Genomic DNA, 57671 nt, shown 5'->3' on the forward strand with positions numbered 1-57671 from the left:
GTTCGGGCCGCGCGAGTATCCGCGCGCGCCAGTCGGCAAGCTGCGCCTGCGTGAGCCGCGCGCCGATCACCGGGTCGAACGGGCCGCCCGCCTGCACGTCGGCCGGATACGACGCCCTCACGATGCAGCGCGCGAGCTGCGGCAGCGCGTCGTCGCACGCGGCCGCCTCGCCGCACCACCACGAATGCACGGCCGGCAGCGTCAGCGTTTCGCCGAGCAGGCCTTCCGCGAGACGCGGCATGAAGCCGAGCATGGCCGGCGATTCGAGGAAACCCGAGCCCGGCGCGTTCGCGAGCAGCACGTTGCCCGCGCGCACGGCCTGCAGCAGCCCCGGCACGCCGAGCATCGAATCGGGCCGCAGTTCGAGCGGATCGAGCCACGCGTCGTCGACGCGCCGCAGGATGCCGTGCACGGGTTCGAGCCCGCGCAGCGTCTTCAGGAATACGCGGTTGTCGCGCGCGGTCAGGTCGCCGCCCTCGACGAGCGTGAGGCCGAGGTAGCGCGCGAGATACGCATGCTCGAAATACGTCGCGCTGTGCGGCCCCGGCGTCAGCAGCACGATCCGCGAATTCCTGGCGGCCGGGCTGAGCGCCTGCATGCTCTGCAGCAGCGCGCGGTACGCGGACGCGAGCCGCTGCACGCGCAGCCCGCGAAACCCGCGCGGAAAGAGCCGCGACACGATCAGCCGGTTTTCGAGCAGATAGCCGAGCCCGGCCGCGCCCTGCGTGTGCTGCGCGACGATCCGCCACTGCCCGTCCGGGCCGCGTGCAAGATCGAACGCGACGACGTGCAGCCATGTATCGCCCGGCACGCGCGCACCGCGCATCGCGCGCAGGTAGCCCGGATGGCCGGTCACGAGCGCGGGCGGCAGCAGCCCGCGCTGCAGGATCGTCTGCGGCCCGTACAGGTCGGCCATCGTCGCGTTGAGCAGCCGCACGCGCTGCAGCACGCCGCGCTCGATCGCGACCCAGTCCTCGGGCGTGACGATCAGCGGCAGCAGGTCGAGCGACCACGGGCCGGCCGCGCCGTCGCCGGCGCGCTGCTCGTGCAACTGGTAGAACAGGCCGTTCTCGCGCATGCGCCGGTGCAGCGCGTCGGCACGGCGATCGAGGTCGGCCACGCCGTCGCTGCCGATCAATGTGAAGAAACTGCGCCATGCGGGCGCGAGCGCAGGCGCGTTCAGGCCGGCCGCGCTGCCGCGCAGTTCGTCGTAACGGCCGGCGGCCGCCGGCGCCGCGAGCGCGGCGGCCAGTTCGGCGGCGTCCGGCTGCGCGCCGGTATCGAATAGCGTGGGCATCGCGTCGGGGTCGGCGAGATGGTCGGAGTGAATGGGCTGCACGGTGTCGTTTCGTCGTCAGGGCGCGGCCGCGCATGCACGCCGCCGCACGGGCGGCGGGCCGCGGCGCGCGGCCGCAATCTGCCCGCATCCTAGCATTCCGGCGCGGCCGCGATCGGCCGGCGCGCCGGAAAGTCGCGAACCGCGCATCGTCGTCAGCCCCGTCATCGGCCGGTCACGGCCGCCGCAGGTCGAGCGTGAACGGGAATTCGCGGCTCGGCGCGGCAGCCGACGCGCTCATCCGCCCCGGCGTGTGCCCCATCTCGACGAAGCGCGCGAGCCGGCGGCTCTCGGCCTCGTACGCATTGACGGGGAACGTCGCGTAGTTGCGCCCGCCCGGATGCGCGACGTGATAACGACAGCCGCCGAGCGAGCGCTGCAGCCACGTATCGACGATGTCGAACGTGAGCGGCGCGTGCACGCCGATGGTCGGGTGCAGCGCCGACGGCGGCGACCACGCCTTGTAACGCACGCCCGCGACGTATTCGCCGACGGTGCCGGTCGGCTGCAGCGGCAGCGCGCGGCCGTTGACCGTCACGACGTGCCGGTTGTCGTTCAGCCCCGTCACGCGCACTTCGAGCCGTTCGACCGACGAATCGACGTAGCGCACCGTGCCGCCGGGCGCGCCCTCCTCGCCCATCACGTGCCACGGCTCCAGCGCGCCGCGCAGCGACAGCTGCATCCCGTTCACCGCGATCCGGCCGAACAGCGGGAAGCGGAATTCGAAGTGCGGCGCGAACCACGCCGGATCGAACGCGAAACCGGCGTCGCGCAGTTCGGCCAGCACGTCGTCGAAATCCATCTGAAGGAATGCGGGCAGCATGAAGCGATCGTGCAGCGCGGTGCCCCAGCGCGTAAGCGGCGTCGTGTACGGCGCGGCCCAGAAGCGCGCGACCAGCGCGCGCAGCAGCAATTGCTGCACGATGCTCATCCGCGCATGCGGCGGCATCTCGAACGCACGCAGTTCGAGCAGGCCGAGCCGCCCGGTCGACGAATCGGGCGAATACAGCTTGTCGATGCAGAACTCGCTGCGGTGCGTGTTGCCCGTCACGTCGATCAGCAGGTTGCGCAGCACGCGGTCGACGAGCCACGGCGGCATGTCCTGCCCGTAGAGCAGCTTGTTGCGCTGGATCTCGGCGAACGCGATGTCCAGTTCGTAGAGCTGGTCGTTGCGGGCCTCGTCGACGCGCGGCGCCTGGCTCGTCGGCCCGATGAAAAGCCCGGAGAACAGGTACGACAGCGACGGATGGTTGTGCCAGTACGAGATCAGGCTCGCAAGCAGGTCCGGGCGGCGCAGGAACGGGCTGTCGGCCGGCGTCGCACCGCCGAGCACGAAGTGGTTGCCGCCGCCCGTGCCGACGTGACGGCCGTCGACCATGAACTTCTCGCTGCTGAGCCGCGACTGCCATGCGGCGTCGTACAGGAATTCGGTATGGTCGACGAGCTCGTCGAAGCTCGCGGCCGGATGGATGTTCACCTCGATCACGCCGGGATCGGGCGTCACCTGCAGCAGCTTCAGCCGTGCGTCGCGCGGCGGCGGATAACCTTCGAGCACGAGCTTCACGCCGAGTGCGTGCGCGGTCAGCTCGATCGCGCCGAGCAGTTCGAGATAATCCTCGAGCGCGGCGAGCGGCGGCATGAACAGGTACAGGATGCCTTTGCGCACTTCGACGCACAGCGCGGTGCGCGTGATCCACGCGGCCGATTCGAAGCGCTCGGGCCGGCGCTGCGGGTCGTGCGCATGCGCGGCATGCCGCCCGCTGGCCGTGTCGTCGCCGCGCCATTGCATCACGGTCTGCGCGGACGCTTCGCGATGCACGCCGGACAGGTAGCGCGGCGCGTCGGCCGGGCCGGCGTAGCGCGCGCGGATGGCGGCGGCTTCCGGCAGCGCGGCGCGCGGCGCGAACGGATCGCGCTCGACCAGGTACGGATGGTCGGCGCGGGCGGCCCACGGCAGCGAATCGAGCGGCAGCCGATAGCCCATCGGCGAATCGCCGGGCACGAGGTACATCCGCTCGTCGCGGAAAAACCACGGGCCCGTCTGCCAGCGCGGCCCGTCGAGGCCCGGCCGATGGCGGCCCCGCTCGTCGTCCGTACGCTTGACCGGCAGCACGTAGCCGACCACGCTGTCGAGCTGCTGCTCGAACACCTTGCGCAGCCGCGCGCGTTCGAGCTCGTCGTCGAGGCGCGAGTCGAACGGATCGACGTTGACGGGCAGCCGGCGTTCGCGCCACAGGTAATACCAGACGTCCTCGTAGCCGGGGCGGATGAATTCGTCGGTCAGGTTCAGCCGCGCGGCCAGCGCGTCGATGAAGCGCTTCGCGTCGTCGGTCGTATACGCGGACGGCTCGCGCTCGTCGGCGAACAGCGACGGATCGTGCCATACCGGCTGGCCGTCCGCGCGCCAGAAGATCGACAGCGCCCAGCGCGGCAGTTGCTCGCCCGGGTACCACTTGCCCTGCCCGAAATGCAGGAAGCCGCCGTCGCCGTATTCGGCGCGCAGCCGCTGCACGAGCTCGGTCGCGTAGCCTCGCTTGGTCGGGCCGAGCGCATCGGTGTTCCATTCGGCGCCGTCGCGATCGTCGATCGACACGAAGGTCGGCTCGCCGCCCTGCGTGAGCCGCACGTCGCCGGCCGCCAGCGCGCCGTCGACCTGCGTGCCGAGCGTGCGCACGGCATCCCACTGCGACTCCGTATACGGCTTCGTCACGCGCGGCGATTCGTACACGCGCGTCACGGCCATCTCGTGCTCGAACGACACCTCGCATTCGTCGATCAGCCCTTCGACCGGCGCCGCGCTGGTCGGCTGCGGCGTGCACGCGAGCGGGATATGCCCTTCGCCGGCAAGCAGGCCCGACGTCGGATCGAAGCCGATCCAGCCGGCACCGGGCAGGTAGACCTCGCACCACGCGTGCAGGTCGGTGAAGTCGACCGACGTGCCGCTCGGGCCGTCGAGCGATTTCACGTCGGGCGTGAGCTGGATCAGGTAGCCCGACACGAAGCGCGCGGCGATGCCGAGATGGCGGCAAAGCTGCACGAGCAGCCACGCGCTGTCGCGGCACGAGCCGGATGCGAGTTTCAGCGTCTGTTCGGGCGTCTGTACGCCCGGCTCCATCCGGACGAGGTAGCCGATGTCGTGCTGAAGCTGCTGGTTCAGCGCGACGAGGAAGTTCACGGTGCCGGCCGGCGTGCGGTCGACGCTGTCGACATACGCGCGGAACAGCGGCGACGCACTCGTCTGCGGATCGCATGCGAGATACGGCGCGAGCTCGGTCTTCAGCGCGTCGTCATAGTTGAACGGATATTGCTCCGCGCTCGCTTCCAGGAAGAAGTCGAACGGGTTGTACACCGACATCTCGGCGACGAGATCGATCGTGATCTCGAAGGACTCGGTGCGCTCCGGAAACACGAGCCGCGCGAGATAGTTCGAGAACGGGTCCTGCTGCCAGTTGATGAAGTGCTGCGCGGGCTCGACCGTCATCGAATACGCGAGGATCGGCGTCCGGCAGTGCGGCGCGGGCCGCAGCCGCACGACCTGCGGGCCGAGGTTGACGAGCCGGTCGTAACGGTAGCGGGTGGTGTGATGCAGCGCGACGTGGATGGACATGGGAGCTCGATTCGGGTTGGATCGGCCGCGCGCGCCGCGTCGCTGTCGACGCGGCGGCCCGGCATGGCGGATGCGGCGAAAGCGCGCGTCCGGTCAGACGAGTTCGGGCGTCTGCACGACGCTGATCTCGACGCCGACGGCCGTCGCGCCGAGCCCCGTCACCGGCTGCGCGTCGCGATAGTCGAGGCCGACCGCGATGCGCACGTAGCGCTCGTCCGGGCAGCGGTTCATGAACGGATCGAACCCGACCCAGCCGAGCCCTTCGACATAGGCCTCGGCCCATGCATGGCCGGCCGGCTGCTGCATCAGCGCGGCGGCTTGCGGCTGCGCGCCGAGCGCCGCCTGCGACTGGCCCTGCGATTGCGACTGCGACTGCGCGGCATGCGACGCCCCGAGCACCTGCTGCATGCCCTCGCCGCTCTGCAACGCGAGCGCTTCCTCGTCTTCGTCGTCGCCCGCGTTCTGCTTCGCGTCGGCGATGCGCTGCATCGCGCTGTCGGCGAGCACGTAGCCCGAGATATAGCGGGCGGGAATCTTCAGCGCGCGCGCGGCCGCGATGAACGCGTGCGCATGGTCGCGGCTCGTGCCCTCGCCGCTTTGCAGCGCGGTTTCCGCATCGACGGGCGCGTCGGCGGCCAGGTTCGGCGCGTACGCGATGCGGCCGTGCACTTCCGTCATCAGCCAGTGCAATGCGTCGAGGCCGTACGGCTCGATCGGCAGCGCCTGCGCGAGCGCGCGCACGGTGTCGCCCGCCTTCGTGAGCGCAGTCTCGCGCTCGAAGATCCACGGCGGCGCATAACCTTCTGGATTGCCGAGAATGCCCGCGCGGTCCTGCGTCTCGACGACGCCTGCCGCGACGACGACGATCTCGGCCTTCGCGCCGCGGTCGTGACGCACGAGGTCGATCCGGTTGCCGAGCCCGTCGGCGTACGACAGCGTCGGCTCGACGCCGTCGATCGTGACCTGCCACGCGCGCACCGTCTGCCCGGGCCCGGACTGCGGGCGCAGCCTCAGCCGTTGCAGCGCATGGGTGGCTTGATCGTCGAACTGATAACGCGAAATGTGTCGGATGGCGAGTCGCATGGCAAGCCTCAGTCGAAGTTGTAGGCCTGGGCGATTTCGAGCCCGAGGCTGTTGTTGCGGCCGATGAAGTCGGTCAGGAACTCGTGCAGGCCGCTCTTGAAGATCCGCTCGACCGAGGTATCGGACAGCATCTGCAGGATCTTCGCGGCCGTGTCGTGACACGGGTGTGTCACGCCGTAATCCTTCGCGAGCAGGTTCAGGCTCGACACGACGCGCCCGTAGCAATAACGCAGCGAACGCGGCATGCGGCCGTTCAGGATCAGGTAGTCGGCGATGTTCATCGGCTTGTACTGCACGTCGTACACCCAGCGGTACGAACGGTGCGCGGCCACGCAGCGCAGGATCGTTTCCCACTGGTAGTTGTCGAGGATCGTGCCCACGTGCGACACCGACGGCAGCAGCAGGTGGTACTTCACGTCGATGATCCGCGCGGTGTTGTCCGCGCGCTCGACGAACGCGCCGATCTGCGCGAAATCGAAGATCTCGTTGCGCAGCATCGTGCTGTAGAAGCTGCCGAGGATCAGCGCGGTTTCGCGCTTCACCGCGTCAAGCACCGCCGGCAGCTCGCTTTCCGGCACCGGCCGCTCGAATGCGCGACGCAGCGCGAGCCACGCGCCGTTCACGCTCTCCCACGCCTCGCGCGTGAGCGCCGTGCGCACCATCCGCGCGTTCGAGCGCGCGGCCTCGATGCACGACAGCACGCTCGACGGGTTGTCGCGGTCGCGCAGCAGGTAGTCGGTCACGGTATCGGCCGCATACGCATCGTATTTCTGCCGGTAGCCGTCGTCGGCGCCCGAGCTGACGAGCACCGACGACCATTCGGCCGGCGCGTCGGACGTGCGCGTGAGCGCCATCCGCAGCCCGGCATCGACGATGCGCGCGATGTTCTCCGCGCGCTCGATATAGCGGTACATCCAGTAGAGACCGCTTGCAGTACGTCCCAGAAGCATCTCGTGTCCACTCCGTCTTCGTTCGGTTGGCGCGCCGGCTCCGGCGCGCGCGGTCGTGTCCGGCTCAGTCGGCCAGCACCCAGGTGTCCTTGGTGCCGCCGCCCTGGCTCGAGTTGACGACGAGCGAGCCCTCCTTCAGCGCGACGCGTGTAAGCCCGCCCGGCGTGATGCGGATCCGGTCCGACACCAGCACGAACGGCCGCAGATCGACGTGGCGCGGCGCGAGGCCGGCTTCGGTCAGGATCGGCGTCGTGGACAACGCCAGCGTCGGTTGCGCGATGTAGTTCGCGGGCCGCGCGCGCAGCTTCGCGGAAAACGCCTCGATCTCGGCCTTCGACGCGCACGGCCCGACGAGCATCCCGTAGCCGCCCGAGCCGTGCACTTCCTTCACGACCAGTTCGTCCAGATGCTCGAGCACGTATTTCAGGCTGTCCGCATCGCCGCAGCGCCAGGTCGGCACGTTCTCCAGCAGCGCCTTGCGGCCCGTGTAGAACTCGACGATCTCCGGCATGTACGAGTAGATCGCCTTGTCGTCGGCGATGCCGGTGCCGGGCGCGTTCGCGATCGTGATGTTGCCCGCGCGGTAGACGTCCATGATCCCCGCGACGCCGAGCACCGAATCGGGGCGGAACGTGAGCGGATCGAGGAACGCGTCGTCGACGCGCCGGTACAGCACGTCGATCGGCTGGAAGCCTTCGGTCGTGCGCATCGCGACGCGGCCGTCGATCACCTGCAGGTCGCTGCCCTCGACGAGGTGCACGCCCATCTGGTCGGCGAGGAACGAATGTTCGTAGTACGCGGAATTGTGGATGCCGGGCGTCAGCACGGCGATGGTCGGGTTGTCGGCGTTGCCGCCCGGCGGGCACACGGCCGCGAGCGACTGGCGCAGCATCTGCGGATAGGTCTCGACCGGGCGCACCTTCACCTGCTGGAACAGCTCCGGGAAGAGCTGCATCATCGTCTCGCGGTTTTCCAGCATGTACGACACGCCGGACGGCGTGCGCGCGTTGTCCTCGAGCACGTAGAACTCGTTCTCGCCGGTGCGCACGATGTCGACGCCGATGATGTGCGTGTAAACGTTGCCGGGCGGCCGGAAGTCGATCATCTCCGGAATGAACGCTTCGTTGTGCGCGATCAGGTGCTTCGGCACGATGCCCGCGCGGACGATCTCCTGGCGGTGGTAGATGTCGTCGAGGAATGCGTTGAGCGCCATCACGCGCTGCTCGATGCCGAGCGACAGCCGGCTCCATTCCGAACCCGAGATGATGCGCGGGACGATATCGAACGGAATCAGCCGCTCGGCGGCCTCCGCGTCGCCGTAGACGGCGAACGTGATGCCCGTCCTGCGGAACACGCCCTCCGCGTCGTGGGCTTTCTGGGCGAGGCTCGCGGGATTCTGCGTGTCGAGCCATTGCTTCAGGCGCGCGTAAGGCGCCCTTACCATGTCGCCGGATTGCAGCATTTCATCGAATGGCTTCATCGATCTTTTCTCCATCGATCGTTTTCCCCGGCATTGCGCATGCCGGACCGGCGTAATGACTACTCTGCAAGGACCGTGCCTTGCGATATCCCCCCTTTTGCGCCGAGCCGGGCATGCCCGCGCGGCCTGCCGCACCATTACGGTGCAGCGCGCGACGCCGATGGCGGCATCGATGCGCCGCGATCGCGCACGGCCGATGCTGCGCCGCGTCTGCCGAACATAGTTCTCCCGCGTGTCACGAATGTGCAATCTGCACTGCACAAAAAGACAGCCACCCGGAGCGCCGAAGCGCCGGCCGCCGGATCGCCGGCCGCCTGAACCTAAGGGCGGGAAGGCGGGCCGGCACGCGCACCGCGCGGCCGGCCCGGGGAAGTACCGTCTGCGGCCGCACCGGCAGTTCGACGCGATGAACTAACCGGTTAGCCGGGTCCGGCACCTCAACGCTATGCAGCCGTAATCCCGCCGACAACGCCCATGCATATTTCGACTGACACCCATCGAAAAAAAACATCGGGACGACCGGCGCGAGGCGCGGTACGCTAGAAAATTGTTGCAGCGAAGCGGCGCCGCCGCCGCCCTCCCGGCGCCCGACTATAAAAAGCGAAGATCGAAATGGAAGCAAAGTGGCTGGAAGATTTCCTGAGCCTTGCGGATACCAAGAGCTTTTCCCGTGCCGCGCGTAACCGGCACCTGACGCAGTCTGCATTCAGCAGACGAATCGCCGCACTCGAAACCTGGATGGACGCGAAGCTGGTCGACCGGAGCATCAACCCGATCACGCTGACGCCGGCCGGACAGATGTTCCGCGGGCTCGCCGCGGACATCCTGCGCAGCATGTATGCGGCGCGCAATCTCGTGAACGGCTATGACCAGTTCGCGGCCAGCGACCAGGTCGTGCGTTTTGCCGTCGCGCATACGCTCGTCTTCACGCTGTTTCCCGAATGGCTCAAGCAGCTCAACGGCGAGGTCGGCCACGTGACCGCGCGCGTGAACGCGGTGAACGTGCCGGAAGGCGTGCAGCAGCTCGTCGAAGGCGAATGCGACCTGCTGCTCGGCTATCACCATCCGCAGTTGCCGATCGTGCTCGACCCGAACCACTTCCCGTTCGTCAGCCTCGGCGTCGAGCGGATCCTGCCGGTGTCGACGCCCGACGCGCGCGGCAAGCCCGTGTTCCAGCTGCCGGGCACGCCCGATGCCCCGCTGCCGCTGCTCGCGTATTCGTCGGGCGCGTTTCTCGGGAACATCGTCGAGATGCTGCTGCTGAATGCGACCGAGCCGTATGTGCTGCACCGGTGCTTCGAGACGCATATGTCCGAGGCATTGAAGGGCATGGTCGTGGCCGGGCACGGGATCGGCTGGCTGCCCGAAAGCTGCGTCGAGAAGGAACTCGCGGAGGGCACGCTCGTGTGCGCGGGCTCCGGGGACTGGATCACCGAACTCGAAATCCGCCTGTATCGATCCGCGCGCAAGCGCGGGCTCGCGGCCGAGCAGCTGTGGACCTACATCATGAACCGGCCGCGCACGGCGGCCGAAGGCGCGAGCGGTGCCGAGCAAGCGGCCGCGCCGGCGATGCGCATCGCGCGGCGAAGCGCGGGCGGCAGCCGCTGACATTCGCGTCCGCGCCGTGCGCGTCAACGGCGCGAGCGCGGGTGCGATCCCGGGCAATGCGGTGTCCGCGTGCCTGTGGGTCGCGCCGCTTCATATCGAACGCGCCTCCTTTCCTGCAGCAATCGGCAATCCCGCCGCAACTCGCGAAATCATTTTTTCAGGCCCGGAATCGATATCAAAGAAAATGCAAACGTTTGCGATTCAAAATAGTATTTTTTAAGCCCATCGCACCGATCCCGAATATCTCCTCTTATTTTAATATCAGAAATACCCTGTTACAGAACAAATAAAAAGTTTCTATTTGCATGTAACGAAACGAATATCAAAAAAGACGTCTCGCCCCATTTAAAATCGCGTAACCTGTGTCTGAAATTCACTGATTCGCCTCGAACACAGGCGCAAAACTTTCTTTTATCAGTCGTTATTTTTCGGTACGAATTTCGATACCTCCGACTTGATTCAATGTGTGCTCGATCATCCGTACCGAAAGCAATATTCATATCTGGCAATATCGACTTTCTTCAGTGGCAAGCAGGTCATACAAATCTGTCGAAATCCTGTTTAGATAATATCTTTCAGCGCCGTTCCATTCAAGCCACACGCGGTTGTTGATTCAAAATCCATCGTGTATCAATAGCATGTCGCAAAAAGAACGCTGGCAAATTTGACTCGGAGACTCGGAATGAATGCGCTGCCATTGATTCCGGACGGGAGGTTGCAATGTCTTCCTCGTTTCGACAACATGCTCGCCCTTTCCTGAGCGTCGTCGTATCCGCGCTCTGCCTGAATGCCACGGCCCAGACACCCGCGTCCGGTTCCGGCTCAGGCCGCTATGTGATTTCGTATATCTGCGGCGATGCACAAATCGACGGTACGGCGCCGCTCCCCCCCGACGGCCGTCCGTACAACCTCGGCGTGTCGTTCGCGTCAGCCCGGACCGGGCAACCGCTTGCCAACGTACAGGTGCGCCTGAGGCGACACGGCCGCGTGCTCGTCGAATTCAACGCATCGGGATCGCGCTGCCTGTTCAGCGTGCCCGAGGCGAGCTACCGGGTCGAAGGGACCTATCAGGGCGCCACGCAGTTCGCGATCGTCGAAACGGGCGTACTCACCACGCAATTGCGATGGTGAACGCCGCCTGAACCCGCTCCGACAATGTCATTCACCGCAGCGTATCGAATCTAGGAGCATTGAATGGCTCGCGCAGAACGACCGGACGACCCGCCGGCCCGCCAGTCGAAACCATCCTGGGGTCCCGGCAAGAACGCCGCACTCAGCTTCGTCGCGTTTGCCACGATCTTCGGCATCTTCGCGTATGCCGAGCGGGACACGGCGCTCGGCCATGCGAGCGTGACGCACGACCTCTCCGGCGTGATCGCAACCGCCGTCGGGAAATACCGCAACGCGATCGTGGCCGCGACGTCCCGCGCAACCGGTGCGTCAGGCGTGTCCGGAACATCGGCCGCCCCCGGGCCGGCGCCGACGATCGCACCGGCCACTCCGCCCGCGCCACCGGCGCCGTCCGCTGCTGCAGCGCCGCCCGTCAAGCTCGCGGCCGAACCGGAAGCCGCGCCGCGGGCAGCGTCCCGCACCGCCGCGAAACACCGCCAACCGTCGCACGCGCCGCCCGTGAAACTCGCGGCGAATACGCATGCCGCGCCGGCCCACGACCGCGCCAACGCACGGCTCGGCGATGCGCATCGCGCACCGCGAACCGAGACGCTGGCGGGCACGAGAAAGCGCATGGACTTCGCGCCGAAACCGCAGTCGTACAGCACCGACACGGCACGGATGCAGCCGGCAAGCGTCACGCACGCGGAACTGGAAGGCGCCCGCGCGCTGGCAAAGGCGCGCTGGTGCGCGCAGATCGACGAATGGAACTGTGTGGAACAAAACGCGAGCCGGGCGCTCGCGATCGACCCGACCAACAGCGAATCGCGCTCGCTGCTCGGGCAGGCGATCCGCAACCGTCTGTGAGCCGGTTCCGCATGGCCGGGCCCTCGCTGCCCGGCCGCACGGCGAGCGGCGGCGTGCATCGTCGGGGGCAACCGATGTGATCGTTTCGAAGTGAGGACATACCGTGGCCAACAATCGTAAACAACAATGCACCACCGTCGCCCCGTCCAGCCGGCGGATCCTCCTGCATGCGCCGCTCGTGTTGCTGCTCGTCGCGTCCGGCCCCTGCTTCTCCGCCGAAGGCGACACGGAACCGGGCAGCGTCGGCGAAATCGCCGGGACCAGCGGTGCGCCGGATCCGAAGCCGCCGGGCGCGCCGACACCGGGCACGCTCGCGCCGGACGCGCCACCGCCGAATGCGCCGACCCCGATCGCGCAGGCCGCGAGTGCCCAGATGCCGAATGCCCAGGCGCCCGCTGCCCAGACGCCGACACCGCAGACACCCGGCGCGCCGATGCCGAATGCGCAGGCGCCGGGTGCCCAACCATCGGGTACCCAACCGCCAGGCGCCCAGATCCCCGACGCGGAAACCCCGAACGCGCAGATGCCCGACCTCCGCACCGCCGATCCGTCCACCGTCCGCAACGACGTGTTCGGGCTCGCGTCGAGCGGCGGCGCGGTCATGGCGCTGGAGGAAGCGAAAGCCCGCCCCGACGTCTTCTCCGCCGTCGATCTCGCGCAGCTCGAGGAACTGTCGATTCGCCAGCAGGTGCGCGGCGGACGCGACAAGTCGCGCTCGATGACGAGCGCCGACCGCTTCGACGGGCTCGACAGCGCATTGCGCGCCGCGGACGACCTCGACAAGCGGATGCCGGCCACGCCCGAGTATTCGCAGGTCAGGACGGCGCTCGCCGGCGACCGGACGATCGCCTACGCCGCGCGCGGCGAAATGAAGACGGCCGTCGCGACGTTCGAGACGATTCCGCCGGATGCGGAAATCTCGATCGACGCGCTGGCGGCCGTCGGCGACGCGTACCTGTACCTGAGCGAACCGGGCAAGGCCAACGCCGTGTACCAGCGCGCGCTGTCGCAGGCGACCGCATCGCCGACGGACCGTGCGACGCGCGGCTTCCTGTACGGCGCGCGCACGCGCCCGATCGAATTGCGCGAGGGACTGTTCTGGTCGTACGTCGACCAGGCACGCGCGGCGGACGCGAGCCGGGTGCTCGACGACATGGGCAAATCGCTGCCGCCGGCCAACCAGGTGCGGACCTGGGGGCCGGAAAACGACGACTACCTGCGCTACTACCGGCTGCAGGCGCAATACCTGATCTACACGGGCCGGGTTGAAGAAGGGATCGCCGCGCTGGAAAAGCTCGAGAAGGAAGTGCCGTTCAATGCCGAGGTCCGCGCCGCGCACGCCGACGCCGTATCGGGCCAGTCGCATCCGCGCCAGGCGATCGCGATGTATCGCGCGTCGCTGACCGACCACCCGGACAACGTGGAAATGCTCGCGGGGCTCGGCCGCGCATCGCTGACGGCCGACGACTACGCGACCGCGAAGAGCGTCGACCAGACCTTCGGCAACACGTTCCCGGACAGCGGCTCCGTGCGCGCGTTCAAGCGCGACTACAACGCGTACCGCAGCCCCCTGTTCACGACCGACCTGAGCTTCGAGCACGGCAACAGCGCACTGGCCGACAACAGCTTCTCGTCGGACAGCTATGTGTATTCGCAACCGTTCGGCGACAACTGGCGCGTGTTTTCCCACACGTTCTTCGGCCATGCGCAAACCGACGCCGGCAGCGTCAGCCGCACGCGCACGGGTGTCGGCGGCGACTACCGGCACGGGCCGCTCACGATCCTGGGCGAAGTCACGCGCTCGTTCGGCAGCGACGGGCGCACGGGCGGCCGCGGCTCCATCACGTACAACCTCAACGATTACTGGACGGTCAGCGGCGCGCTCGATTCCAACGACAACTCGCTGCCGTGGAAGGCGTATCTCGCGCACATCTGGGGCCGCTCGGCGCACGTCGAGGTCGTGTATCGCCAGAACGACCGCCGCGAAGTCCAGCTGAGCTACGGCGTGAGCCGCTACAGCGATTCGAACCTGCACCAGGAGATTTCAGCGACGGGTACGCAGCGCGTGTACACGTCCGCGAACCAGCTCGTCAACGTATCGCTGAATCTCGGCACCGACAGCAACACGCGGCGGGACGCGCCCTACTTCAGCCCGGGCCGCGACTACGCGGCCGCGGCGACCGTCATGCATCAGCTGACGCTGTGGAAGAAGGGCGACATGTCGTTGCAGCAGCGTCTGTCGGCGTCCGGCGGCGTGTACAACGAGCGCGGCTTCGGCACCAGTCCGCTGTGGAGCGCCCGCCTCGCGCACACGTGGACGTTCAAGCACGACATCACGCTGACCTACGGCGTCGAGGTCAGCAGCCACGCATACGACGGCCAGCGCGAGCGTTCCGAAACCGGCTTCCTGTCGCTCAACCTGCCGTTTTAGAAAGGAGCTCGAACGATGCAATCCAGACGGTTCTTCATGTGCGGATGCCTCGGCACGTTTGCAGCCTGTTCGTTGTTCCCGGGCGTGACGAATGCGCGGATGATCGACCTGCTGCCGCCGTCCGATCCCGTCGACGGCAAGACGTTCCGCGTGATCTGCCTGCACGACGTGCGCGACAACCTGCTGTCGACGTTCGCCACGTCGACGATGGTCGATCCGTACGCGGTCGATACCGGTACGCTCACCGCCATCTTCTCGTGGCTGCAGACCAACAACTATCACACCGTCACGGTCAAGCAGATCGAGGCGTCGCGGCACGGCGGCAAGCCGCTGCCGCCGCGCGCGGTGCTGCTCACGTTCGACGACGGCTACCGCAGCCACTACACGAAAGTCCTGCCGCTGCTCGAGCGCTTCAAGTATCCGGCCGTGATGGGCATCGTCACCGCGTGGATCGACGCGCCGCCGGATACGCCGATCCGCATCAGCGACCGGATCCAGATGCCGCGCGACTACTTCATGTCGTGGGACGAGGTGCAGAAGGTCGGCAAGTCGAATCTCGTCGAGCTCGCGTGCCACACGCACAACCTCCATCACGGCGCGGTCGCGAATCCGCAGGGCAACGAGTTGCCGGCCACCACGTCGCACCTGTACCTCCAGAACGAGAAGCGCTATGAAACCGATGCGGAGTTCGAAGCCCGCGTGCATGACGACCTTCAGACATGCGTGCGGCAGATTCGCGAACGCACCGGCATCGTCGCACGCTCGATGGTCTGGCCATACGGCGCGGAAAACCAGCCCGTGCGCAAGATTTCGACGTCGCTCGGCATGGACATCCAGTTCAGCCTCGACGCCGGCCCGAATACGCCGGACGTGCCGCTCGACCGGCTGCGGCGGATCCTGATGATGTACGACGTCGACATCGGCGGGTTCGAGCGGTCGATGCGCGAGCCGGCGACCAACCGCGGCGACGTCGATATCCCCGAGCGCGTCGTGCAGGTCGATCTCGACCAGGTCTACGATCCGGATCCGGGGCGGCAGGAAACGAATCTCGGCAAGCTCATCGAGCGCATCTACCGGATGCAGCCGAAATCGGTGTACCTGCAGGCGTTCGCCGATCCGAAGGGCACGGGCGTCGCGGAATCGCTGTACTTCCCGAACCGGCACCTGCCGATGCGTGGCGACCTGTTCTCGCGCGCCGCGTGGCAGCTCAACACGCGCGCCAACGTGCAGGTGTACGCATGGATGCCGGTGCTGGCGTTCCGCCCGCCGCCCGACAAGCATCGCGGGCTCGAGGCCGTCAGCGCGTACGGCGGCGCGCCTACGCGCGAAAACGGCTCGCGCGTGTACCGGCTGAGCCCGTTCGATCCGCAAGCGCGGCTGATGATCGAGCAGATCTACGAGGATCTCGGCAAGTACGCGTCGTTCAACGGCATCCTGTTCAGCGACGACGCCGTGCTCGACGATTACGAGGATGCGGGCCGGCACGCGCTGAGCACGTATGCGCAGTGGGGGCTGCCGGCCGACATCGGCAAGATCCGCGCGACGCCGGACCTGATGAGCCGCTGGACGCGGCAGAAGACGCGCTACCTGATCGAGCTGACGCGCCAGCTCGAGCAGATCGTGCTCGCGAACCAGAACGCGGGCGACGTGCTGACCGCGCGCAACATCTTCGCGCTGCCGGTGCTGAAGCCCGAGTCCGAAGCATGGTACGCGCAGAACTACGACGATTTCCTCGCCACCTACGACTTCGTCGCGCTGATGGCGATGCCGTACATGGAACAGGCACCGGACCCCCAGCGCTGGATGGACCAGCTCGTCGGCGCCGTCCGCGCGAAACAGCGCGGCCTCGCGCGCACAGTGTTCGAACTGCAGTCGTACGACTGGCGCGAGCGCAAGGACATTTCCGGCAGCGCGCTGATCGCGCAGATGCGGCGGCTGCGCAGCAAGGGCGCGGTGAACTTCGGCTACTACCCGGACAAGTTCCTGAACAACCAGCCGGATCTCGACACGATGCGCGACGTGATGTCGCTGAAGTCGCGTCTCGATCCGACGTCGATCAACGCGCTGATGCAGATGCAGCGTCCGCAAGGAACGAAGACACCATGACGACCCACGGCATCATCCAGCACCTGCAGGATTTCGTCTTCTACTACCCGTTCTTCATGTCGTATCTGTGGATGATCGGCGGCGTCGTGCACTACTTCCTGCTCGAAGAGGGCCGCGTGCTGTCGACGCGGACGATCGCGTCGAGCGGCATCCCGAAGATCTCGATCGTCGTGCCCTGCTTCAACGAAGCCGCGAACGCGCGCGCCGTGATCGGCCACCTGAACGCGATGCAGTACCCGAACTACGACATCATCGCGGTCAACGACGGCAGCAAGGATCGCACCGGCGAGATCCTCAACGAGCTGGCCGTGGAGATCCCGCGGCTGCTCGTGATCCATCATGCGCGCAACGAAGGCAAGGCGGTCGGGCTCACGACCGCGGCGGCCGTATCGAACGCGGAATACCTGCTGTGCATCGACGGCGATTCGCTGCTCGCGCACGACGCGATCGGCTGGATGCTCGAGCACTTCCTGACCGACCCCGGCGTCGGCGCCGTGACCGGCAACCCGCGCATCCGCACGCGCACGTCGCTGCTCGGCCGCATGCAGGTCGGCGAATTCTCGTCGATCGTCGGGCTGATCAAGCGCACGCAGCAGGTGTACGGCCGCATCTTCACGGTGTCGGGCGTCATCACGATGTTCCGCAAGACCGCGCTCGCCGACGTCGGCTACTGGAGCTCGGACATGCTGACCGAGGACATCGACATCAGCTGGAAGCTGCAGTGCCGCGACTGGCGCGTTGTATACGAACCGCACGCGCTGAGCTGGATCCTGATGCCCGAAACGGTGAAGGGGCTGTACCGGCAGCGGCTGCGCTGGGCGAAAGGCGGCATCCAGGTGCTGATGAAGTATGCGGGCACGCTCGCACGGCCGACGCAGATGATGATGTGGCCGCTGTTCGTCGAATACCTGATCGGCATCGCGTGGGCCTACTCGATGTCGTTCATCCTGCTGCTCGCGCTCGTCGATGTCTTCCATCCGTTGCCGCTGGACTGGCACGTATCGGTCGTGCCGCACTGGCACGGGATGCTGCTGGTCGCCACCTGCATCCTGCAGTTGATCATCGGTAGCATGATCGACCGTCGTTACGACGAAAAACTCCTGATGTATTTCCTGGACACCGTCTGGTATCCCGTGGCCTTCTGGCTGATCAGCATGATCACCACCGTCGTCGCCCTGCCCGCCGTCGTATTGCGGGGCCGCGGCAAGCGGGCCGTATGGGTCAGCCCCGACCGAGGCATTCAACATGAAGAACGCACCGATTATTGACCTTTCCCTGCGCACGCCGCGCGAAATGATCGCCGAGCGCGGCCGCATCATCGGGCTCGTGCTGGTCGGCTGGTTCCGCCTCGTGCGACCCGCGCTGGTGGGCGCTGTGTGGGCATCGATCTGCATCTACACGTACCGCTACCTGCTGCCGTTCAACGAGGCCGAGATGCCGATCGAACAGATCGTGTTCTACGCGACCTGCATCGCGATCATCGCGGGCACGACCGTCACGTGGCTGATCGCGGGGCGCGTCGTGCATCCGCTCGCGTACCGGCTGCGCGTGTCGAAGATGCTGCGGCGCTCGGCCAGCGCGAAGGTGCGCGCGGTGCCGCCGACCGCGCTGGCCGGCGCCCGCCGGCGCGGCGCGCGGCGCACGACGCGCATTCTCGTCGCGTCGCACGACGCGAACGGGTCGATTTCCGGCATCGAATGGGTAGCCCATGCGGGGCCGCCGCCCCGCGAGTAGGTCAGCGGAGACGCGCCGCCGCGCACGGGACGGCATCCGTGCAGCGCGGCGCCGCTCCTGACGCCGCGCTGCCGTGCATCGCCGGCAGGCCGGCAACTTCTTGTGGACGAGGTGAATCATGTGCGGAATCGTCGGAGCAAGCGGCATCGGCAATCAGGTGCCGCAACTGGTCAATGCGCTGAGCCGGCTCGAGTATCGCGGCTACGATTCGTGCGGCATCGCCGTGCAAGGCAACGGACGCCTGCTCAGCGAACGCACGCTGCGGCGCGTGACGGACCTGCAGGATCGCGTGCTGACGCTCGGTCTCGAAGCGCAGACCTGCATCGCGCATACGCGCTGGGCGACGCACGGCGCGCCGTCGGAAATGAACGCGCATCCGATCATGTCGGGCGACACCATCGCGGTCGTGCACAACGGCATCATCGAGAACCACGACGCGCTGCGCGCCGAGTTGCGGCAGCGCGGCTACGCGTTTCGCGGCGAAACCGACACCGAGGTGATCGCGCACCTGATCCACAGCCTCTATCGCGACGACCTGTTCGACGCCGTCATGCGCGCCGTCAAGCGGCTGCACGGCGCGTACGCGATCGCGGTGCTGAGCGCGCGCGAGCCGCAGCGCCTCGTCGCCGCGCGCGCCGGCTCGCCGCTCGTGATCGGCATCGGCGCCGAACAAAACTACCTCGCGTCGGACTGCGCGGCGCTCGGCGACCTGACCGACCGCTTCGTCTACCTGGAAGACGGCGACGTCGCGCTGATCACGCCGGAGCGCATCGCCGTGGTCGACTCGGGCGGGCACGAAGCGCAGCGCCCGCTGTGCCAGGTGAAGGCGCGCGACGGCGACGCCGCGCTCGGCCCGTACCAGCACTTCATGCAGAAGGAGATCTTCGAGCAGCCGAAGGCGATCGCCAGCACGCTCGACGGCATCGACACGATCTCGCCGGCGCTGTTCGACGAGAGCGAAAGCACGCGCGCGCTGCTGTCGCGCGTTCGGAGCGTGCTGCTGCTCGGCTGTGGCACCAGCTACTATGCGGGCCTGACCGCGAAGTACTGGCTCGAAAGCATCGCGGGCGTGCCCGCGCAGGTCGAGATCGCCAGCGAATTCCGCTACCGCGACACCGTGGCCGATCCGCGCACGCTCGTCGTCGGCATTTCGCAGTCGGGCGAGACGGCCGACACGATCGGCGCGATCGCGCGTGCGCGCGAGATGGGCCAGGATCTGTCGATGGCGATCTGCAACGTGGCGACCAGCACGATCGCGCGCAACGCGCCGCTGCGGTTCCTGACGCGGGCCGGGATCGAGCTGGGCGTCGCATCGACCAAGGCGTTCACGACGCAGCTCGTCGCGCTGTTCGTGCTGACGCTGACGCTCGCGCAATTGCGCGGCCGGCTCGACGCCGCGCAGGTCGCGATGCACCTGAAGCAGTTGCACGCGCTGCCCGAGCGCATCGGCCACGCGCTCGCGCTGGAAACGCAGATCATGGGCTGGGCCGCGAAGTTCGCGCGCACCGAGAACGCGCTGTTCCTCGGGCGCGGCATCCATTTTCCGATCGCGATGGAAGGCGCGCTGAAGCTCAAGGAGGTGTCATACATCCACGCGGAAGGCTATCCGGCCGGCGAACTGAAGCACGGCCCGCTCGCGCTCGTCACGAGCGCGATGCCGGTCGTCACGATCGCGCCGGACGACCGCCTGTTCCAGAAGCTGAAGTCCAACATGGCCGAGGTGCGCGCGCGCGGCGGGCGGCTCTACGTGCTCGCCGGCAACCAGCTCGCGATCGACGCGGATCGCGATACGCACCTGATCCGCGTGCGCGATTCGGGCGACCTGCTGTCGCCAATCGTCAACGTGATCCCGCTGCAGTTGCTCGCGTATCACGTCGGCTGCACGCGCGGCGCCGACGTCGACAAGCCGCGCAATCTCGCGAAATCGGTGACCGTCGAATGACGGGGCGAACGCGCGCGGCGCAGGCGGGCACGCAGCCGAGCGCGGCTCGCCGCGTCGCGGCTGCGTTCTGCGGCGCGTGCTGCGTCGTCGCGACACTGCCGTCGGCGCTGACCGCCGCGCCCGTCGTGCATACGGTCACCGTGCAGGGCCCGGCAGCGCCGCAGGAGACCGGCGACTCGCGGCGCTTCATGCACGGCATCGGCGTGGCCGATGCGGGCAACGGCAAACGCTGGGTGTTCTTCAGCAGTTCGGGCATCGTGCCGCGCGGCGCGATGCGCAACGGCAACTGGCCGCACGACGTGTACGTCGGCGAGTGGCTGCCCGGCAAGCCGCACCTGCTGCACGTCCGACCGTTCATCAGCCGCCCCGAGGCGCAGGAGCCCGTGTCGATCGCGCAGAACGCGCGCGGCGACATCTTCGTCACGTTCGAGGACGGCTGGAACGCGCCGCAGGAAGTCAGCCAGCGCTACGGCGTCTACCGCCGCGACCTGAAGCCCGTCAAGCCCTACCCGAACGACGTCGAGCCGGGCGGCCACTCGGGGCATGTCGCAACGGCGGGCGAACGCTTCGTCGTGTTCTATTCCGCCGACTGGATCGACGGCGGCGGCGTCGACAACCTCGGCACCGGCAACGGCGTCTACCTGAAGACCTACGATGCGGCCGGGCGCGAGCTGAACCATGTCGCGGTCGCGCCGCACCGCCGCGAGTGGTGGCCCGTGGTCGCCGGTTCGCCGCGCAACGCGCTGCTCGTCTGGCAGAAATTCATCGAAGGCAGCACGGACGCGACGCTCGAATACGCAATGTTCGATCCGGTCACGGCGAAGCTCGACAAGCTCGGGGCGCTGAACGGTGCGATCCGGTACTACGTGTACTCGTCGGCCTACGTGCCGGCGATCGACCGCTTCATCGTCGTCACGACGACGGCGGACGATCGCGGCGTCGCGATGCTGATCGACCCGAACGGCCGCCGCACGGCGACGCTCGACTGCCTGCCGGCGTCGGTGCGCGAATCCGGCATCGGTGTCTCCGGCACGCGTGCGTACGTGCCGACCCGCGACGGGCGGCTGCTGACGCTGGCACTTGCGCCGGCGGACATTTCGGTGAGCGGCGCGCAGCGCTCGCCGATTCCGTGGGGCACGACGGGCATTGCCGGTTTCCCGGCGCAAGGCGCGGCGATGCATTTCGTGTCGCTGACACCGTCGGGCGCGCGCGAAACCGATTTCGAACCGCAGCGGGACACGCCGTTGTCGAAGAACGAAGTGCCGTGCGCGAATCATTGACGGTGGTCCGGTAACGGCAATGTCGTGAACGCTGGCAGTGCGCATGTCCGCCACCCTGCCCTTCGTTTCCCCCTGCCCAAACCGCGCTGCGACAACGCCAGGCCGCCTGGTAGCCGGACACGCTGTTGCGGGCCTGCCCGACCGTGGCCGCCCAACCTTTCCCGCGCCGAAGTCGCCAGCGCCGCGCGTACCGGATAGACTGTCGCCCGATTCCTTCCATCGGCCGCGGCTTGCGCGTCCTGCCGCCGCCGGAACGCCCCTTCCCGGAGAACGAATGCTGAAGCGCCAGTGGTTTTCGCTTGTGCTGCTGACGGTTTGCCTGATCGGACAACGCGCGTCGGCCCAGTCCACGCTCCAACTCGACACCGACGGCACAGCCCGCGCCCTGACGCGGCAGACGCTGCTCGCGCGCCCCGATGCGACGGAGATCCATGTGCCGCGCGACATCGCGTACGGCCGGCCGATGACGTTCCGCGCCGTGCCGTTCGCCGCGCTGCTCGGCGACACGCCGCTGCCGGCCGACGGCGTGCTCGAAACGCGCGCGGCCGACGGCTTCGCCGCGCAACTGCCGCTCGATCTCGTGCGCCGCCGCGCGCCGGCCGGCGCCGTCGCATGGCTCGCGATCGAGGATTCGGCCCATCCGTGGCCGAAGCTGCCCGGCAAGCAGGTCAGCGCGGGGCCGTTCTATCTCGTGTGGCTCGGGCCGGACGCGTCGTCGGTGCGCGGCGAGCAGTGGCCTTACCAGATCGTGCGCGTCACGATCGAATCGTCGCCGGTTGCGCGCTGGCCGTCGCTCGCCGTCGATCCGGCGTTGCCAGCAAGCGATCCGGCCCGCGCGGGCCAACACCTGTTCGTCACGCAATGCCTCGCGTGCCACCGCGTCGACGGTGCGGGCAGCAGCCATGCCGGCCCCGACCTGAACGCACCGATGAATCCGGTCGACTACTTCCAGCCCGCCGCGCTGCGCCGCTACATCCGCAACCCGGCGTCGGTGCGCGACTGGCCAGGCCGGAGCATGCCGGCGTTTCCGCCCGATCAGTTGAGCGATCGGGAACTCGACCAGATCGTCGCGTATCTCGCGTATATGGCGCGGCGCAAGGCGGGCAAGTAACAGGCAACCAAAGGAACGTTGATGACGTCAGGCGACACGCTGTTCACCATCGCATCGATCGGGGCCGCGCAGACGCATCCGCTCAGGGCAATGGTCCTGCTGAACGGCGATCTGAACGCGTGCGAACTGCCCGGCGATCATGCGCCGACGACACTGCACGTCGGCGTACTCGACCGCACGGGCGTCGTCGCCGTCGCGTCGCTTTGCGAGGAACCGCGCGACGACGATCATGCGCGGCCAGCGTGGCGACTTCGCGGGATGGCTGTCCACCCTGCCGTTCGCGGCATGGGTTTCGGGCGCGTGCTGGTACAGGTCTGTGTGCGGCACGCGGACGAACGTGGTGCCGCACTCGTGTGGTGTACGGCACGCGAAACGGCGTACCGGTTCTACGAGAAGCTCGGCTTTGCGGCCGACGGCGCGCCGGTGACGATGCCGGGGCGCACCGATACCGCGTTCCATGTAATGCGGCGATACATCGATCGGCACTCGCCGCCTGCCTGAAGCGGACCGCGCGCTTCCATCATCAGGCGAGAATCGGCGCGGCCCGGCGAACACCCGCCCGCCGAACCGCCTTCGTCACGCTCACGCTTCCTGCGCGCTCCGCAGCACCGCGCGCAACAACACGTCGGCACCCGCCGCCGCCCATTCGGGCGTAATCGCTTCGGCCTCGTTGTGGCTCAGCCCGTCGACGCACGGCACGAAGATCATCCCGGTCGGCGCGACGCGCGCGACGTAGCACGCGTCATGCCCCGCACCGGACACGATATCCATGTGCGACAGCCCGAGCGCTACCGCTGCGTCGCGCACCGCGTCGATGCAGCGCGGCGCGAACGGGATCGGCGGGTACTTGAAGATCTGCTCGATCTGCGCGCCGAGGCCGGTCTCGTCCACCACGCCGGAGAGCTCCGCGCGCAGCGCCGCGTCCAGCTCGTCGAGCACCGCATCGTCGGGGTGCCGAAACTCGACCGTGAAGAAGCAGCCGCCCGGCACCGTGTTGCGCGAATTCGGCCGCGCTTCGATCATCCCGACCGTCGCGCGCGCGTACGGTGCGTAACGGCGGCCGAGCACGTCGATGAACGAGATCATCCTCGCGGCGCCGACCAGCGCATCGCGACGGAATTCCATCGGCGTCGTGCCCGCGTGCGCATCGACACCGGTGAGCGTCACCTCGTACCAGCGCTGCCCCTGCCCGGCCGTCACGACGCCGATCGTCTTGCCGGCCCGTTCGAGAATCGCGCCCTGTTCGATATGCAGTTCGTACGCGGCGTGCACCGGATAACCGCCGACGGGCTCGGCGCCCGCGTAGCCGATCCGCTCCAGTTCCTCGCCGATCGTCCTGCCCGCGCTGTCGGTGCGCGACAGCCCGTAGTCGAGCGTATAGACGCCCGCGAACACGCCGGCCGAGATCATCGCCGGCGCGAAGCGCGAACCTTCCTCGTTGGTCCAGATCACGACGTCGATCGGGCGTTCGGTTTCGATGCCCGCGTCGTTCAGCGCGCGCACGACCTCGAGCCCGCCGAGCACGCCGTAAATGCCGTCGTAGCGGCCGCCCGTCGGCTGCGAATCGGCATGCGAGCCCGTCAGCACCGGCGCGGCATCGGGATTGCGGCCCGCGCGGCGCGCAAACACGTTGCCCATCCGGTCCACGCGCACCGTGCAGCCGGCGTCGCGCGCCCACTGCACGAACAGGTCGCGCGACTCGCGATCGAGATCGGTCAGCGCGAGACGGCAGACGCCGCCCTTCGGCGTCGCGCCGATCTGCGCCATCCGCTCGAGCGACGCCCACAGGCGATCGCTGTCGACGCGCGGCGCATTCACGTTGTCGTCACGCATCGCCGTTCTCCGGCGCGCTCTGCAGTGCGTAGCGGAAATCGCAGCGCTTGCCGCCCTGCATGATCGTGCTCGTGCGCGTCAGCGCGATGTTCGGCGCATAGCCCTGGATGAAATAGCTGTCACGCGCGCAGCTCAGCAGGTGGCCGATTTCGCCGAGCCCCATCGCGTGATACATCTCCGCGTAGCTGCAGCGATGCACGTCGTAGTCGTAGTGCGCGTCGTCCGCGCGCCGCACCTCGACATCGAGCGCATCGTCCTTCTCCCAAAGCACCTGCAGCGCGATGAACGACTTCACGCTCGTGCCGCCAGGCTCCTGCGCGGCGAACGTGCGGCCCGCGTCGACGGCCGCGCCGCGCACGGCTTCCGCGATCACGGCCTGCGCGCGCTCGGCGCCGAACTCACGCTTCATGATCTCGTAGATCGGCTTGATGATTTCCGCTTCGATGCGGCGCCGCGCGAGGATTCCGAGGCGCGTGTCCTCGGGTGCGGCGGCGGATGCCTGGGTCGGGTCGGTCATGGGGTCGTCTCCTTGCGTCGTTTATTTCGTTGCGGTGCGCGAGCCGCCGAGCACGTCCACGACGCTCCACTTGCCGCCACGCACCTGGTAGATCGTGAAGGCCGGGTCCTTCAGGTTGCCTTCGCCGTCGAACGCGATCCGGCCCGTCACGCCGGGCCGGTCGATCGCGCGGACCGCCGCGACCAGCTTCGCCGGTTGCGTCGTGCCGGCCTTCTGCGCGGCCGCGATCAGCGTGGCCGCCGCGTCGTACGCGAACGGTGCATGCAGTTCGATCGGTGCGCGGAAGCGCGCCTGGTACTGCGTGTCGAACGCGTTGCCGCCCGGCATCCGGTCGAGCGGCAGGCCCGGTTCGAGCGCCGTGACGCCGTCGCCGTCCTTGCCCGCGAGCGACAGGAAGGTCTGGCTCACGAAGCCGCCCGCGCCGAGCAGCGGCGCGTTCACGCCGAGCTGGCGCATCCGGCGCGCGATCGGCGCGGCCTGCGCATCGAGGCCGCCGAAGAACACGAGATCCGCGCGCTTGCCCTTGATCGCGGTCAGCACGCCGCTGAAGTCGGTCGTCTTGTCGTTCACGTACTGGCGATCGACGATCGCGCCGCCGTTCGCCTGCACGCCCTTGATGAACTGGTCGGCCAGTCCCGCGCCGAACGACGTGCGATCGTCGATCACCGCGATGCGCTTCGCCTTCAGCGTCTTCACCGCATACGCGCCGGTGAAGTTGCCGCCCGCATCGTCGTGACCCATGATGCGGAAGGCCGTCGCGTAGCCCTGCTGCGTGTATTGATGGCCGGTGGAAGCCGGCGCGATCTGCGGGATGCCCGCGTCGCGGTAGACGCGCGACGCCGGCACGCTGCAGCCGGTGTTCCAGTGACCGACGACGCCGATCACGTGCTGGTCGACGAGCTGCTGCGCGACCGCGACGGCCGTGCGCGGATCGGACTGGTCGTCGGCCGCGACGAGCTTGTAGACCACCGGCTTGCCGCCGATGGTCGGATGCTTGGCATTCGCGTCGTCGATCGCGAGTTGCGCGCCGTTCTGCAAGTCCTTGCCGATACGTGCGGACGGGCCGGTGAGCGGCGCGGCGAGACCGATCAGGACCGTCTGCGGCGCGGACTGCGCGAACGCGGGAACGGAAGCGACCAGGGCGGCCGCCGAGAAAACGAGGCTGGCGTGAAGGAAGGCGATTTTCATGTGCGGGGGATCGGTGACTCGGGTCAAAACATGAAAAATATTAAATATTCAGCACCCAAACCCCAAATACCCAATTGTTGGATGCTTATGCCGTTCTCGACACATTAACTCAACGCATTGTAAATACAAGACATTTTATTGTTGTCGCTTACCCTGATTTTTCGATAAAATTCGATACATGAAAAATATCGAACAATTGCCGCACGATCCGCCGTTGCGCGCAGTGCGTGCGTTCGAAGCGTTTGCACGCCTCGGGTCGGTCACCGCGGCGGCGGGCGAACTCGACATCACGCCGTCGGCGGTCAGCCATCAACTGCAACTGCTCGAAGCGTTCATCCAGACGCCGCTGACGGTGCGCGAGGGCCGGCTGCTCGCACTCACCGACGAAGGGCGCGACTACTACCGCTCGATCAGCGCCGCGTTCTCGGTGCTGCGCAGCGCGACGCGCTTCGTGCGCGACCGCTCGTCGCTGCGGCAGATCACCGTCAGCCTGATTCCGCTGCTCGGCATCGGCTGGTTCATTCCGCGCTTGCATTCGTTCCTGGCCGACAACACGGATGTCGACGTGACCGTGCTGTACGCGCATCACCGCAATTACCGAAGCGATGCGTCGGACCTGTCGATCCGCTTCGGCACCGGCGACTGGCCCGGCTACCGCTGCGAGCGGCTGCTGCCGGGCGCGATGGTGCCGATGTGCAGCCCGTCGTTCCTGAAGCGCCACGGGCCGTTCCGCACGCCGGCCGATCTCGCGCATGCGCCGCTCGTGCACGACGAGGACCGCAGCACGTGGGTCAACTGGCTGCAGGGCGCCGGCGTGCGGCATGTGTCGCATGCGGTGGGGCCGATGTTCGAAGATGGCCAATTGACGCTGAGCGCCGCGCGGGCGGATCTCGGCGCCGCGCTGCTGCGCGCGCCGCTGGTCGAGCGCGAACTGGCGAACGGCGAACTCGTGAAGCTGTTCGATCACGCGCTCGACGACGGGCGCGACTACTACCTGTGCACGCGTGAGGACGCGGACATGCCGGACGGGGCACGGCGGCTGGCGGAGTGGTTGAGGAAGATGGCGGGGATTTGAGCGGGCCCGGCCGCCGCTGCGCCGTCGGTCGACTGATCAGGGAGGCTGCACGCGCATCGGCTATGCCGCAACCTTGCGCTTGCCCGACCGGATAGTCATGATGCGCGAGTCACGTAACGGAGGTTGCAATGAGCAGAATTCCGGTCGATCTGTCGGATGACCAACATGCCGCGTTGACCACCATCGCGGCGATCAAAGGCGGTTCCCAAGCCGAGATCATTCGCGACGCAATCGATGCCTGTATCGCGCAGCACGCGAGGACATCTGTCGACGACGTGTTCGGTCTATGGAAGGGCCGTCCGGTCGCCAGTCAAGAGAGCTTGCGCGCCGAGTGGTAAAGAGGCGCCGACTGTCCGATCGGCGATCTGCGGGCCTGGACTCGATCCGCCATCGCATGCGTCGTTTGATGCCTTCCCGCCCGCACCGCCACGGCAAACATGCCGATTCAATCCGAAGGACACATTCCCCCACGTTCTCACCGGGCGGGCACCCGACCCGCGCCCACCCCACCCAATCAAGGGCCGGAAGCAGATAGAAATTCCCGATGCCCCGGATTGAAACAAGCAATTTCACAAAGTCAGGGTGAACCCGGATACTGGCAACACTCCACTCACCACTGACGCAAAAGGAAACCACCCCATGCCGATCATCAACACCCAAATCAAGCCGTTCAAGGCAACCGCATACCACAACGGCGAGTTCGTGCCCGTTTCCGAAGAGAACTTCAAGGGCAAGTGGTCCGTCGTCGTGTTCTACCCGGCCGACTTCACGTTCGTCTGCCCGACCGAGCTGGGCGACCTCGCCGACCGCTACGCGGAATTCCAGAAACTGGGTGTCGAAATCTACGGCGTGTCGACCGACACGCACTTCACACACAAGGCATGGCACGACACGTCGGACACGATCGGCAAGATCAAGTACCCGATGATCGGCGACCCGACGCTCACGCTGTCGCGCAACTTCGACGTGCTGATCGAGGAAGAAGGGATGGCGCTGCGCGGTACGTTCGTGATCAACCCGGAAGGCGAGATCAAGCTGTGCGAGATCCACGACAACGGCATCGGCCGCGACGCGGGCGAGCTGCTGCGCAAGGTGCAGGCTGCGCAATACATCGCGGCGCACCCGGGTGAAGTGTGCCCGGCCAAGTGGACGCCGGGTGCGGAAACGCTGACCCCGTCGCTCGACCTGATCGGCAAGATCTGACGATCGCGCCGCGCGCCTCGCACGAGGCGTGCGACAGCGGGCCGCCGCATCGCGCGGCCCGCGCCCTCCTCCGGCACGACGTGCCCGACCATAATCATTAATACGGAATCCGAAACGCCATGCTCGACGCCAATCTCAAGAACCAACTGAAAGCGTACCTCGAAAAAATCACGCGCCCGATCGAACTCGTCGCCTCGCTCGACGACAGCGCGAAATCGCAGGAACTGCTGGCGCTGCTGAACGAGATTGCGTCGCTGACGGATCGCGTGACCGTGGCCGAACGCCGCGACGACGCCGAGCGCAAGCCGTCGTTCTCGATCGGCGAGCCCGGCAAGCCGGCCGGCATCCGCTTCGCCGGCATCCCGATGGGCCATGAATTCACGTCGCTCGTGCTTGCGCTGCTGCAGACCGGCGGCCACCCGATCAAGCTTGACGACGACGTGATCGAACAGATCCGCGCGCTCGACGGCGACTACGCGTTCGAGACGTATTTCTCGCTGTCGTGCCAGAACTGCCCGGAAGTCGTGCAGGCGCTGAACGTGATGTCGCTGATCAACCCGCGCATCCGCCACGTCGCGATCGACGGCGCGCTGTTCCAGAATGAAGTCGAGTCGCGCCAGATCATGGCCGTACCGACGATGTTCCTGAACGGCGCATCGTTCGGCCAGGGCCGCAGCAGCGTGAAGGAAATCCTCGCGAAACTCGATACGGGCGCGAGCGAGCGTGCCGCGAAGTCGCTCGAGAACAAGCCGGTGTTCGATACGCTGATCGTCGGCGGCGGCCCGGCAGGCGCGGCCGCGGCCATCTACTCGGCGCGCAAGGGCATCGCGACGGGCGTCGTCGCCGAGCGTTTCGGCGGCCAGGTGCTCGACACGATGGCGATCGAGAACTTCGTGTCGGTGCAGGAAACCGAAGGGCCGAAATTCGCGACCGCGCTCGAGCAGCACGTGAAGCAATACGACGTCGACATCATGGACGTGCAGCGCGCCGACGCGCTGATCCCCGGCGACGTACACCAGATCCGCCTCGCGAACGGCGCGGTGCTGAAGGCGAAGACGATCGTGCTCGCCACCGGCGCGCGCTGGCGCGAAATCAACGTGCCGGGCGAGCGCGAATACCGCAATCGCGGTGTCGCGTACTGCCCGCACTGCGACGGCCCGCTGTTCAAGGGCAAGCGCGTCGCGGTGGTCGGCGGCGGCAACTCGGGCGTCGAGGCCGCGATCGACCTCGCCGGCATCGTGAAGGAAGTCACGCTGATCGAATACGGCGCGCAACTGCGCGCGGACGAAGTGCTGCAGCGCAAGCTGCGCAGCCTGCCGAACGTGACGATCGTCACGCAGGCGCAGACGACCGAGCTGACCGGCGACGGCAGCAAGCTGAACGGGCTCGTCTACAAGGATCTGCGCTCGGGCGAAACGCAACGCATCGATCTCGAAGGCGTGTTCGTGCAGATCGGTCTCGTGCCGAACACCGAATGGCTGAAGGGCACGGTCGAACTGTCGAAGCACGGCGAGATCGTCGTCGATGCCCGCGGCGCGACGTCGGTGCCGGGCGTGTTCGCGGCCGGCGACGTGACGACGGTGCCGTTCAAGCAGATCGTGATCGCGGTCGGCGAAGGCGCGAAAGCATCGCTCGGCGCGTTCGACCACCTGATCCGGCAGGACGTGACGCCGGCGGCAGCCGCTCAGCCGCAGGCCGAAGAAGCGGTCGCCGCGTAACGGACGTCAGCGCATCGTCGCAACGGTTTGTCTCTCTTGGCCCCGCATGCCTTGGTCGGCATGCGGGGTCCTTTTTTTGCATCTTCGTCGAGTGGCGGTGGAACGCAGGTCAAAGCCCCCTTTCGTCGCTACACGGTCGACATCAACCTCACGATTTCCCGCCGCAGATAGTTCGCGGCCGGACCGAGTCGCCGCCCCGCACGCGTGACCACATAGCGATCGAACGAGCGCGCGATCGGATGATCGAGCGGCACCGCGGCGACCTGGCCCGCCGCGATCCTCTCCTGGGCCGCCCCGCGTGTCATGAATGCAACGGCGAGATTCTGCGCCGCAATCGCGACTGCCGTCGAAAACCGGTCGCAGCGGAATGCAGGCACATACGTGCGCCCGATATCGGCGAGGATCGCATCGACATGGGCCTGCAGCCCGAACTCGGCGGGCATGAAGACCAGGCGCTCGTTGGCGAGCGCTTCCATCTTCACCGATTTGCGCGACGCCATCGGATGATCTACCGAGAAGATCGCGCAGATGGGCTCGCTCTGGAACAGGCGCGCGTTCAATGTCGGATCCGTCGTGGCACCGATCGATACGCAGATATCGACCTGATCCTCCCGGGTCATCGACAAGAGCTGCGGAAGCGAACCGGTGCGCAACGCCACGGTGATACCCGGATATTTTTCCAGGAAAGGCTTGAGGACCATCGAGACCAGGCTCGCAACCGCCCCTTCGCCGGCGGCGATCGTGACCTGCCCCCGTTTGAGGCCGCGATATTCGTCGAGCTGCGCACGAAACCGGCGGGCGCTGCGTTCGCAGTCGCGGAAATAATCGACCGCCATCTGCCCCGCTTCCGTCAACTCCATTTTTCGCCCGCGACGGGTCACCAGCGACAGCCTGAGCTCGCGCTCGGCAAGGGCAACCTGCCGACTGATCGTCGACACGTTCACGTCCAGACCGAGCGCTGCCTGACGCATTCCGCCGTACGTTGCGATCGCGACCAGATATTGCAGCGTGCGCTCCGAAAGACTCCGTTCTACCGTATCCAATGCCGGCTCCAGTGTTGCCTTCAATGCAACATTTTCGCAGCGATGGAAGCAACTTTCCAGACGGAATTTCGCCGATACTCCGCCCCGGAGCCGGCCCGGGCAAGCAGACAGCCGCGCCGGACCGAAAACAGGGTGGCTTACCACTCGAGCACATCAACGGAGGAGCAACATGAACGACGCCAGCCGGCCGATCGACGGCACGCGGCAACCGCGCCAGCCCACCCGCGCGCGCGAGGGCAAGGAGCCGATCAGCCCCTATGTGCTGCTGTTCGTCATGCTGGTGGCGGCCGCCATCGCGACCTGGGTCGTGCCGTCAGGCGAGTTTGCGCGAACGGTCAGCAACGGTATCAGCTTCGTCGTTCCGAACAGCCTGAAACCGGTTGCCCGGCACGGCGTGATGCCGGGCGAGATGTTCGTCGCGCTGGCCAAGGGGATGACGACTTCCGCGCCCATCATCTTCCTCATCCTGTTCACCGGCGGCGCACTGGCCGTACTCGAATCGACGGGCGCCGTCCGCAGCGCACTCGCGCTGGTCGCACCGGGGGAGCGCGCACGATCGTACGTCGCCGTCGTCGTCGTTTGCTGCATTTTCTCGCTGCTCGGCACACTCGGCGTGGTGACGAATTCGGTCGTCGCGTTCGTCCCGCTCGGACTCCTGCTCGCGGAGTCGATGCAATTGCCGAAAGAAACCGGCGCCGGCATGATCTATCTCGGCACGTATGCCGGTTTCAACACGGGCATCCTCAATCCGGTAACGACCGGATTGTCGCAGCGCCTGGCCGGCCTGCCGATGTTTTCCGGCATGACGTTCCGGGTGTGCATCTATGTCGCGTTTCTGGCGGCCACCGTCATTTTCCTCGTCGCACGCATCCGTGCCTGTCGAATGAACGACGCGACGGTTTCCGACCCGGCGATCCGGGCGGCCGGTGCCCCGTCGCCCCTGTCCACGCGACGGTTCGACGCCCGGCAACTCGCCGTCGTCGGCATCGTGCTCGTCTGCCTGGCGGTTTTCGTCTACGGTTCGTCCACGCGCAACTGGGCAGAGATCGAAATGATCGCGATGTTTCTCGTCATGGCGATCGCCGCCGGGATCGTGAGCGGCATGCGCCCGGGCTCGATCGCGGACACGTTCCTCCACGGCTGCGGCGGGCTCGTCAAGGGCGCGCTCGTGGTCGGCATGGCGCGGGCCATCTCGATCGTGCTCGGCGACGGCAGAATCATGGACCCGATCGTCAACACGCTCGCCGGCATGCTCGCACCCCTCGATTCCACACTGGCCGCGATCTGCATGTTCCTGAGCGCCGCGCTGATACATGTCGGCATCTCGTCCGGGTCCGGCGAATCGGCGGTGCTCGTCCCGATCTTCGCGCCGCTTGGCGACACGTTGCACCTGACCCGACAGGTCACGGTGCAGGCCGTGCTGCTCGGCGAAGGCTTCATCAACTGCTTCAACCCGACTTCCGGTGTCCTGATGGCTGTCCTCGCAACGTCCGGCATCCCGTACTTCAAGTGGGTACGTTTCGTCATGCCGCTGCTGATTGCCTGGTTCGCCATCTGCATCGTCGCCATCGCGACCGGCGTCGCGATGCATTGGGGCCCCTTCTAGTCAGCCGCATTTTTCCTGGACCGCACATGCTATTACCCGACCTCAGTTCCATCCACGATCTGCAGCCGCTTGCCGACGACATGCGCAGGCTGCGCTATACGCTGCATTGCTGCCCCGAACTGGCATTCGAGGAAGTGCAGACGGCTGAAATCGTCGCAAGTCGCCTGAAGGAATATGGCTATTCGGTCGCGACAGGGATTGCCGGCACCGGCGTGGTCGGCACGCTGCGGCGGGGTTCGAGCGAACGTCGTATCGGAATCCGCGCCGACATGGACGCGCTGCCGATCGACGAACGCAATACGTTCGGTCACAAGAGCCTCCACCCGGGACGAATGCATGCGTGCGGCCACGACGGTCATACCGCGATGTTGCTCGGCGCGGCCCGACACCTCGCACAACGCGGACAATTCGACGGCACCGTGCATCTGATCTTCCAGCCGGCCGAGGAACGCGGATTCGACAGCGGGGCCAAGCGCATGGTCGAGCAAGGGCTCTTCACGCGCTTTCCCTGCGACGCGGTGTTCGCCATGCACAACCATCCGGGCGCGCCGGCGGGCACGTTCATGTTCCGCAAGGGGCATTTCATGGCCGCGGGCGACCGCGTCTTCGTGAAGGTCATCGGCAAGGGCGGGCACGCTGCCCGCCCGCACCTGGCCAACGATCCGATCGTCGCGGCTGGCAGTATCGTGATGGCATTGCAGACCGTCGTTTCGCGCAACGTCGATCCGACGCAGTCCGCGGTCGTGACGATCGGCAAGATCGCCGGAGGATCGGCCCCGAACGTGATTCCGGGCGAAGTCGAGTTGAGCATCAGCGTCCGGTCGTTCGACGCGGATGTCCGCCGGATGCTGAAGGAAAGAATCACCGCGCTCGTGCACGCGCAGGCCGACAGTTACGGCCTCCGTGCCGTCGTCGATTATGTGGAAGGCTACCCGGTAGTGACGAACGCCGAAGCCGAAACCGAGCTTGCGATCGAAGTCGCGAAAGAGCTGGTTGGCGAGGCGCGCGTGACGGAACAGATGGCTCCGTTGATGGGCAGCGAGGACTTTGCCTACATGTTACAGGCCTGCCCCGGCGCATTCCTGCGGATCGGCAATGGACCGACCGACGGCGGGAACACGCTGCATAGCGCGACCTACGACTTCAACGACGAAAACCTGGTAGTCGGTTCCGCTTTCTGGGCCAGACTGGTGGAACGATATCTACCCGTCGCATGAACGATCCATGGCAGCCGCGCGGGACCGCTCGCGCGACGGCCCGTCGTCCCGCCCCCTTTCCACACCGCCGCCGACATCACTTCGCGTTGGCGGCCGGGTTGCCGGTCGGCGAATTGAGACTGCTCGACTGCCTGACCAGTTGCTCGGTCATCGCGGCGGCCACCGGGTTCGCGCCCGACGACGAACCGCCCTGCCGAGTCGAACCGGAACTCGCCGACATCGACGACACCGGTGGTGGCGGCAACGACGGGTCGAGCTTCGCCGATTCCCTGACGAGCGCGGCCGTCTCCGGCGTTTCGGATTTGGTTGCGGATTTCGTTGCGGCAGGCGCTGCGGCCGCGTGGCGTTCGAGGCCGTCGCGCTTGCGCGGTGCGCGTTGCGTGACCTGCGCCGGCGCGGCCGGCTGTGCCGGTTGCGCGGCCGGCGGGGTCGAATCCTGCGCATCGACCGTCACGACGTTGACCTTCGGCGGCGGCGCGCTCGGTTTCGTCACCGGCTGCGCTTTCTCGCTGACAACCGGAACGGCGGGGACAGATGTAGGCGCGGCGCTGACGCGCGCGGGTGCTGCCGGTGCAGGCGCCGGCGCGGTCACTGGTGCGGATGGCGGCGGCGGAACAGCCGCCTGTTTCGGTGTCGTATCGGGATGGGCTGCCGTCGCGGCAGCCGGTGCCGGCGGCGCGATGGCGCCCTGCACCGCGTGATCGTTGTTCGCGGGCGCCGCGGCAACCGGCGCGGCCGAATCGCCGATGCCGGCGTCTTCGATCGCACGGTGGTCCGCACGCAGGAGCATCACGTATCCAGTGCCGGCAGCGGCTACCAGGAGCCCTCCGGCAATCATCAAGGTCTTGCGGGTACTCGTCATGCTTGCTCACCGATCATATCGACGTGAACAAGTCATGATACGCGGCCCTCGGCCGTTGATCCCGCATGAATACATTTGGTTGCATTGATGCCGGCGGCGCGATCGTCAGACGTTTCGGATCCGCTGTTCCGGCACGATCAATGCGCGGCCATTACTCCGGAAACGGCAAATCGGTTTGCCCGTCCGCACGCATGCCGAACGTGTTCAGCGTCATCGCGACGAGCGCGTAGTAGCCGAGCAGCGCAACGAGATTCACGACGGTTTCGTGGCCGAAGCGCGCTTCCGCACGCGCGAACGTCGCGTCGCTGACGCGCCGCGTATCGTACAGCTCGCTCGCGAACGCATGGATCAGCGCGTCGTCGTCCGACTCGAATGCAGGTTCGACGCCGCGCCGGATCGCATCGGCCGTCGCGGCCGGTACACCCGCGTCGAGCGCGATCGGATGGTGGATGTGCCACTCGGCCTGCGAGCGCCAGCGCGCGGCCGTCACGAGAATCGCGAGTTCCGACAGCCGCAGCGGCAGGCCCGTGCGATAGCGGCAGAACGCGCCGAGCTTCTGCGCGTGCTGGGCCAGCTCGGGGCTGGCGATCCAGCCGAGAAACGGCCCGTTCAGGTTGCCGCGCGGGCCGCTGAGAATGTCGGCCAGCACGGCTTTCTGTGCGTCGGTGGCCGACGCAGGGTCGAAGGGTGGCAGTCTGTCTGTCATGGTGATTCCGGTAAGGGTTCAGTGCATCGATGCCGTCACGCGCCGGCCGCAGCAAGCGCCGCGGCAATCGCGCCCGACAGCCGCTCGACGATCGTATCGATCTGCTGCGCGGTGCAGATGAACGGCGGCGCGATCAGGATGTGATCGCCGTGGACGCCGTCGATCGTCCCGCCCATCGGATACACCATCAAGCCGCGCTGCATCGCTTCGCGCTTGACTACCGCGTGCAGCTTCAGCGCGGGATCGAACGTCGCCTTGCTGTCGCGGTCGCGCACGAGCTCGACGCCGACGAACAGCCCGCGGCCGCGCACGTCGCCGATATGCGGATGTGCGCCGTAATACTTGCGCAAAGATGCGCGCAACTGCTCGCCGCGCGCCTTCACGTTGTCGAGCAGCTTCTCTTCGGCGATCACGCGCTGCACTTCGAGCGCGGCCGCGCATGCGGTCGCGTGGCCGAGGTACGTGTGGCCGTGCTGGAAGAAACCCGACCCGTCGACGATCGTCCGGTAGATGCGGTCGCTGACGAGCGTCGCACCGATCGGCTGGTAGCCCGCGCCGAGCCCTTTCGCGATCGTCAGCAGATCGGGCGCGACGCCGTCTTCATCGCACGCGTACAGGTAGCCCGTGCGCCCCATCCCCGACATGATCTCGTCGAGAATCAACAGTACACCGTACTTGTCGCACACCGCGCGAATCTTCTTCAGGTACGTGCGCACCGGCGGCACCGCGCCGGCCGTTGCGCCCACCACCGTTTCCGCGACGAATGCCGCGACGTTTTCCGCGCCGAGTTCGACGATCTTCTGCTCGAGCTCGTCCGCCAGGCGCTGCGCATACGCTTCGTCGGTTTCGCCCGCCTGCTGGTCGCGATACGCATAACACGGGCTCACGTGATGCGCTTCGATCAGCAGCGGCAGGAACGGCTCGCGTCGCCACGCGTTGCCGCCGATCGCGAGCGCGCCGAGTGTGTTGCCGTGATAGCTCTGGCGCCGTGCGATGAAATGGCGGCGCTGCGGCTCGCCCTTCTCGACGAAATACTGGCGCGCGAGCTTCAGCGCGGCCTCGATCGCCTCGGAGCCGCCCGATACGAAATACACGTGTTCGAGGCCGGCCGGTGCGGCGTCGACGAGCCGGTCGGCCAGTTCCTCGGCCACGTCGGTCGTGAAGAACGACGTATGCGCGTACGGCAGTTGCTGCGCTTGGCGCTTGATCGCGTCGATCACGCGCTGGTTGCTGTGGCCGAGACACGAGACGGCCGCGCCGCCGCATGCGTCGATATAGCGTTTGCCGGTCGAGTCGATGATCTCGATGCCGTCGCCTGCGACGGCGACGGGCAAGGTCGCGCGCGGGGCGCGATGGAAAACGGTCGTCATGCGTTGCCTCATAGGTCAGGACGCGCCGTGCGCGCGCCCGGACGGCACGATGCGCGTCGCGAAGCGCTGCGTGCCGTGCTGGTGAATGGTGAAATCGATCGCCGCCGCGCCGATCGCGAACACCGCGGTCGCGAGGGTGTTCTCGTCGTCGGGGTCGGCCGGGTCGTCGCGGTAGATCGGCAGTCCTTCCGGCGCGCGATCGCCGAGCACGCGCAGCAGCGCGGCTTCGTCGATCGCGTCGATGCCGGGCGTCAGCGCGTCGACGCGCCGCTGGCGGTCGGCCGACGATTGCGTGACGATCTGCGCTTCCTGAGCGTCCGTTGCGCAGCCGGGATGCACGAGATGGTTCGCGTGGCCCGCGAGCCGTGCGACGTCGATCACCGAACAACGCGCGGCACTCGCTTCGATGCTCAGCAGCCGCGCATCGCCGGTCGCGCCGAGCGTGTGATGAAAACCGCTCGCGCGGGCATGCAGGCGCAGCACGTCGGCCGCCGCGTCGAGCGACGTCGCGTCGAGCACGGCACGCGCGAGGATCATCCGCGGCACGCCCGGTGCCGGCGTGCGAATCCGCAGGTTGTTGATCGCCTGCGCGATACCCGCGCGGTTCGCGGCAAACGTATGGCCCGGCAGCGAACCGGGGTAGTAGAAACTGATGAAGCCCGGCTTGCCTGCAGGCTGCACGTCGACGAGCAGGCAGCGCTCGCGCAGGAACGGATCGCCGTCCTCGTTGTGCGCGATCCAGCGCGTGCCGTCCGCGTCGCGCCCGGCGAGCGTCGTGCAGCCGTCCGGCGCGTTGTGGATCAGCTCGCCGCGGCAGTTCCAGAGGAAGATGTCCTCGGCCGGCCAGCCGATGCCCGCCGCGATCCCGTCCAGTTCCGCGACGAGATCGGGGTACGCGGCCAGCGCCGCCTGCCGCAGCGCATCGACGAACGGATGGCCGCGCCAGCAGCTCACGGCCTGCCACGCGCCGCTCTGCTGCATGTACGCATCGAACACGGGACGGGCGAGTTCGCCGAGGCGCACGCCGATATCGAACGGCGCGCCGGCGATGACGGGGGAAAGGGAAAGCGGCATGTCGAATGTATCGGTTTCGTTCAGGACACGTGTTTCAGGAACTCCTTCAGGCGCGGCGTCGGCGGCCGGTCGATCAGGTCGACCGGATGGCCGTCCTCGGCAATCCCGCCCTGATCCATGAACAGCAGGCGCGTGCCGACCCGCTTCGCGAAGCCGATCTCGTGCGTGACGACGATCATCGTCATCCCTTCGGTTGCAAGATCCTGCATCACTTTCAGCACTTCGTGGCGCAATTCCGGATCGAGCGCCGACGTCGGCTCGTCGAACAGCATCAGCCGCGGCCGGATCGCGAGCGCGCGCGCGATCGCGACGCGCTGCTGCTGGCCGCCCGACAGCTCGGACGGGTAATGATTCGCGCGCGATTCGAGGCCGACCTTGTCGAGCAGCGCCATCGCCTGGTCGCGCGCGTCGGCGCGCGATGCGCCGCGCACCTGGGTCGGCCCGAACATCACGTTCTCGAGCGCGGTCATTTGCGGAAACAGGTTGAATTGCTGGAACACCATGCCGGCTTCGAGCCGGATGTTGCGGATCGTGGTCGCGTTGCCGCGCACGCTCTGGCCGTCGACGAGCAGTTCGCCGCCGGTGATTTTCTCGAGCGCGTTGATACAGCGCAACATCGTCGATTTGCCCGACCCCGACGGGCCGATCACGACGACCACCTCGCCCGCGTCGATCTTCAGGTCGATATGCTTCAGCACCGGCACGTGGCCGAAGCTCTTCGACACGTTCTGGAATTCGATCATGCTCATAGAATTCTCATCCTCCTTTCGACGAGCCGCAGCGTCAGCGTCATCGCACCGGTCAGCATCAGGTAGATGACAGCCACCGCGCTCCAGATCTCGACCGCCTGGAAATTGCCCGCGATGATTTCCTGCCCCTTGCGCGTCAGTTCGCCGACGCCGATCACGATGAACAGCGACGTGTCCTTCAGGCTCACGATGCACTGGTTGCCGAGCGGCGGAATCAGCCGCCGGAACGCCAGCGGCCCAACCACCTTCAGCAGCACGCGCGGCATCGACAAGCCCATCGCGAGCCCCGCTTCCGTCAGCCCCTTCGGGATCGACAGCAGCGCGCCGCGCACCACTTCCGCGAGATACGCACCGGAATTCACCGTGATCGCGATGATCGCGGCCGTCAGGCCGTCGATCCGGATGTGCGCGAGCAACGGCAGCGCGAAATACAGGAACATCACCTGCACGACGATCGGCGTGCCGCGAATCAGTTCAATGTAGACCTGTGCGAGCACGTTCATCGCCTTCGGTCCGTATGCGCGGAACATGCCCGCGATCATCCCGACGATGAAGCCGCCCACCAGCCCGAAAAGTGCGATGAACACCGTCAACCGGACCCCGTCCATCAGGTCCGGCAACGCCGCCCAGATCGCCGACCAATCGAAATTCACTTGTCGCTCCCCGTTCGATTCAAGACCGGCGCGGCCGCACGGCCGCGCGCTGTTGCGCCGTCACGCTCACATCTTCGGCGGCTCGGCGCCGAACCACTTCCTGTAGATCTGCGCGTAGCGGCCGTCGGCCCTGATCTTCACGAGCGACGCGTTGACCTTCGGCACGAGCGCGCTGCCCTTCGGGAAACCCATCCCGTACTTGTCGCCGCTGACCGGCTGGCCCGCGACCTGCACCTTGCCCTTGCCTTCGTTGTTCACGAAGAACAGCACGTTCGGCGTGTCGTGCATCGCCGCGTCGACACGGCCGGCTTCAAGCGCGAGGTAGGCCTGGTCGATGTTCGGGAACTGGCGGATCTCCTTCGGCTTCAGGTGTGCCTTGATCCAGTCGATCGTCGCGGTGCCCGTCTTCGCGGCGATCACCTTGCCGTTCAGGTCGTCGATCGACTTGATCGTCGTGTTGCCGGTCTGCACCATCGCCGCGAGGCCGCTGTCGTAGTAAGGCGCGGAGAAGTCGATCGCCTTCTTGCGCTCCTCCTTGATCGTCATCCCCGACAGCGCGACGTCGATGTTCTGCGTCTGCAGCGCCGGGATCAGGCCCGCGAAATCCATCGGCTGGATCGTGTATTTCCAGCCCTGGTCCTTCGCGATCTCGGCCCACAGGTCGAGATCGAAGCCGACGTACTTGTCGCCCTGCTTGAACTCGAACGGCATGAACGACGTATCGGTGCCGACGACGAGCGTCCTGGTATCCGCGTGCGCGAGGCTCGCGCCGAGCGCGGCGGCGACCGCGACGGCTTTCAGGAAGGAACGGCGACTCATGGTTTCTCTCCGCATGATTGAGCGATGTAGCCGGCCAGCCGGCCGGCGGGAACGACGACATCAAGCCGCACCGCAACATGCGATGTCGAATTAGACCGTAGTGCAACATGTGTTGTCAACGGCGATACTACGACAACAAAAAAGTGCGCAACGGGGAATTGCATCGAGACAAACCCGGGCCGCGCGGGCCGGATACATCGGAGGAATGGGGAGATGGCCGGGGCGGAGCGCCCGGGCCGGGTCGCGCCGCGCGGGCAGATGGCGGAACGTGAGAGAGGATGGTCGCGTTTGGTGCGGGCCCGCGGGTTTGCCATCCCGTGCAACACGTGCGGCGGGATGACGACGGCGAAACCGCGAGCGCATTCGCCACGATCCGCCCGCCGTTCGCGCAGGGGGTCAGCGATTCAACACGGCGTCGTGCCGGGGTGGTCGTGCCCGCGAAGCCGGCAACCGCCGGCGCGCCTCAACGAGCGTTGCGGGATTCGCGCATGAACGCCGGTCGGCGGCACACCGATACGGCTTCGATCACGCCGCCACCCCGCTCGCCTGATGCGACACGAGCCGCGCATAGGCACCCTGCCGCGCCATCAGTTCCGCATGACGCCCGGCCTCGATGACGCTGCCCTGCTCGATCACGAGAATCGTGTCGGCATTGCGCACGGTCGACAACCGGTGCGCAATGATGATCGACGTGCGCTGCGTCATCAGGTCGTCCAGCGCCGCGCGGATCTGCTGCTCGCTGATCGTGTCCAGATGGGACGTCGCCTCGTCGAGGATCAGCACAGGCGCATCCTTCAGGAACGCGCGCGCGATCGCGACACGCTGGCGCTGGCCGCCCGACAGCTGCACGCCGCGCTCGCCGACGCGCGTCGCGAGCCCGTCCGGCAGCCGCGCGACGAATTCGCCGAGCGCAGCATGATCGATCGCGCGCTGCACGTCCGCGTCGGACGCGTCGTTCGCGGCGAGCCGGATGTTCGCTTCGAGCGTGTCGTTGAAAAGATAGGTATCCTGCGCAACGAGCGCGATGTGCTGCCGCAGGTCGTCGAGCCGCAGGTCGCGCAGGTCGACGCCGCCGAGCGTCACGCGGCCGTGCTGCGGATCCCAGAAGCGCAGCAGCAGGCTCGCGACCGTCGACTTGCCCGCGCCCGACGCGCCGACCAGCGCAACCGTGCTGCCGGCCGGCACCTCGAAGCTCACGCGGTCGATCGCGGGCACGCCGCGGCCCGGATACGTGAAGCACGTTTCCTCGAAGCGCACCGCCGGGTTGCCGGGCATCGGCTGCGTGCCGTCCGTTACGGTCACGGGCTCCTTCTCGAGCGCGCGCAACCGTCGCGTCGACGCGATCGTGTCGGCGAGCTGGCGCGCGACCTGGCCGATTTCGGCAACCGGCATGAACGCGGCCACCGCGACCAGCACCAGCAGCGGCAAGGACTCGCGCGGAAACCAGCCGCGCGCGCACAGCAGCGCACCGAGCGCCGCGACGGCCAGCCCGCCGAGCCCGCTCGCGATTTCCAGCGCGGCGCTTTGCGTCGACAGGTCGTCGAGCAGCTTCGCGCGCTGCTTCCGATACGCATCGACCTCGGCCACGAACGCTTCGCGCCGACGCGCGATCGCCTGGAACGCGGTCAGCTCCGCGAGCCCCTGGATCGTTTCGGTCAGGTGCGCGCCGAGCTGGCCGAGCGCTTCGCGCGCGCCGGTGCCGAGCCGGTCTACATCGCGGCGGGCCAGCACGGGCGCCAGCCCGGCCCACAGCAGGAACGGCAGCAGCACGAGCGCAAGCGGCCACGCGACCGACGCGAGCAGCATCAGCACGCCGGCCGGCACGAGCACCGCGACGAACGCGGGCGCCAGCGTGTGCGCATAGAAATACTCGACCGTCTCCACGTCCTGCGTCGCGAGCGCGACGAGATCGCCGGAACGGCGGCGCAGCAGCCCGGCCGGCGCGAGGCGTTCGAGCGTCGCGAACAGCGCGATGCGCATTTCCGCGAGCAGCCGGTACGCCATGTCGTGCGCGAGCCACGATTCGAGCCAGTGCAGCACGGCCGCGACCGGCGCGATCGCGAGCAGCGCCGCGACGAGCGCCATGCTCGCGTGACCGGCCGACACGGCGCCGACCACCAGCGCGCCGATCACGCCGACGCCGATGAACGCGAGTACGCGGCCGATCCCGAACAGCACGGTCAGCGCGACCTTGCCCTTCCACGGACGCACGAAGCGCAGCAGCGCCCGCAACGTTTCCGGCCAGCCGATCGTCGCCGCGTCGTCGTTCAGCGGCCGCACCTGCGGGCCCGACGACGCACGCGCGGTGGCGCCGGCCGTCGCCGCCGCGCCGATCGATTCGGCGACCGCCTCCAGTTGCGGCCCCATCAGCCGGCGATACGGACCGTCGCGCGCGATCAGCGCCGCGTGCGTCCCTTCGTCGACCACCTGCCCCTGGTCGAGCACCAGGATGCGGTCGGCGCCGATCACGCTGGACAGCCGGTGCGCGAGCACGAGCGTCGTCCGCCCGCGCGTGAGCCGGTCGAGCGCCTGCTGGATCAGCGCTTCGTTCTCCGCGTCGACCGACGACAGCGCCTCGTCGAGCAGCAGGATCGGCGCATCGCGCAGCAGCGCGCGGGCAATCGCGATGCGCTGGCGCTGGCCGCCCGACAGCATCAGCCCGCGTTCGCCGATGCGCGTCGCGTAACCGTCGGGCAGCGCCGAGATGAAATCGTGCGCGTTGGCGGCGCGCGCGGCCGCGATCATGTCCGCGTCGCTCGCGTCGGGGCGGCCGAGCCGCAGGTTGTCGGCGACGCTGCCGTCGAACAGCGTCGCATCCTGCGCGACGACCGCGATCATCTCGCGCACCTGGTCGGCGTCGAGCGCGCGCACGTCGTGACCGCCGATGCGGATCGCGCCGCCCTGCGCATCGTGCTGGCGCAGCAGCAGGCGCACGATGGTCGACTTGCCCGCGCCGCTCGGGCCGACGATCGCCACCGTCTCGCCTTCGCGAACCGAGAAGCTCAGTGCCGCATGCGCGCCGGCGCGGCGCCCCGGATACGCGAAGCTGACGCCGTCGAACACGATCTCCGGCCGCAAGCCCGTCACGCGCGGCGCGTCGGCGGCCGGCGCATGGCTGCCCGCGTCGAGCAGCGCGTGGATCGCATTCGCCGCCGACTGGCCGATCATTCCCTGATGCAGCACCGCGCGCAGGTCGCGCAGCGGCCGGAAGATCTCGCTGCCGGCCATCAGCACGATCAGCAGCGCCTCGAGGCTCATGTCGCCGTGCCGCACGCGCCACGCGCCGACCGCGATCGCCGCGGCCGCGCCGAGGCCGGTGCCGAGATCGGTGAAGAGCCGCGTCAGCAGGCCGAGCGCGAGCACCCAGAACGTGCTGTCGGACAACGCGCGCGCCTTCGCGGCCAGCTTCGCGCCGAACGCGGTGCTCTGCCCGAACGCCTTCAATGTCGGCAGGCCCTGCACCGCATCGAGAAACTCTTCGCCGAACGCCTTGAAGGCGGCCGAGCGTGCGAGCGCCGCGCGCCGGTCGGCGCGATGCACGAGTTGCGGCAGCGCGAGCGTGACGAGCGCCGCGACCAGCAGGATCGCGGCCGTCGGCACGTCCCACCACGCGAGCACCGCGAAGATCATCACCGGCGCGCACGCGGCGATCACGAGTTGCGGCAGGTAGGCGCCGAAGAAGGTCTGCAGTTGCTCGACGCCGTCGACGACGGCCAGCATCACGCCGCCCGTGCGTTCGCCGCTGAACCATGCGGGCCCGAGCGCGGCGATCCGGTCGAACAGCCGCGCGCGCAGCGTGGCCTGCACGCGCCCGGCCGTATGCTGCGCGAGCACCGTGCGGCGATGGTCGAGCCATGCGCGCAGCAGCACGCAGGCCGCCGTTGCGACGACGGCTTCGGCGATGCTGCGCACCGGCGCGGCGGAAAAGACCCGCGCCAGCACGCGGCCGAGGAACACGAAACGGAGGATGCCGACACCCATCGCGAGCAGCCCGAGCGCGACGGCCGCGGCCACCCGCCAGCGTAGTCCCGCCATCATTGCCCATAGTCGTCGGTCGAAATACATGAAGCCCTCCAGTCGGTGTTTTGGTGCGGTTTTTCTTGACCGGATCGAGGCTACCCGCGCGGCCCGCGCGCGGCAAAAGATGATTTTTCAACGGGTGTTGAGTCAACTACAATACCCCGCATGTCGCACCTTCCTCCCCTTAGCGCACTGCGGGCTTTCGAGGCGGCTGTCCGCCTCGGCGGGTTCGCGCGCGCGGCGGCCGAGCTGAACGTATCGACCAGCGCGGTCAGCCACCAGATCCGCGCGCTCGAGGAATCGCTCGGCGCGCGGCTGCTCGAACGCAGCACGGGGCTCGGCGGCATCGGCCTCACGCCGGCCGGCGCACGCCTGCTGCCGGCCGTCAGCGACGCGCTGTCGCGCCTGACCGACGCCTGCGCCGAGATTCGCGGCACCGCGCAACGGCTCACCGTTTCCGCCAATGCGCCGTTTTCGTCGATGTGGCTCGCACGCCGTCTCGCGGAATTCTCGTCGCTTCATCCCGAAACGCCGCTGCATGCCGTCGTGCTCGAAGATGAACCGGATTTCGCGCGCAGCGGCATCGATCTGGCGATCGTGCACGTGCCCGCGCACCGGCTGCGGGCCGACGACGACGTGCTGATGCGGGAGACCGTGTTTCCGGTATGCAGCCCCGAGCTGTATCCGTACGCATCGGGGTACGTGTGCCGCTCGCGGCTGCTGCAGGAGATGCACGAAAACAGCCCCGAGATCGACTGGCGCAACTGGGCATCGGAGTTCGGCTTGCCGGGCGATTTCGAAACGAAGATCGTCCGCTACAGCAGTTTCAGCCAGGTAATCGGCGCGGCGGTCGGCGGTGCGGGCATCGCGCTCGGCCGCGTGCCGCTCATCGAGCCCGAACTGCGCAGCGGACGTCTGGTGCCGCTGGTGCCGGGCCTCCAGCGCGATGCGTCATGGCGCTTCGTGCTGCGCCGCCATCCGTCGACGCGGCACCGGCTGCTCGATCCGCTGATCGCGTTCCTGCGCCGCGAAGCGGACGCGCCGCCGTTCGTCGCCAAGATCGTTGCGCCCGCATCCAACGATAGTCACGCGCGGGGCGCGGGCGGCGCATAACAGCGCCGGCACGCGAGGCCGGCACCGCCTGCTCCCCGGCCCGTTACGGCGTGGCAAAGAACAGCGCGACGACGCACGCCATCCCGGCGAACCACACGAGCGAACGCAGCGACGCCCAGTTCAGCAGGTACATCAGCGCATAGACGACGCGGATCGCGACGAAACCCATCGCGAGTTGGTCGACGTGATGCGCGTTCGCGCCGTTGTGCCACGCGACCACCAGCGCGGCCGTGAACAGCGCAAGCGCTTCCCACGCGTTCTGGTGTGCGGCCTGCGCCCGCGCGCGCCAGCCCTCGAGTTTCGCGAGGTAATCGCGCGGCGTGCGGTTGTCGTAGCCCTTGCGAGCCTTGGCCAGGAACGTCAGCGGGAACGGTAACAGCGCCACGATGAACAGGCACAGCTGGGACGTCGTCATCAAAGTCTCCTCCTTTATGATTACATTGTTCAATGACAAGATCGCCGGGAGCTTAGCATTGCGCCGTGCTGTTCGCGCACCGGTTTTCTAGACGGGAGACTCGGCTGCACGTGCCGCCGCCGGCCGCGGCCGGCGTGGTCCACCACCAAAATTTCCACCAAATCGTCGACAAATACGTTAATTAAAACTGGTCGAACACCAATAAGATAGCGCTCGACACTGGCTTGACGCGTAACCGAGCCAGCCTGCCGACCCGGGCGCGCCGCCGCGTGCCGAACGACATCCGACCCGAGCCATCGCCATGCCCCGTCCCATCGTCGCCCATATCCGCCCCGACGCCGTCCGTCACAACCTCGACTTCATCCGCCGCACCGCCGCGCAATCGCGCGTGTGGGCCGTGATCAAGGCCAACGCATACGGCCACGGCATCGAGCGGATCTACCCGAGCCTCGCGGCCGCCGACGGCATCGCGCTACTCGACCTCGACGAAGCCGTGCGCGTGCGCGAGCTCGGCTGGGACAAGCCCGTGCTGCTGCTCGAAGGGATCTTCGAGCCGGACGACGTCGAGCTGGCCGATCGCCACCGGCTGACGGTGGCCGTGCACTGCGACGAGCAGCTCGACCTGCTGATCGCCGCGAAGCCGCGGCAGCCGATCGACATCCAGCTCAAGATGAATTCCGGGATGAACCGGCTCGGCTACCGGCCCGCCGCGTTCCGCGCCGCGTGGGAACGCGCGGCGAGCGCGCCGTCGATCGGCAGGATCACGTTGATGATGCATTTCGCGAACGCGGACGAAGGCGAGGTCGACTGGCAGCTCGATTTATTCGACGCGACCACGGCCGGGATTCCGGGCGAGCGCTCGGTATCGAATTCGGCGGCCGTGCTGTGGCATCCGCGCGCGCACCGCGACTGGGTGCGGCCTGGCACGATCCTGTACGGCGCGTCGCCGACCGGTGCGGCGCGGCATATCGCCGACACGCCGCTGGTGGCCGCGATGACACTGACGAGCAGGATCATCGGCGAGCAGACGCTGTCGCCGGACGAAACCGTCGGCTACGGCCGCCGCTTCACGGCCGACCGGCCGATGCGGATCGGCGTCGTCGCGTGCGGCTACGCGGACGGCTATCCGCGCCATGCGCCGACCGGCACGCCGATCGCGGTGGACGGCGTGATGACGCGCGTCGTCGGCCGCGTGTCGATGGACATGCTGACCGTCGACCTGACGCCGTGCCCGAACGCGGGCATCGGGTCGAGCGTCGAGCTGTGGGGCGACCAGGTGAAGGTGGATGATGTCGCGCAAGCCAGCGGCACGATCGGCTACGAGCTGATGTGCGCGCTCGCGCGCCGCGTGCCGGTCGTGATCGTGCCGCCCGGCGCGTCGACCGCGCAGCCGGCGCTGCGGACCGGGAGCTACGGGCGCTGACCGCGGTTGATGCTGCGGCGCACTACCGCGCCGCCGCGCGTGCCGCTTCACTTTCGGGCCGCCTCGCGCGGTCCGTTTACGTTCCGGCGGACGGGAAACCGGAGCCGGAGAATACGCGTTTGTTACAGCCCTTCCGCTCCGTTCGACCGGCCTATCCGGCGGTGTACTACGAGCGCCACGTCGGCTTCCACTTCTCGAGGAACGCGTCGATCCCTTCGCCGGCATCCTCTTCCATCATGTTGCGCGCCATCACGTCGCCCGCATACGCATACGCTTCGTCGAGCGGCAATTCGCGCTGGCGATAGAACATCTGCTTGCCGTAGCGCACCGCGGCCGGGCTCTTCGCGACGATCTCCGCGACCTTGCGCGCGACGGCCGCGTCGAGCGCGTCCTCGGGCACGGCCTCGTTGACGAGCCCCCACGCGGCGGCCGTCGCCGCATCGACGAAGCGCCCGGTCACGAGCATGTCGAACGCGCGCTTCGCCGTAACGTTGCGGCTCAACGCGACGGCCGGCGTCGAACAGAACAGCCCGACGTTGATGCCCGATACCGCGAAGCGCGCGGTGTCGGCCGCGATGGCCAGGTCGCACGCGGCGACGAGCTGGCAGCCGGCGGCCGTCGCGATGCCCTGCACACGCGCGATCACCGGCACCGGCAATGCGCGCATCGCGAGCATCACGCGGCTGCACTGCGCGAACAGCGAGCGGTAGTAGTCGAGTTCCGGCTTGGCGCGCATCTGCCGCAGGTCGTGGCCGGCGCAGAACGCCTTGCCTTGCGCGGCCAGCACGACGCAGCGCACGTGCGGATCGGCCGCCAGCGCACCGAACGCGTCGTGCAGGCTCGCGAGCATCGCTTCGGACAGCGCGTTGAACTGCTGCGGCCGGTTCAGCCGCAGCGTGACGACGCCGTCGCGCACCTCGCGCAACAGGATCGGCTCGGCAGTCTCTTGATCGGGTTCCATGACGTTTCGCTCGACGGAGTTCGGCAGGATTCGGTGCGGCACGAACGGGCGGCGATGACGCATGCGCGTTCGCGGCATGTCGATGAAATGGTCCTCCACATTGCGCGCGGCGTCCAGTCGCGGCGCGGCGCTGGCGGTCACGGGTGCCTGCGCCCGCTACGCCACGCGCGCACGCCCGACCACAACTGCCCGACGCCACCGAGGAGAAAGACGGCACCCATGCCGCCGAAGGTCAGCACGCCGCCCCAGATCGCGCCGAACGTATTCATCCGCGCGGTCATCGCGGGCGCCTCCGGCGCGTAGCGCACCTCGACCGTCGCGCCGTCCGGCACGCTGACATCGCCGCCCTGCGGGTATTCGACATGCTCGCCCGCGAGCGTCGTGAACGCGATCTGCGGATGATGCGGGCCCGCGTTCAGCTTGACGACGCGGCCCGGCACGACGACCGACGTCCGCAGGAACTCGCGCGTCGACTGCGCGTACATGGCGACACCGATCAGCAGGCACGTGCCCGCGACGGTGAACACGACGCCCTTCACGATCGGCATCTCCGTGTGCGGCGCGGCGCGGCGGGATTCGGACGCCATCGCACCGGCCCTACGGGCGTGACTGATAGAACGACACGTCGATCTTCGACTGCGTCTTGCAGCGGTACATCACGCCTCGCCCCGTTTCGTCGGTCACGCCTTCGTACGGGCCGTTGCAGCCCGTGACCTTGTACTGCGCCAACAGGATGCGCTTGCCGTCCGTCGGTGCAGCCACCCGTGCCGCGCATGCGCCGCGCGCAAGCACTGCCTGATCGATTTTGGTTTTCATCGGAATCCCCGTTCCTGATTGTTATGGATGCCGGGCGTGATGCGCGTGACGCGCAGGCACGCCGCCCTCGGCATTCGGCAGGATACGGACATCGCGGAGCGCTGTAAATTGCGCGTCAGCCGCCGCTACCCGGCGCCCGCGATCGACTGCCGCAGCAAGATGTGCGCGGCGTCGCGTTGAAAACGACAGCGCGCTTCAGCCGCGCCGCCCGGCGCCTTTCGCCGCGCCGGCACGCGTCGTCAGCGCTGCCAACGCAGCTATCGCATAGGCCGCCGAACTGACCGCCGCGACCGCCCATAGTGACGCCGCCGGCTTCGGCAGCAGCATCGTCGCGGCGCCGGCGATGGCCACCCCGAGCAGGCTTCCGGCCTGCCTCGCCGCATTGAGAAACCCCGACGCCACGCCGGCCGCGTCCGCCGGCACCTGATCGAGCACCGTCGATATCATCGGTGCCACGGACAGCGCGGTTCCGGTGCCGAACACCGCCATCGCCGCCCAGGTCACCGGCCACGGCGCGCGCATCGCGAGCGCGCCCGCCAGCGCCACGACGGCGAGCGTCGCCATGCCGAGGCCGCCCGACATCAACCGGGCCGCACTGGCACGTCCGTGCAGCTTTCCGGACAGCAGGTTGCCGAGCGACAGGCTCAGCGCGAGCGGCAGCAGCATCAGGCCCGTCTGTCGCGCATTCAGGCCGACGCTTCCGTGCAAGTACAAGCTCAGCACGAACAGCAGGCCGAAGTAACCGACATAGACAAGGCCGCCCATCAGGTTCATCGCGACGAACACGCGATTGCGAAACCACGCGGGCGGCACCATCGGCTCGCGGATGCGCCGTTCGACGACGATCAGCACGGCTGTCGCAAGCCCGGCGGCCAGCATCGCCCCCCAGACGGCCGGCGCACCGAGGCCGCGCGTCGGCAGCTCGATCGCGGCAAAGCACAGCGCCCCAAGCGCGGCCGCACTGGCGAACTGGCCGGCCCAGTCGAAACGACGCGTGTGCCGCGAAGCCGGCATACGCACGAGCAGCGCCGCCCCCGCGAACGCGGCCGCGCCGGTCGGCACGTTGACGAGGAACGCGCTGCGCCAGCCGAAGCCCTCCACCAGAATGCCGCCCAGCACGGGCCCCACGGACGCCGCGACCGACGCGATGCCTGCCCATACGGCAATCGCCCTGGCCCGCTCGGCTGGCACCTCGAACGTACCGCGGACGATCGCGAGCGATGCGGGGAGAAAAAGCGCCGCGCCCACGCCTTGCACGAAGCGCGCGGCCACGAGAACCGCCACGGACGGCGCGAGACCGCAGGCCGCCGACGCGCCGACGAAAAGCGCCAGCCCGGCCAGGTAAACGTTCGCGGCGCCGAACCGGTCGGACGCCGTGCCGCCCGCGAGGATCAGCGCGGCAAAGCTGAGCGTATAGGCGTCGACAATCCACGCGAGTTGCGCGACCGTCGCGCCGAGGCTGGCGCGCATGGCGGGCAGCGCGACGTTGACGATCGTCGTATCGAGCACCGCCATGAACATCCCGATCGCGACCAGCGCAAGCGTCAGGTGGCGGCCGCGCGCGGTCGGGCGGCCTGCCGTCGCCACGGGTGCGGGTACAGGTACGGCAACGGAGGCGGATTGACAGTCGGTCATGAAAAACTCCAGGTCGATGCCGGGAGTCTAGAAACCGTGCGCAATGCAGAAAAGTAGTAATTTCGCATCCAGATGATGCAGAATTGCATCTCCGCTTCCGTCACCGCCTTGCCTCGCGAAACCACCCATCCGCATGAACTGGGACAACGCCCGCTTCTTTCTGGCCCTGGCGCGCACCGGCACGCTGCGTGCCGCCGCAGCGCAACTGAACGTCGATCAGGCAACGGTGGGACGCCGCATCGGTGCGCTGGAGGACGAACTCTCCGCGCGCCTGTTCCTGCGCACCCCGGCCCTCTACGTGCTGACGACCGCGGGTGAAGCGTTGCTCGAGCCCGCCGAAACGATGGAACGCGCGTCGCTGACGATCGAGCGGCGCGTGATGGGGCTCGACGACCAATTGTCCGGATCCGTCCGGATCGCGACGACCGACTCGCTCGGCAAGCGTTTCGTGATTCCGGCCATCGCCCGCCTGCGCCACAAGCACGCCGGGATCGACGTCGCGTGCGTGACGTCCACGGAAATCGCCAACCTCACGCGGCGCGAAGCGGATCTCGCGATTCGCACGTTGCGTCCGGAATCGCCGGACCTGATCGTCAGGCGGCTCGGGCATCTGGAAAGCGGCATCTATGCGTCCCGCGGCTATCTGGCCGAACGCGGCGAACCGACGCCGGGCCATGCGTTCGAAGGACACGATCTCGTGATGTACCAGCAGCCGGTGATGCCGACGATGTGGGGTGCGCTGTGCGGCGAACCGACGTCGCGCGGCCGCGTGATGTTCCAGACATCGTCGACGATGATGCTGGTCGAGGCCACGCTCGCGGGGCTCGGCGTGGCGGAACTGCCCTGTTTTCGTGCCGACCTCGAGCCGCAACTGGTACGCCTCATGCCGCGCCGATGCAACCACTTCGACGTGTGGCTCGTCGCGCATGCGGATCTCTACAAGACAGCGCGCATCCAGGCCGTGATCGAGGCCGTCGTCGACGAATTCTCGTCCGCCGGCCCGTCGTCCCGGTAACGCCCCTGCCCGCGGCACGCGCGGCCCGCCATCAGCCCGCGAGCTTCCTCAGCGCGTCGAGCACCGCGTCGCCCTTGAACGGCTTCACGATCCAGCCCTTCACGCCGGCCGCCTTGCCGCGCTCCTTCATCGCCGGACTGCTTTCGGTCGTCAGCATCACGACGTTGACCGCCGTGTTCGCCAGTTCGCCGCGGATCTTCTCGACCATCGTCAGGCCATCCATGTTCGGCATGTTCACGTCGCTGATCACGAGGCGCACGCCGGGCGTCGCCTTGAGCTTCGCGAGCCCGTCCTTGCCGTCGACGGCCGTCGCGACGTCGAGCCCGTGATTGCGCAGGAACCCCGCGACCTCGTCGCGCACCGTGCCCGAATCGTCGACCACCAGAATCTTTGCCATGTCGTATTCCCCTTCCTTTATTTCGGACTTCAACATTCAAAACAGTTCGAGTTCGCCCGATTCGACCATCGGCCCCACGTCCGGCACCGATTCGCGGAAATCCTCCGGCGACCAGCTCAGGCTGAACACGAAACGCTGGTCGAGACACACGGACCGCCCCGATGCCGGGTCGGTCATCCGGTACTTGAAACAGAGCTGCGGACAGTCGCCGCCGAACGAAATGAACTTCTGCTTGTGATTGACGACGAGCGGCACCTGCACCGGATGGCGCGCGAGCGCCTCCGCGTCGCCGAGATAGCGGTTCTTGAACGCTCCCCACACGAGGTTGGTCAGCTCGCCGAGCAGGCTGTTCACGTCGCGGAAGTCTGGCGCGCGGCCGTCGTCGCGCGTGCCGCCGATCATGTCGAGCAGCGGCTGCTCGCTCGTCTGCAGCAGCATGTAGCCGCGGCACCACGCGCTTTCGAGCGCGATCAGGCTGAACACCTCGCCGAAGATGATCTGGTCGCGGACAATGCACGGCGTTTCGTGCTCGATCGTCATGCACGGAAACAGGCTGTCGATGCGCGCCTCGGTGATCTCCGAGATGCCGCGCACGAGCGCGTTCGGGTAGTCGCGGCCGAACAGGTATTCGTCGATCGCGCGCTTGAGCGGCGTCATGTCGTCCGCGACGTAGGCTGCGCATGCCACCCGCGCAAGCGCGTCGGGCAGCCCGTCGCGCGATGTGAGCGATTCGCGGCGCAGGATGATCGGCAGCTCGGGCCGCAGCGCGTCGATCTGCGTCGCGATGATCGCGCTCTCGACCGGCGAGCCGCCGTAATCCTCGGCCAGCAGGATCGCACCGAGATCGATATTCGAGCGCAGCACCTTCAGCAGCCGGCTGCGCCGCACGGTCAGGCCGACCAGGTTGTGCTCGTCGCAGAAACGCTTGATCGCATCGGCATGCGTGCGGCTGTCGTCGAGCACGAGCACCTTGCTGACAGGTTGGTCTTCGGTCATCTCAAGGGTTCCTCATGGTCGATCAGAACAGTTCGAGTTCGCCGCCGGTATCCGCCGCGGCCGCTTCCGGCACATGGAAATCGACCGGCGCGTTCGCGCATACGCACAGCGTCGCGCCGATGCGCACGTCGCCGTCGAGCGTCAGGTCGTAGGCGGCCACGTAATCGGGTGCGAGCGCGGGCAGCCAGTCGATGCTCGCGCCGCTCAGCAGGGAAGGCGTCGACATCCCGAGATCGGGAAACGGCACGGTCAGCGCCTGGTTGATCGCGCCGCAGCACAGGTTCGCGACTTCCATGAACGCTTCGGGCAGCGGCCGCTGGCCGCTCGTGCCCGCCGTCGCGCCGGCGAAATGGCGGCGCGTCGCATCGTCGTCGCTGAAGCGCAGCGCGAGCAGCAGGCGGAAATGCAGCGCCGAGATCGTCAGCACCACGACGTACTCGGGCACCTTCGGTTTCGATCGCGACTTCATGCACGCGGGATCGTGCGCATCGTCGGCCGACGGCCGGATGTCGCACGCGCCGCCGGACGCGAGCCGCGTGCGCGCCGCATCAAAGAAGATCCGCTCGAAGCCGGCTTTCGCCTGTGCGCCGATCACGCCGCCTCTCCTTCGATCCGCGCGTGCAGTTGCCCGGCCAGCGTCTCGACGGTCGCGAGCGCGGCCGTGATCATCTTGCCGCCGGCCTGGATGTCCTGGAACGTCGCGGCCGTCACGAGATCGTTGCGGTTCAGGCTGTCGCGATAGCTGTTCGACAGCTGCTGCGAGCGTGCGGCCAGCCCGCGCACCTCGCTCGCGACGATCGAGAAGCCGCGCCCGGCCGTGCCCGCGCGCGCGGCCTCGATCGACGCGTTCAGCGACACGATCGACACGTGCGCGACGATCGCCGACAGCTCCTGGTTCTTCGTGCGCATGTCCTGGTTCTGCGTGGTCAGCGAGATCATCTGCTCGTGCCAGCGCTCGAACGTGCCGGCGAGCCCGCGCAGGCGCGCGGCTTCGTCGGCGATCTTCATCGCATGCTGCGCAAGCGCGGCGCGGTCCGCCGACAGCGCCTGCAGCGCGTCGCGCTGCGTGCCGGCCGCGGACGCCTCGCGCGCCAGCGCATCCTGGAGCCGCGCCTCGCGTTGCGCCCATGCGTCGGCGGCTTCGGCATGTGCCGACGCCGCTTCTGCCGCCTTCGCGTCGGCCGCATCGAGCGCGCCGCGCAACGCATGCGCGTCACGTGCCATCGCTGCGACAAGCCGCTTGCGCATCACGCGAAACACGACCGCCGCCGCCGCCGCGACGACGAAGCCGCCCGCCAGCGCGGCGGCAATCGGGATCATCCACGCCTGCACGATCACGCCATCACTCCGCTGCGCCGACGTCTGCAATGCGCGCGCGCTCGTGTGCGGCGCCGTGACCGGCACCGTCCGCCGCGAAGCGCGCCGGCAGCGACACGATCGTCTCGAACGCGCGATACGGCGCGCCGACGCGATCGTCGGTGAAGCGCAGCGCGATGTCGCCGCCGTCGCGCTTCAGGAAGTTGCGCACCGCGTCCATGCCGACGCCGCGCCCCGACACCTCGGTTACCGCGTGCGCGGTCGAGAAGCCCGGCCGGAAGATCAGCTCGGCCACCGCTTCGTCGGTGAGCGCCGCTTCGTTGCCGCCATCGATCCACCCGCGCTCGCGCGCGATGCCGCGAATCCGGTCGAGCGCGAGGCCGCGGCCGTCGTCGCTCAACACGAACCACAACTCGCCGCCACCGACGCCGACCGCGATGTCGATCGTGCCGGACGCCGCCTTGCCGGCCGCGCGGCGCTCTTCGGACGATTCGATCCCGTGGTCGATCGAATTGCGCAGCAGGTGCATGAACACGTTCTTCAGCGTCGCGCCGATCTCGCTGCGCACGCGATGGCCGTGGCTGTCGATATGCACGACGGGCGCCGGCTTGCCGAGTTCGGCCGCGAGCGACGGCAGCGACTCGATCACGCCGCCGAGCGCGTCGCCGATGCCCTGCGTGCCGAGCTGGCTCAGCATGCGGCGCACGGCATCGCGTGCCGCCTGCCAGTCGTTCGCGTTCGCCGGATCGGCACCGTCGAGCACGCGCAGGCTCTCGCTGATGTGCGCGCGTTCGACCATCAGGTAATCGGCACCGCCGTGCGCCGGTTCGCCGCTGCGGCCGAGCGTGACCGCGTTGATCGTCGCGTAGCGTTCGACGGCCTCGCGCACGCGGATCAGGTCGTCCATCAGCGCGTCGCGGTTCCACTCGGGGCCGCCGTCCGCGCGGCGCAGCGATTCGTACGCCTGTTCCGCTTCGTGGACGATGTTCGTCAGGTGCTGCAGGCTGTACGTGCGCGCATTGCCCTTGATCGTATGCATGTTGCGGAACAGCGCCGCGACGATCGAATGATCGGCGCGCTCGTGCTGGCGGATCATCCGTTCGTTCTCGCTGAGGAAGTCCTTCGCGCTGTGCACGAAGTCATGGAACTTGTCCTGGCTGATCGACAGGATCTCGCCGATCATCTCGAGGCGGCGCTGCTGCTCGCCGGCCTGCGCGGTCAGCTCGCGAATCTCGGTCACGTCGCGCACGCACAGCATCAGGCGCACGACCGTATCGGTCTCGTCGGTGATCGCCGACCAGCTCAGGTCGAGCCATTTCTCGCGGCCGTCCGGCATCCGCTTCGCGACTTCGTTGACGAGCAGGTGCGCGTTGAATTCGAAGTTCATGCTGTCTTCGCCGAGGCACGCGTGCACGGCCGCCTCGACCTGCGAGCGCGCGTCGGCGCCGATCGCCGAATCGTCGAACACGAGCGCCATCAGGTCGCGGCCGGCGATGTCGTTCGTCTCGAAGATGGTTTCGAGGTACGCCGAATACTCCGCATGCACGACGCCGCCTTCGACGACGGTCAGGATCCCTTGCTGCATGTTCTGCAGCATCGCCTGGATGTCCGCCGTCTTCTGCTTGAGCTGCGCGGCGTTCTCCTGGATCTTCTCGATCATTCCGTTGAACGCGACGATCGAATGGCCGATCTCGTCCATCCGGCCCACCGGCACGCGGCGCGTGAAATCCTGGCTCGTCGCGATCTCGCTCATCATCGTCTGCATCCCGATCAGCGGACGCGTGATCTGGCGATACAGCACGAAACCGAGCGCGGTCAGCAGCACGATCACCGTGCCCGCGACGCCCGCGATCGCGGTTGCCGTCGTCGCGAGCATCCCGTTCAGCGCGCTGATCGCGTCGTCCTTCTGGCGGTTCTTCTCGACGCGCAGCGTGTCGACGATGCTTTCGAGTTCGTCGCGATACTGCGCGACGTTCGCGAACAGGTAGGCCTGCGCCATCTCGGCCTTGCCGTCGACCTTCATCTTCACCGTGTCGTCGATCGCCGCGAAATAGTTCGCGGCGCTGTCCTTCGCCTGCGCGACGAGGCCTTCCTGCGCGCGGCCGACCGCCGATCGCGCCTGCGCGTCGAGTGCGGCGCGCAGCGCGGCCTGCTTCGCCTTCAGCTCGTCGCGCGCCTGCGCGGCGGTATTCGCGTCGGGCGCATAGACGAGCGTCATCGTCGCGATCTGGATGTTCTTCACATCGGCGACGAGATCGGCCGACGCGAGCGCGCTCGGCACGATGCCCTGGGTAACCTGGCGCACCTCGGACGCGCTCTTGCGCGTCTGGTACACGGCATAGATGCCGATCGCGGACAGCGCGAAGAACGTCAGGACGACTAGCAGCGTAATGCGATGACGGATGGTCATGAGTACAGCTCCCCGCAGCGATCCGGCTTCGACCGCCCATTGATCTAATGAAAGAATATGAGCGCCGAATTATCGGGGATGGTGTATGACTGTCCGATGACCGTTAATCAATCGATCATTGAGAAAATTGGAATGATTAATTACGGCAGGAAAAAGCTAAAGTTCTTTGCGGGTTTGCCGTTAACACCCGACCACCAACGCTGCGGAGTTTGCCGAATCGGCGGAGTAACGGATATTCATTGTTTTATTCGTGTTCCGCCCAATCGATTTTATTGAATAACGGTAAAACGTTTGCGCATTATCGTGCGAGTCGATTCATTGCCGCCCCGTCATGCGGAAAATACCGGATGCGATGTGCGGGCCCGCGCCGGCCGTCACGATCACGCGCTCGGAACCGACCGCCTGCCCCGATTCCTTCACGTGTTCGCGGGCGTTCGAGCACGGCGCATGACGCAACGCAACGCGGCGCGACACCGTAAGACGAACGCGCCGCGCTCGCAGGCAGGATCGCATGCGGGTAGCGAGCCTGATTCAGCGCGGAGGAATCCGTGCCGGTCGCTGCATGACTGCAATGCGGTCAGTTTTCATGCGCGCCTGCGAGCCAATCCTCGATCCGCAGCTCCGGGACTCGCTCAAACTCGCGCATGTTATGCGTGACAAGCACCAGCCGCCGCGCACGCGCCTGCCCTGCGATCAATGCATCATATGGGCCGATCGGTGTTCCTGCCGCGGTCAAATGCGCACGAATTTCGCCGGCATGCTGAGCATCTTCCGCGTCGAACGACACGACCTCGAACTGAAGCCCCTCCACGCGCGCCAGATTGGCTGCCACTCGCTGACTTTTGTAAGCTCCGTAATAGAGCTCATGCGCGACG

Annotated in this window: 50 protein-coding genes (2 of these 50 running past the window's edge); 22 read left to right on the top strand and 28 right to left on the bottom strand. The window is 67.5% G+C overall.

From position 1 onward, the window contains the following. The 5 genes from BT264_RS06390 to BT264_RS06410 form a co-directional block, all read right to left on the bottom strand. Positions 1-1297 carry the start of a circularly permuted type 2 ATP-grasp protein gene (locus BT264_RS06390; protein ID WP_072436550.1) on the bottom strand. It extends 1310 nt beyond the left edge of the window, so 1297 of the gene's 2607 nt are visible here — the first part of the coding sequence; it begins with the start codon at positions 1295-1297; its stop codon lies off the left edge, out of view. 214 nt (positions 1298-1511) lie between these two features. Then, positions 1512-4943, bottom strand: a complete 3432-nt coding sequence (locus tag BT264_RS06395) for a transglutaminase family protein (RefSeq protein WP_072436549.1) — start codon at positions 4941-4943, stop codon at positions 1512-1514. Positions 4944-5036: 93 nt separating this feature from the next. Further along, entirely contained in the window at positions 5037-6026 is a 990-nt protein-coding gene (locus BT264_RS06400; RefSeq protein ID WP_072436548.1) for a transglutaminase family protein, read from the bottom strand. A gap of 8 nt (positions 6027-6034) precedes the next feature. Further along, on the bottom strand, positions 6035-6976 hold the full coding sequence (locus BT264_RS06405; protein WP_072436547.1) for an alpha-E domain-containing protein: 942 nt from the start codon (positions 6974-6976) through the stop codon (positions 6035-6037). Positions 6977-7040: 64 nt separating this feature from the next. Next, positions 7041-8456: a circularly permuted type 2 ATP-grasp protein gene (locus BT264_RS06410; RefSeq protein WP_072436546.1), complete on the bottom strand. Its 1416-nt coding sequence runs from the start codon at positions 8454-8456 to the stop codon at positions 7041-7043. Positions 8457-9068: 612 nt separating this feature from the next. Between BT264_RS06410 and BT264_RS06420 the strand changes: the two genes are divergently transcribed. The 12 genes from BT264_RS06420 (at position 9069) to BT264_RS06470 (ending at position 23146) form a co-directional block, all read left to right on the top strand. Continuing rightward, positions 9069-10064 carry a LysR substrate-binding domain-containing protein gene (locus BT264_RS06420; protein ID WP_072436545.1) on the top strand — a complete coding sequence of 332 codons (996 nt, stop codon included), beginning with the start codon at positions 9069-9071 and terminating at the stop codon, positions 10062-10064. 16 nt (positions 10065-10080) lie between these two features. After that, positions 10081-10284: a hypothetical protein gene (locus BT264_RS37910; RefSeq protein WP_143155682.1), complete on the top strand. Its 204-nt coding sequence runs from the start codon at positions 10081-10083 to the stop codon at positions 10282-10284. A gap of 500 nt (positions 10285-10784) precedes the next feature. Further along, on the top strand, positions 10785-11195 hold the full coding sequence (locus BT264_RS06425) for a hypothetical protein (RefSeq protein WP_072436544.1): 411 nt from the start codon (positions 10785-10787) through the stop codon (positions 11193-11195). Positions 11196-11258: 63 nt separating this feature from the next. Then, positions 11259-12041, top strand: coding sequence for a hypothetical protein (locus BT264_RS06430; protein ID WP_072436543.1), 783 nt, complete (start codon positions 11259-11261; stop codon positions 12039-12041). A gap of 103 nt (positions 12042-12144) precedes the next feature. Next, positions 12145-14472, top strand: a complete 2328-nt coding sequence (gene pgaA, locus BT264_RS06435) for a poly-beta-1,6 N-acetyl-D-glucosamine export porin PgaA (RefSeq protein ID WP_072436542.1) — start codon at positions 12145-12147, stop codon at positions 14470-14472. Positions 14473-14487: 15 nt separating this feature from the next. After that, the gene (gene pgaB / locus BT264_RS06440) at positions 14488-16578 is read left to right on the top strand and encodes a poly-beta-1,6-N-acetyl-D-glucosamine N-deacetylase PgaB (RefSeq protein WP_072436541.1); all 2091 of its coding nucleotides are present in this window, start codon (positions 14488-14490) and stop codon (positions 16576-16578) included. Continuing rightward, entirely contained in the window at positions 16575-17846 is a 1272-nt protein-coding gene (pgaC, locus tag BT264_RS06445) for a poly-beta-1,6-N-acetyl-D-glucosamine synthase (RefSeq protein ID WP_072436540.1), read from the top strand. The genes pgaB and pgaC overlap by 4 nt, the downstream gene beginning before the upstream one ends. Continuing rightward, on the top strand, positions 17824-18312 hold the full coding sequence (locus tag BT264_RS06450) for a Biofilm PGA synthesis auxiliary protein PgaD (protein WP_072436539.1): 489 nt from the start codon (positions 17824-17826) through the stop codon (positions 18310-18312). The genes pgaC and BT264_RS06450 overlap by 23 nt, the downstream gene beginning before the upstream one ends. Before the next feature lie 118 nt (positions 18313-18430). After that, entirely contained in the window at positions 18431-20254 is a 1824-nt protein-coding gene (gene glmS, locus BT264_RS06455; RefSeq protein ID WP_072436538.1) for a glutamine--fructose-6-phosphate transaminase (isomerizing), read from the top strand. After that, positions 20251-21534 (top strand): hypothetical protein, encoded by a 1284-nt coding sequence (locus tag BT264_RS06460; protein WP_072436537.1) that lies wholly within the window; start codon positions 20251-20253, stop codon positions 21532-21534. The genes glmS and BT264_RS06460 overlap by 4 nt, the downstream gene beginning before the upstream one ends. 274 nt (positions 21535-21808) lie before the next feature. Continuing rightward, the gene (locus BT264_RS06465) at positions 21809-22645 is read left to right on the top strand and encodes a c-type cytochrome (RefSeq protein ID WP_072436536.1); all 837 of its coding nucleotides are present in this window, start codon (positions 21809-21811) and stop codon (positions 22643-22645) included. A 21-nt stretch (positions 22646-22666) separates the two neighbouring features. Further along, positions 22667-23146, top strand: a complete 480-nt coding sequence (locus BT264_RS06470; protein ID WP_072436535.1) for a GNAT family N-acetyltransferase — start codon at positions 22667-22669, stop codon at positions 23144-23146. 81 nt (positions 23147-23227) lie between these two features. Here BT264_RS06470 and BT264_RS06475 read toward each other — a convergent pair whose 3' ends face one another. From BT264_RS06475 to BT264_RS06485, 3 genes are read right to left on the bottom strand one after another with little or no spacing between them, the layout of a single operon-like run. Beyond that, entirely contained in the window at positions 23228-24478 is a 1251-nt protein-coding gene (locus BT264_RS06475; RefSeq protein WP_072436534.1) for a Zn-dependent hydrolase, read from the bottom strand. Next, positions 24471-24995, bottom strand: a complete 525-nt coding sequence (locus BT264_RS06480) for an L-2-amino-thiazoline-4-carboxylic acid hydrolase (RefSeq protein ID WP_072436533.1) — start codon at positions 24993-24995, stop codon at positions 24471-24473. Before BT264_RS06480 ends, BT264_RS06475 begins: the two co-directional genes overlap by 8 nt. A 21-nt stretch (positions 24996-25016) precedes the next feature. Beyond that, entirely contained in the window at positions 25017-26183 is a 1167-nt protein-coding gene (locus BT264_RS06485; RefSeq protein ID WP_072436532.1) for a branched-chain amino acid ABC transporter substrate-binding protein, read from the bottom strand. A 178-nt stretch (positions 26184-26361) separates the two neighbouring features. On the opposite strand from BT264_RS06485, the gene BT264_RS06490 reads away from it, so the two are divergent. From BT264_RS06490 to ahpF, 4 genes are all read left to right on the top strand, one after another. Next, positions 26362-27258: a LysR substrate-binding domain-containing protein gene (locus tag BT264_RS06490; protein WP_072436531.1), complete on the top strand. Its 897-nt coding sequence runs from the start codon at positions 26362-26364 to the stop codon at positions 27256-27258. 128 nt (positions 27259-27386) lie between these two features. Beyond that, complete coding sequence (locus tag BT264_RS06495) at positions 27387-27596, top strand: hypothetical protein (RefSeq protein ID WP_072436530.1); 210 nt, start codon at positions 27387-27389, stop codon at positions 27594-27596. 301 nt (positions 27597-27897) lie between these two features. Next, positions 27898-28461, top strand: a complete 564-nt coding sequence (gene ahpC / locus BT264_RS06500; protein ID WP_034179823.1) for an alkyl hydroperoxide reductase subunit C — start codon at positions 27898-27900, stop codon at positions 28459-28461. A 119-nt stretch (positions 28462-28580) separates the two neighbouring features. After that, positions 28581-30179 (top strand): alkyl hydroperoxide reductase subunit F, encoded by a 1599-nt coding sequence (ahpF, locus tag BT264_RS06505; RefSeq protein ID WP_072436529.1) that lies wholly within the window; start codon positions 28581-28583, stop codon positions 30177-30179. Between the two features lie 128 nt (positions 30180-30307). On the opposite strand, the gene BT264_RS06510 is transcribed toward ahpF, so the two are convergent. Beyond that, positions 30308-31222, bottom strand: a complete 915-nt coding sequence (locus tag BT264_RS06510) for a LysR family transcriptional regulator (RefSeq protein ID WP_072436528.1) — start codon at positions 31220-31222, stop codon at positions 30308-30310. Between BT264_RS06510 and BT264_RS06515 the strand changes: the two genes are divergently transcribed. Together BT264_RS06515 and BT264_RS06520 are read left to right on the top strand one after the other, a co-directional pair. Continuing rightward, on the top strand, positions 31188-32828 hold the full coding sequence (locus BT264_RS06515) for a YfcC family protein (protein WP_256260573.1): 1641 nt from the start codon (positions 31188-31190) through the stop codon (positions 32826-32828). The two genes, BT264_RS06510 and BT264_RS06515, sit on opposite strands and share 35 nt — an antisense overlap. 26 nt (positions 32829-32854) lie before the next feature. Continuing rightward, positions 32855-34045 (top strand): M20 aminoacylase family protein, encoded by a 1191-nt coding sequence (locus tag BT264_RS06520; protein WP_072436526.1) that lies wholly within the window; start codon positions 32855-32857, stop codon positions 34043-34045. A 76-nt stretch (positions 34046-34121) separates the two neighbouring features. Here BT264_RS06520 and BT264_RS06525 read toward each other — a convergent pair whose 3' ends face one another. From BT264_RS06525 to BT264_RS06560, 8 genes are all read right to left on the bottom strand, one after another. Continuing rightward, the gene (locus BT264_RS06525; protein ID WP_072436525.1) at positions 34122-34907 is read right to left on the bottom strand and encodes an extensin; all 786 of its coding nucleotides are present in this window, start codon (positions 34905-34907) and stop codon (positions 34122-34124) included. A gap of 151 nt (positions 34908-35058) precedes the next feature. After that, positions 35059-35613 (bottom strand): carboxymuconolactone decarboxylase family protein, encoded by a 555-nt coding sequence (locus BT264_RS06530; RefSeq protein ID WP_072436524.1) that lies wholly within the window; start codon positions 35611-35613, stop codon positions 35059-35061. A gap of 35 nt (positions 35614-35648) precedes the next feature. Further along, positions 35649-36983: an aspartate aminotransferase family protein gene (locus BT264_RS06535; protein ID WP_072436903.1), complete on the bottom strand. Its 1335-nt coding sequence runs from the start codon at positions 36981-36983 to the stop codon at positions 35649-35651. A gap of 15 nt (positions 36984-36998) precedes the next feature. Next, complete coding sequence (locus BT264_RS06540; protein ID WP_072436523.1) at positions 36999-38057, bottom strand: C45 family autoproteolytic acyltransferase/hydrolase; 1059 nt, start codon at positions 38055-38057, stop codon at positions 36999-37001. Between the two features lie 20 nt (positions 38058-38077). Continuing rightward, positions 38078-38806, bottom strand: a complete 729-nt coding sequence (gene glnQ / locus BT264_RS06545; RefSeq protein WP_048246371.1) for a glutamine ABC transporter ATP-binding protein GlnQ — start codon at positions 38804-38806, stop codon at positions 38078-38080. Continuing rightward, the gene (gene glnP, locus BT264_RS06550; RefSeq protein WP_072436522.1) at positions 38803-39459 is read right to left on the bottom strand and encodes a glutamine ABC transporter permease GlnP; all 657 of its coding nucleotides are present in this window, start codon (positions 39457-39459) and stop codon (positions 38803-38805) included. The genes glnQ and glnP overlap by 4 nt, the downstream gene beginning before the upstream one ends. Before the next feature lie 66 nt (positions 39460-39525). Further along, the gene (gene glnH / locus BT264_RS06555; protein WP_072436521.1) at positions 39526-40278 is read right to left on the bottom strand and encodes a glutamine ABC transporter substrate-binding protein GlnH; all 753 of its coding nucleotides are present in this window, start codon (positions 40276-40278) and stop codon (positions 39526-39528) included. A gap of 525 nt (positions 40279-40803) precedes the next feature. Continuing rightward, positions 40804-44343 (bottom strand): ABC transporter ATP-binding protein/permease, encoded by a 3540-nt coding sequence (locus BT264_RS06560; protein ID WP_072436520.1) that lies wholly within the window; start codon positions 44341-44343, stop codon positions 40804-40806. Positions 44344-44463: 120 nt separating this feature from the next. Between BT264_RS06560 and BT264_RS06565 the strand changes: the two genes are divergently transcribed. Beyond that, positions 44464-45411 (top strand): LysR family transcriptional regulator, encoded by a 948-nt coding sequence (locus BT264_RS06565; protein WP_072436519.1) that lies wholly within the window; start codon positions 44464-44466, stop codon positions 45409-45411. Between the two features lie 43 nt (positions 45412-45454). On the opposite strand, the gene BT264_RS06570 is transcribed toward BT264_RS06565, so the two are convergent. Further along, a complete protein-coding gene (locus BT264_RS06570; protein ID WP_072436518.1) occupies positions 45455-45826 on the bottom strand; it encodes an MAPEG family protein in 372 nt (123 codons plus the stop codon). 301 nt (positions 45827-46127) lie between these two features. On the opposite strand from BT264_RS06570, the gene alr reads away from it, so the two are divergent. Further along, a complete protein-coding gene (gene alr / locus BT264_RS06575; RefSeq protein ID WP_072436517.1) occupies positions 46128-47249 on the top strand; it encodes an alanine racemase in 1122 nt (373 codons plus the stop codon). A gap of 166 nt (positions 47250-47415) precedes the next feature. Here alr and BT264_RS06580 read toward each other — a convergent pair whose 3' ends face one another. From BT264_RS06580 to BT264_RS06595, 4 genes are all read right to left on the bottom strand, one after another. Beyond that, complete coding sequence (locus BT264_RS06580) at positions 47416-48210, bottom strand: enoyl-CoA hydratase (RefSeq protein ID WP_072436902.1); 795 nt, start codon at positions 48208-48210, stop codon at positions 47416-47418. Positions 48211-48347: 137 nt separating this feature from the next. Beyond that, positions 48348-48797, bottom strand: coding sequence for a DUF3592 domain-containing protein (locus tag BT264_RS06585; RefSeq protein WP_072436516.1), 450 nt, complete (start codon positions 48795-48797; stop codon positions 48348-48350). Positions 48798-48807: 10 nt separating this feature from the next. After that, positions 48808-49026, bottom strand: a complete 219-nt coding sequence (locus BT264_RS06590) for a hypothetical protein (RefSeq protein ID WP_072436515.1) — start codon at positions 49024-49026, stop codon at positions 48808-48810. Between the two features lie 195 nt (positions 49027-49221). Then, entirely contained in the window at positions 49222-50661 is a 1440-nt protein-coding gene (locus BT264_RS06595) for an MFS transporter (protein ID WP_072436514.1), read from the bottom strand. A 133-nt stretch (positions 50662-50794) separates the two neighbouring features. On the opposite strand from BT264_RS06595, the gene BT264_RS06600 reads away from it, so the two are divergent. Beyond that, complete coding sequence (locus tag BT264_RS06600; protein WP_072436513.1) at positions 50795-51676, top strand: LysR family transcriptional regulator; 882 nt, start codon at positions 50795-50797, stop codon at positions 51674-51676. A gap of 31 nt (positions 51677-51707) precedes the next feature. Here the strand turns inward: BT264_RS06600 and BT264_RS06605 are convergent, their stop codons facing one another. Genes BT264_RS06605 through BT264_RS06625 form a run of 5 tightly spaced genes read right to left on the bottom strand, consistent with a single transcriptional unit; the run spans position 51708 to position 56796 of the window. After that, entirely contained in the window at positions 51708-52073 is a 366-nt protein-coding gene (locus BT264_RS06605; RefSeq protein ID WP_072436901.1) for a response regulator, read from the bottom strand. A gap of 36 nt (positions 52074-52109) precedes the next feature. Next, positions 52110-53069 carry a chemotaxis protein CheX gene (locus BT264_RS06610; RefSeq protein WP_072436512.1) on the bottom strand — a complete coding sequence of 320 codons (960 nt, stop codon included), beginning with the start codon at positions 53067-53069 and terminating at the stop codon, positions 52110-52112. 22 nt (positions 53070-53091) lie between these two features. After that, on the bottom strand, positions 53092-53664 hold the full coding sequence (locus BT264_RS06615; protein ID WP_072436511.1) for a hypothetical protein: 573 nt from the start codon (positions 53662-53664) through the stop codon (positions 53092-53094). After that, on the bottom strand, positions 53661-54389 hold the full coding sequence (locus BT264_RS06620; protein WP_072436900.1) for a methyl-accepting chemotaxis protein: 729 nt from the start codon (positions 54387-54389) through the stop codon (positions 53661-53663). Before BT264_RS06620 ends, BT264_RS06615 begins: the two co-directional genes overlap by 4 nt. Before the next feature lie 22 nt (positions 54390-54411). Next, positions 54412-56796, bottom strand: a complete 2385-nt coding sequence (locus BT264_RS06625) for an MCP four helix bundle domain-containing protein (RefSeq protein WP_072436510.1) — start codon at positions 56794-56796, stop codon at positions 54412-54414. Between the two features lie 57 nt (positions 56797-56853). Between BT264_RS06625 and BT264_RS06630 the strand changes: the two genes are divergently transcribed. Beyond that, positions 56854-57072 (top strand): hypothetical protein, encoded by a 219-nt coding sequence (locus BT264_RS06630; RefSeq protein WP_072436509.1) that lies wholly within the window; start codon positions 56854-56856, stop codon positions 57070-57072. 301 nt (positions 57073-57373) lie between these two features. Here the strand turns inward: BT264_RS06630 and BT264_RS06635 are convergent, their stop codons facing one another. Continuing rightward, positions 57374-57671, bottom strand: the 3' portion of a protein-coding gene (locus tag BT264_RS06635; protein ID WP_072436508.1) for a type II toxin-antitoxin system VapC family toxin. It continues 110 nt past the right edge of the window; 298 of the gene's 408 nt are visible here — the last part of the coding sequence; the start codon falls outside the window, past its right edge; its stop codon occupies positions 57374-57376.

Source organism: Burkholderia sp. NFPP32 (assembly GCF_900119325.1).
GTDB lineage: Bacteria > Pseudomonadota > Gammaproteobacteria > Burkholderiales > Burkholderiaceae > Burkholderia > Burkholderia pyrrocinia_C.

Excerpts from the sequence above, each read along its gene's own strand:
- BT264_RS06395 (WP_072436549.1), bottom strand. The coding sequence starts at position 4,943 with ATGTCCATCCACGTCGCGCTGCATCACACCACCCGCTACCGTTACGAC.
- BT264_RS06400 (WP_072436548.1), bottom strand. The coding sequence starts at position 6,026 with ATGCGACTCGCCATCCGACACATTTCGCGTTATCAGTTCGACGATCAA.
- BT264_RS06405 (WP_072436547.1), bottom strand. The coding sequence starts at position 6,976 with ATGCTTCTGGGACGTACTGCAAGCGGTCTCTACTGGATGTACCGCTAT.
- BT264_RS06410 (WP_072436546.1), bottom strand. The coding sequence starts at position 8,456 with ATGAAGCCATTCGATGAAATGCTGCAATCCGGCGACATGGTAAGGGCG.
- BT264_RS06420 (WP_072436545.1), top strand. The coding sequence starts at position 9,069 with ATGGAAGCAAAGTGGCTGGAAGATTTCCTGAGCCTTGCGGATACCAAG.
- BT264_RS06425 (WP_072436544.1), top strand. The coding sequence starts at position 10,785 with ATGTCTTCCTCGTTTCGACAACATGCTCGCCCTTTCCTGAGCGTCGTC.
- BT264_RS06430 (WP_072436543.1), top strand. The coding sequence starts at position 11,259 with ATGGCTCGCGCAGAACGACCGGACGACCCGCCGGCCCGCCAGTCGAAA.
- pgaB (WP_072436541.1), top strand. The coding sequence starts at position 14,488 with ATGCAATCCAGACGGTTCTTCATGTGCGGATGCCTCGGCACGTTTGCA.
- pgaC (WP_072436540.1), top strand. The coding sequence starts at position 16,575 with ATGACGACCCACGGCATCATCCAGCACCTGCAGGATTTCGTCTTCTAC.
- BT264_RS06450 (WP_072436539.1), top strand. The coding sequence starts at position 17,824 with ATGAAGAACGCACCGATTATTGACCTTTCCCTGCGCACGCCGCGCGAA.
- glmS (WP_072436538.1), top strand. The coding sequence starts at position 18,431 with ATGTGCGGAATCGTCGGAGCAAGCGGCATCGGCAATCAGGTGCCGCAA.
- BT264_RS06460 (WP_072436537.1), top strand. The coding sequence starts at position 20,251 with ATGACGGGGCGAACGCGCGCGGCGCAGGCGGGCACGCAGCCGAGCGCG.
- BT264_RS06465 (WP_072436536.1), top strand. The coding sequence starts at position 21,809 with ATGCTGAAGCGCCAGTGGTTTTCGCTTGTGCTGCTGACGGTTTGCCTG.
- BT264_RS06470 (WP_072436535.1), top strand. The coding sequence starts at position 22,667 with ATGACGTCAGGCGACACGCTGTTCACCATCGCATCGATCGGGGCCGCG.
- BT264_RS06475 (WP_072436534.1), bottom strand. The coding sequence starts at position 24,478 with ATGCGTGACGACAACGTGAATGCGCCGCGCGTCGACAGCGATCGCCTG.
- BT264_RS06480 (WP_072436533.1), bottom strand. The coding sequence starts at position 24,995 with ATGACCGACCCGACCCAGGCATCCGCCGCCGCACCCGAGGACACGCGC.
- BT264_RS06485 (WP_072436532.1), bottom strand. The coding sequence starts at position 26,183 with ATGAAAATCGCCTTCCTTCACGCCAGCCTCGTTTTCTCGGCGGCCGCC.
- BT264_RS06490 (WP_072436531.1), top strand. The coding sequence starts at position 26,362 with ATGAAAAATATCGAACAATTGCCGCACGATCCGCCGTTGCGCGCAGTG.
- BT264_RS06495 (WP_072436530.1), top strand. The coding sequence starts at position 27,387 with ATGAGCAGAATTCCGGTCGATCTGTCGGATGACCAACATGCCGCGTTG.
- ahpC (WP_034179823.1), top strand. The coding sequence starts at position 27,898 with ATGCCGATCATCAACACCCAAATCAAGCCGTTCAAGGCAACCGCATAC.
- ahpF (WP_072436529.1), top strand. The coding sequence starts at position 28,581 with ATGCTCGACGCCAATCTCAAGAACCAACTGAAAGCGTACCTCGAAAAA.
- BT264_RS06520 (WP_072436526.1), top strand. The coding sequence starts at position 32,855 with ATGCTATTACCCGACCTCAGTTCCATCCACGATCTGCAGCCGCTTGCC.
- BT264_RS06525 (WP_072436525.1), bottom strand. The coding sequence starts at position 34,907 with ATGACGAGTACCCGCAAGACCTTGATGATTGCCGGAGGGCTCCTGGTA.
- BT264_RS06530 (WP_072436524.1), bottom strand. The coding sequence starts at position 35,613 with ATGACAGACAGACTGCCACCCTTCGACCCTGCGTCGGCCACCGACGCA.
- BT264_RS06535 (WP_072436903.1), bottom strand. The coding sequence starts at position 36,983 with ATGACGACCGTTTTCCATCGCGCCCCGCGCGCGACCTTGCCCGTCGCC.
- BT264_RS06540 (WP_072436523.1), bottom strand. The coding sequence starts at position 38,057 with ATGCCGCTTTCCCTTTCCCCCGTCATCGCCGGCGCGCCGTTCGATATC.
- glnQ (WP_048246371.1), bottom strand. The coding sequence starts at position 38,806 with ATGAGCATGATCGAATTCCAGAACGTGTCGAAGAGCTTCGGCCACGTG.
- glnH (WP_072436521.1), bottom strand. The coding sequence starts at position 40,278 with ATGAGTCGCCGTTCCTTCCTGAAAGCCGTCGCGGTCGCCGCCGCGCTC.
- BT264_RS06560 (WP_072436520.1), bottom strand. The coding sequence starts at position 44,343 with ATGTATTTCGACCGACGACTATGGGCAATGATGGCGGGACTACGCTGG.
- BT264_RS06565 (WP_072436519.1), top strand. The coding sequence starts at position 44,464 with ATGTCGCACCTTCCTCCCCTTAGCGCACTGCGGGCTTTCGAGGCGGCT.
- BT264_RS06570 (WP_072436518.1), bottom strand. The coding sequence starts at position 45,826 with ATGACGACGTCCCAGCTGTGCCTGTTCATCGTGGCGCTGTTACCGTTC.
- alr (WP_072436517.1), top strand. The coding sequence starts at position 46,128 with ATGCCCCGTCCCATCGTCGCCCATATCCGCCCCGACGCCGTCCGTCAC.
- BT264_RS06580 (WP_072436902.1), bottom strand. The coding sequence starts at position 48,210 with ATGGAACCCGATCAAGAGACTGCCGAGCCGATCCTGTTGCGCGAGGTG.
- BT264_RS06585 (WP_072436516.1), bottom strand. The coding sequence starts at position 48,797 with ATGGCGTCCGAATCCCGCCGCGCCGCGCCGCACACGGAGATGCCGATC.
- BT264_RS06590 (WP_072436515.1), bottom strand. The coding sequence starts at position 49,026 with ATGAAAACCAAAATCGATCAGGCAGTGCTTGCGCGCGGCGCATGCGCG.
- BT264_RS06595 (WP_072436514.1), bottom strand. The coding sequence starts at position 50,661 with ATGACCGACTGTCAATCCGCCTCCGTTGCCGTACCTGTACCCGCACCC.
- BT264_RS06600 (WP_072436513.1), top strand. The coding sequence starts at position 50,795 with ATGAACTGGGACAACGCCCGCTTCTTTCTGGCCCTGGCGCGCACCGGC.
- BT264_RS06605 (WP_072436901.1), bottom strand. The coding sequence starts at position 52,073 with ATGGCAAAGATTCTGGTGGTCGACGATTCGGGCACGGTGCGCGACGAG.
- BT264_RS06610 (WP_072436512.1), bottom strand. The coding sequence starts at position 53,069 with ATGACCGAAGACCAACCTGTCAGCAAGGTGCTCGTGCTCGACGACAGC.
- BT264_RS06620 (WP_072436900.1), bottom strand. The coding sequence starts at position 54,389 with ATGATCCCGATTGCCGCCGCGCTGGCGGGCGGCTTCGTCGTCGCGGCG.
- BT264_RS06625 (WP_072436510.1), bottom strand. The coding sequence starts at position 56,796 with ATGACCATCCGTCATCGCATTACGCTGCTAGTCGTCCTGACGTTCTTC.
- BT264_RS06630 (WP_072436509.1), top strand. The coding sequence starts at position 56,854 with ATGAGCGCCGAATTATCGGGGATGGTGTATGACTGTCCGATGACCGTT.